The sequence below is a fragment of the Pseudomonas sp. R2-60-08W genome (assembly GCF_003852335.1).
Classification (GTDB): Bacteria; Pseudomonadota; Gammaproteobacteria; order Pseudomonadales; family Pseudomonadaceae; genus Aquipseudomonas.
The window spans coordinates 5,151,856-5,207,822 of record NZ_CP027731.1; the positions used below are offsets into that span (position 1 = coordinate 5,151,856).

Annotated in this window: 62 protein-coding genes (2 of these 62 only partly in view); 17 read left to right on the plus strand and 45 right to left on the minus strand. The window is 53.2% G+C overall.

Features of this window, described 5'->3' with window-relative positions; genetic code table 11:
* Nucleotides 1-57, minus strand: partial view of a mechanosensitive ion channel family protein gene (locus C4J90_RS23530; protein WP_124415704.1) — the 5' portion only. It extends 2,034 nt beyond the left edge of the window; the window shows 57 of its 2,091 coding nt (coding positions 1-57); the start codon lies at nucleotides 55-57; its stop codon lies beyond the left edge, outside the window.
* A gap of 187 nt (nucleotides 58-244) precedes the next feature.
* On the opposite strand from C4J90_RS23530, the gene C4J90_RS23535 reads away from it, so the two are divergent.
* Genes C4J90_RS23535 through C4J90_RS23550 form a run of 4 tightly spaced genes read left to right on the plus strand, consistent with a single transcriptional unit; the run spans nucleotide 245 to nucleotide 4,146 of the window.
* Nucleotides 245-1,171 (plus strand): DUF72 domain-containing protein, encoded by a 927-nt coding sequence (locus tag C4J90_RS23535; protein WP_124368522.1) that lies wholly within the window; start codon nucleotides 245-247, stop codon nucleotides 1,169-1,171.
* Entirely contained in the window at nucleotides 1,168-1,944 is a 777-nt protein-coding gene (locus C4J90_RS23540; RefSeq protein WP_124420938.1) for an endonuclease/exonuclease/phosphatase family protein, read from the plus strand. The genes C4J90_RS23535 and C4J90_RS23540 overlap by 4 nt, the downstream gene beginning before the upstream one ends.
* On the plus strand, nucleotides 1,941-3,203 hold the full coding sequence (clsB, locus tag C4J90_RS23545) for a cardiolipin synthase ClsB (RefSeq protein ID WP_124420939.1): 1,263 nt from the start codon (nucleotides 1,941-1,943) through the stop codon (nucleotides 3,201-3,203). The genes C4J90_RS23540 and clsB overlap by 4 nt, the downstream gene beginning before the upstream one ends.
* Nucleotides 3,193-4,146 (plus strand): lysylphosphatidylglycerol synthase domain-containing protein, encoded by a 954-nt coding sequence (locus tag C4J90_RS23550; protein WP_124364606.1) that lies wholly within the window; start codon nucleotides 3,193-3,195, stop codon nucleotides 4,144-4,146. Before clsB ends, C4J90_RS23550 begins: the two co-directional genes overlap by 11 nt.
* A gap of 156 nt (nucleotides 4,147-4,302) precedes the next feature.
* Here the strand turns inward: C4J90_RS23550 and C4J90_RS23555 are convergent, their stop codons facing one another.
* Complete coding sequence (locus C4J90_RS23555) at nucleotides 4,303-5,058, minus strand: S9 family peptidase (RefSeq protein WP_124364607.1); 756 nt, start codon at nucleotides 5,056-5,058, stop codon at nucleotides 4,303-4,305.
* Nucleotides 5,048-6,157 (minus strand): DUF3182 family protein, encoded by a 1,110-nt coding sequence (locus C4J90_RS23560; protein WP_124364608.1) that lies wholly within the window; start codon nucleotides 6,155-6,157, stop codon nucleotides 5,048-5,050. Before C4J90_RS23560 ends, C4J90_RS23555 begins: the two co-directional genes overlap by 11 nt.
* A 249-nt stretch (nucleotides 6,158-6,406) precedes the next feature.
* Here C4J90_RS23560 and C4J90_RS23565 point away from each other — a divergent pair, with 249 nt between their 5' ends.
* The gene (locus tag C4J90_RS23565) at nucleotides 6,407-6,970 is read left to right on the plus strand and encodes a cysteine hydrolase family protein (protein WP_124420940.1); all 564 of its coding nucleotides are present in this window, start codon (nucleotides 6,407-6,409) and stop codon (nucleotides 6,968-6,970) included.
* Between the two features lie 16 nt (nucleotides 6,971-6,986).
* On the opposite strand, the gene tam is transcribed toward C4J90_RS23565, so the two are convergent.
* Complete coding sequence (gene tam, locus C4J90_RS23570) at nucleotides 6,987-7,748, minus strand: trans-aconitate 2-methyltransferase (RefSeq protein ID WP_124420941.1); 762 nt, start codon at nucleotides 7,746-7,748, stop codon at nucleotides 6,987-6,989.
* A 640-nt stretch (nucleotides 7,749-8,388) separates the two neighbouring features.
* On the opposite strand from tam, the gene C4J90_RS23575 reads away from it, so the two are divergent.
* The 10 genes from C4J90_RS23575 to C4J90_RS23625 all read left to right on the plus strand — a co-directional run bounded on the left by C4J90_RS23575 (nucleotide 8,389) and on the right by C4J90_RS23625 (nucleotide 23,385).
* Nucleotides 8,389-9,189 carry a hypothetical protein gene (locus C4J90_RS23575; protein ID WP_124420942.1) on the plus strand — a complete coding sequence of 267 codons (801 nt, stop codon included), beginning with the start codon at nucleotides 8,389-8,391 and terminating at the stop codon, nucleotides 9,187-9,189.
* A gap of 408 nt (nucleotides 9,190-9,597) precedes the next feature.
* Nucleotides 9,598-10,695, plus strand: coding sequence for an ABC-three component system protein (locus C4J90_RS23580; RefSeq protein WP_124420943.1), 1,098 nt, complete (start codon nucleotides 9,598-9,600; stop codon nucleotides 10,693-10,695).
* Nucleotides 10,688-11,173 (plus strand): ABC-three component system middle component 2, encoded by a 486-nt coding sequence (locus C4J90_RS27525; RefSeq protein WP_124420944.1) that lies wholly within the window; start codon nucleotides 10,688-10,690, stop codon nucleotides 11,171-11,173. Before C4J90_RS23580 ends, C4J90_RS27525 begins: the two co-directional genes overlap by 8 nt.
* Nucleotides 11,173-12,987: a hypothetical protein gene (locus C4J90_RS23590; RefSeq protein ID WP_218567458.1), complete on the plus strand. Its 1,815-nt coding sequence runs from the start codon at nucleotides 11,173-11,175 to the stop codon at nucleotides 12,985-12,987. Before C4J90_RS27525 ends, C4J90_RS23590 begins: the two co-directional genes overlap by 1 nt.
* Nucleotides 12,988-13,125: 138 nt before the next feature.
* Nucleotides 13,126-13,962 carry a hypothetical protein gene (locus C4J90_RS23595; protein WP_124420946.1) on the plus strand — a complete coding sequence of 279 codons (837 nt, stop codon included), beginning with the start codon at nucleotides 13,126-13,128 and terminating at the stop codon, nucleotides 13,960-13,962.
* Nucleotides 13,963-14,387: 425 nt separating this feature from the next.
* Nucleotides 14,388-16,055 carry a hypothetical protein gene (locus C4J90_RS23600; RefSeq protein WP_124420947.1) on the plus strand — a complete coding sequence of 556 codons (1,668 nt, stop codon included), beginning with the start codon at nucleotides 14,388-14,390 and terminating at the stop codon, nucleotides 16,053-16,055.
* Between the two features lie 187 nt (nucleotides 16,056-16,242).
* Entirely contained in the window at nucleotides 16,243-18,300 is a 2,058-nt protein-coding gene (locus tag C4J90_RS23610) for a CHAT domain-containing protein (protein ID WP_256658891.1), read from the plus strand.
* Between the two features lie 630 nt (nucleotides 18,301-18,930).
* Nucleotides 18,931-20,634, plus strand: a complete 1,704-nt coding sequence (locus C4J90_RS23615) for an ATP-dependent endonuclease (RefSeq protein ID WP_124420948.1) — start codon at nucleotides 18,931-18,933, stop codon at nucleotides 20,632-20,634.
* Nucleotides 20,627-22,057, plus strand: coding sequence for a UvrD-helicase domain-containing protein (locus C4J90_RS23620; RefSeq protein WP_124420949.1), 1,431 nt, complete (start codon nucleotides 20,627-20,629; stop codon nucleotides 22,055-22,057). The genes C4J90_RS23615 and C4J90_RS23620 overlap by 8 nt, the downstream gene beginning before the upstream one ends.
* Before the next feature lie 524 nt (nucleotides 22,058-22,581).
* Nucleotides 22,582-23,385, plus strand: a complete 804-nt coding sequence (locus C4J90_RS23625; RefSeq protein WP_124420950.1) for a hypothetical protein — start codon at nucleotides 22,582-22,584, stop codon at nucleotides 23,383-23,385.
* A gap of 323 nt (nucleotides 23,386-23,708) precedes the next feature.
* Here C4J90_RS23625 and C4J90_RS23630 read toward each other — a convergent pair whose 3' ends face one another.
* Entirely contained in the window at nucleotides 23,709-23,996 is a 288-nt protein-coding gene (locus tag C4J90_RS23630) for a helix-turn-helix domain-containing protein (protein ID WP_124420951.1), read from the minus strand.
* A 356-nt stretch (nucleotides 23,997-24,352) separates the two neighbouring features.
* On the opposite strand from C4J90_RS23630, the gene C4J90_RS26960 reads away from it, so the two are divergent.
* Entirely contained in the window at nucleotides 24,353-24,526 is a 174-nt protein-coding gene (locus tag C4J90_RS26960) for a hypothetical protein (RefSeq protein WP_164488028.1), read from the plus strand.
* Nucleotides 24,527-25,001: 475 nt separating this feature from the next.
* Here C4J90_RS26960 and C4J90_RS23635 read toward each other — a convergent pair whose 3' ends face one another.
* The 6 genes from C4J90_RS23635 to C4J90_RS23660 form a co-directional block, all read right to left on the minus strand.
* On the minus strand, nucleotides 25,002-25,496 hold the full coding sequence (locus C4J90_RS23635) for a protein kinase (protein WP_124420952.1): 495 nt from the start codon (nucleotides 25,494-25,496) through the stop codon (nucleotides 25,002-25,004).
* Nucleotides 25,493-27,481, minus strand: coding sequence for an integrase (locus C4J90_RS23640; RefSeq protein WP_124420953.1), 1,989 nt, complete (start codon nucleotides 27,479-27,481; stop codon nucleotides 25,493-25,495). The genes C4J90_RS23635 and C4J90_RS23640 overlap by 4 nt, the downstream gene beginning before the upstream one ends.
* Entirely contained in the window at nucleotides 27,481-28,881 is a 1,401-nt protein-coding gene (locus tag C4J90_RS23645; RefSeq protein ID WP_164485274.1) for a tyrosine-type recombinase/integrase, read from the minus strand. The genes C4J90_RS23640 and C4J90_RS23645 overlap by 1 nt, the downstream gene beginning before the upstream one ends.
* A 172-nt stretch (nucleotides 28,882-29,053) precedes the next feature.
* The gene (locus C4J90_RS23650) at nucleotides 29,054-30,292 is read right to left on the minus strand and encodes a site-specific integrase (protein ID WP_124420955.1); all 1,239 of its coding nucleotides are present in this window, start codon (nucleotides 30,290-30,292) and stop codon (nucleotides 29,054-29,056) included.
* A gap of 212 nt (nucleotides 30,293-30,504) precedes the next feature.
* Nucleotides 30,505-31,020, minus strand: a complete 516-nt coding sequence (locus tag C4J90_RS23655; protein WP_003232445.1) for a single-stranded DNA-binding protein — start codon at nucleotides 31,018-31,020, stop codon at nucleotides 30,505-30,507.
* Between the two features lie 9 nt (nucleotides 31,021-31,029).
* The gene (locus C4J90_RS23660; RefSeq protein ID WP_124364611.1) at nucleotides 31,030-32,424 is read right to left on the minus strand and encodes an MFS transporter; all 1,395 of its coding nucleotides are present in this window, start codon (nucleotides 32,422-32,424) and stop codon (nucleotides 31,030-31,032) included.
* A 178-nt stretch (nucleotides 32,425-32,602) separates the two neighbouring features.
* On the opposite strand from C4J90_RS23660, the gene uvrA reads away from it, so the two are divergent.
* Entirely contained in the window at nucleotides 32,603-35,437 is a 2,835-nt protein-coding gene (gene uvrA / locus C4J90_RS23665; protein ID WP_124405420.1) for an excinuclease ABC subunit UvrA, read from the plus strand.
* A gap of 65 nt (nucleotides 35,438-35,502) precedes the next feature.
* Here the strand turns inward: uvrA and bfr are convergent, their stop codons facing one another.
* From bfr to rpsL, 34 genes are all read right to left on the minus strand, one after another.
* The gene (bfr, locus tag C4J90_RS23670; protein ID WP_003176400.1) at nucleotides 35,503-35,967 is read right to left on the minus strand and encodes a bacterioferritin; all 465 of its coding nucleotides are present in this window, start codon (nucleotides 35,965-35,967) and stop codon (nucleotides 35,503-35,505) included.
* A gap of 155 nt (nucleotides 35,968-36,122) precedes the next feature.
* The gene (locus C4J90_RS23675; RefSeq protein ID WP_124405421.1) at nucleotides 36,123-37,571 is read right to left on the minus strand and encodes a catalase; all 1,449 of its coding nucleotides are present in this window, start codon (nucleotides 37,569-37,571) and stop codon (nucleotides 36,123-36,125) included.
* Between the two features lie 238 nt (nucleotides 37,572-37,809).
* Entirely contained in the window at nucleotides 37,810-38,196 is a 387-nt protein-coding gene (gene rplQ / locus C4J90_RS23680) for a 50S ribosomal protein L17 (protein WP_007918448.1), read from the minus strand.
* 41 nt (nucleotides 38,197-38,237) lie between these two features.
* Nucleotides 38,238-39,239, minus strand: a complete 1,002-nt coding sequence (gene rpoA, locus C4J90_RS23685; RefSeq protein ID WP_003176403.1) for a DNA-directed RNA polymerase subunit alpha — start codon at nucleotides 39,237-39,239, stop codon at nucleotides 38,238-38,240.
* 22 nt (nucleotides 39,240-39,261) lie between these two features.
* Nucleotides 39,262-39,882 (minus strand): 30S ribosomal protein S4, encoded by a 621-nt coding sequence (gene rpsD, locus C4J90_RS23690; RefSeq protein WP_003176404.1) that lies wholly within the window; start codon nucleotides 39,880-39,882, stop codon nucleotides 39,262-39,264.
* Between the two features lie 18 nt (nucleotides 39,883-39,900).
* Complete coding sequence (rpsK, locus tag C4J90_RS23695; protein ID WP_002555466.1) at nucleotides 39,901-40,290, minus strand: 30S ribosomal protein S11; 390 nt, start codon at nucleotides 40,288-40,290, stop codon at nucleotides 39,901-39,903.
* A gap of 30 nt (nucleotides 40,291-40,320) precedes the next feature.
* Entirely contained in the window at nucleotides 40,321-40,677 is a 357-nt protein-coding gene (rpsM, locus tag C4J90_RS23700) for a 30S ribosomal protein S13 (RefSeq protein WP_003210063.1), read from the minus strand.
* A 129-nt stretch (nucleotides 40,678-40,806) separates the two neighbouring features.
* A complete protein-coding gene (gene rpmJ, locus C4J90_RS23705) occupies nucleotides 40,807-40,923 on the minus strand; it encodes a 50S ribosomal protein L36 (protein WP_002555468.1) in 117 nt (38 codons plus the stop codon).
* A 28-nt stretch (nucleotides 40,924-40,951) separates the two neighbouring features.
* Nucleotides 40,952-42,280 (minus strand): preprotein translocase subunit SecY, encoded by a 1,329-nt coding sequence (gene secY, locus C4J90_RS23710; protein WP_003194637.1) that lies wholly within the window; start codon nucleotides 42,278-42,280, stop codon nucleotides 40,952-40,954.
* On the minus strand, nucleotides 42,281-42,718 hold the full coding sequence (rplO, locus tag C4J90_RS23715) for a 50S ribosomal protein L15 (protein WP_003176407.1): 438 nt from the start codon (nucleotides 42,716-42,718) through the stop codon (nucleotides 42,281-42,283).
* Nucleotides 42,719-42,721: 3 nt separating this feature from the next.
* Nucleotides 42,722-42,898, minus strand: coding sequence for a 50S ribosomal protein L30 (gene rpmD, locus C4J90_RS23720; RefSeq protein ID WP_003176408.1), 177 nt, complete (start codon nucleotides 42,896-42,898; stop codon nucleotides 42,722-42,724).
* A gap of 2 nt (nucleotides 42,899-42,900) precedes the next feature.
* Nucleotides 42,901-43,401 (minus strand): 30S ribosomal protein S5, encoded by a 501-nt coding sequence (rpsE, locus tag C4J90_RS23725; protein WP_003176409.1) that lies wholly within the window; start codon nucleotides 43,399-43,401, stop codon nucleotides 42,901-42,903.
* A 3-nt stretch (nucleotides 43,402-43,404) separates the two neighbouring features.
* Complete coding sequence (rplR, locus tag C4J90_RS23730) at nucleotides 43,405-43,755, minus strand: 50S ribosomal protein L18 (protein WP_017135964.1); 351 nt, start codon at nucleotides 43,753-43,755, stop codon at nucleotides 43,405-43,407.
* A 10-nt stretch (nucleotides 43,756-43,765) separates the two neighbouring features.
* Entirely contained in the window at nucleotides 43,766-44,299 is a 534-nt protein-coding gene (gene rplF / locus C4J90_RS23735; protein WP_003176412.1) for a 50S ribosomal protein L6, read from the minus strand.
* A 12-nt stretch (nucleotides 44,300-44,311) separates the two neighbouring features.
* Nucleotides 44,312-44,704, minus strand: a complete 393-nt coding sequence (rpsH, locus tag C4J90_RS23740) for a 30S ribosomal protein S8 (RefSeq protein WP_003176413.1) — start codon at nucleotides 44,702-44,704, stop codon at nucleotides 44,312-44,314.
* A gap of 209 nt (nucleotides 44,705-44,913) precedes the next feature.
* A complete protein-coding gene (gene rpsN / locus C4J90_RS23745) occupies nucleotides 44,914-45,219 on the minus strand; it encodes a 30S ribosomal protein S14 (RefSeq protein ID WP_003176414.1) in 306 nt (101 codons plus the stop codon).
* Between the two features lie 13 nt (nucleotides 45,220-45,232).
* Complete coding sequence (gene rplE, locus C4J90_RS23750) at nucleotides 45,233-45,772, minus strand: 50S ribosomal protein L5 (protein ID WP_003176415.1); 540 nt, start codon at nucleotides 45,770-45,772, stop codon at nucleotides 45,233-45,235.
* Between the two features lie 20 nt (nucleotides 45,773-45,792).
* Complete coding sequence (rplX, locus tag C4J90_RS23755; protein ID WP_003176416.1) at nucleotides 45,793-46,107, minus strand: 50S ribosomal protein L24; 315 nt, start codon at nucleotides 46,105-46,107, stop codon at nucleotides 45,793-45,795.
* A gap of 11 nt (nucleotides 46,108-46,118) precedes the next feature.
* Complete coding sequence (rplN, locus tag C4J90_RS23760) at nucleotides 46,119-46,487, minus strand: 50S ribosomal protein L14 (RefSeq protein ID WP_002555479.1); 369 nt, start codon at nucleotides 46,485-46,487, stop codon at nucleotides 46,119-46,121.
* A 23-nt stretch (nucleotides 46,488-46,510) separates the two neighbouring features.
* Nucleotides 46,511-46,777: a 30S ribosomal protein S17 gene (gene rpsQ / locus C4J90_RS23765; protein WP_003176419.1), complete on the minus strand. Its 267-nt coding sequence runs from the start codon at nucleotides 46,775-46,777 to the stop codon at nucleotides 46,511-46,513.
* 2 nt (nucleotides 46,778-46,779) lie between these two features.
* Complete coding sequence (gene rpmC / locus C4J90_RS23770) at nucleotides 46,780-46,971, minus strand: 50S ribosomal protein L29 (RefSeq protein WP_002555481.1); 192 nt, start codon at nucleotides 46,969-46,971, stop codon at nucleotides 46,780-46,782.
* A complete protein-coding gene (rplP, locus tag C4J90_RS23775) occupies nucleotides 46,971-47,384 on the minus strand; it encodes a 50S ribosomal protein L16 (protein WP_003232424.1) in 414 nt (137 codons plus the stop codon). The genes rpmC and rplP overlap by 1 nt, the downstream gene beginning before the upstream one ends.
* Nucleotides 47,385-47,396: 12 nt before the next feature.
* Nucleotides 47,397-48,083 (minus strand): 30S ribosomal protein S3, encoded by a 687-nt coding sequence (gene rpsC, locus C4J90_RS23780; RefSeq protein ID WP_003176422.1) that lies wholly within the window; start codon nucleotides 48,081-48,083, stop codon nucleotides 47,397-47,399.
* Nucleotides 48,084-48,096: 13 nt separating this feature from the next.
* The gene (gene rplV / locus C4J90_RS23785; protein WP_003103908.1) at nucleotides 48,097-48,429 is read right to left on the minus strand and encodes a 50S ribosomal protein L22; all 333 of its coding nucleotides are present in this window, start codon (nucleotides 48,427-48,429) and stop codon (nucleotides 48,097-48,099) included.
* 11 nt (nucleotides 48,430-48,440) lie between these two features.
* Nucleotides 48,441-48,716: a 30S ribosomal protein S19 gene (rpsS, locus tag C4J90_RS23790; RefSeq protein ID WP_002555486.1), complete on the minus strand. Its 276-nt coding sequence runs from the start codon at nucleotides 48,714-48,716 to the stop codon at nucleotides 48,441-48,443.
* Between the two features lie 16 nt (nucleotides 48,717-48,732).
* Complete coding sequence (gene rplB, locus C4J90_RS23795; RefSeq protein ID WP_003176423.1) at nucleotides 48,733-49,557, minus strand: 50S ribosomal protein L2; 825 nt, start codon at nucleotides 49,555-49,557, stop codon at nucleotides 48,733-48,735.
* A 14-nt stretch (nucleotides 49,558-49,571) separates the two neighbouring features.
* Nucleotides 49,572-49,871, minus strand: coding sequence for a 50S ribosomal protein L23 (gene rplW / locus C4J90_RS23800; RefSeq protein WP_002555488.1), 300 nt, complete (start codon nucleotides 49,869-49,871; stop codon nucleotides 49,572-49,574).
* The gene (gene rplD, locus C4J90_RS23805; protein WP_057014518.1) at nucleotides 49,868-50,470 is read right to left on the minus strand and encodes a 50S ribosomal protein L4; all 603 of its coding nucleotides are present in this window, start codon (nucleotides 50,468-50,470) and stop codon (nucleotides 49,868-49,870) included. Before rplD ends, rplW begins: the two co-directional genes overlap by 4 nt.
* A 12-nt stretch (nucleotides 50,471-50,482) precedes the next feature.
* Complete coding sequence (gene rplC / locus C4J90_RS23810) at nucleotides 50,483-51,118, minus strand: 50S ribosomal protein L3 (protein WP_003176425.1); 636 nt, start codon at nucleotides 51,116-51,118, stop codon at nucleotides 50,483-50,485.
* 81 nt (nucleotides 51,119-51,199) lie between these two features.
* Nucleotides 51,200-51,511: a 30S ribosomal protein S10 gene (gene rpsJ / locus C4J90_RS23815; RefSeq protein ID WP_003186070.1), complete on the minus strand. Its 312-nt coding sequence runs from the start codon at nucleotides 51,509-51,511 to the stop codon at nucleotides 51,200-51,202.
* 159 nt (nucleotides 51,512-51,670) lie between these two features.
* Nucleotides 51,671-52,864, minus strand: coding sequence for an elongation factor Tu (tuf, locus tag C4J90_RS23820; RefSeq protein WP_003176426.1), 1,194 nt, complete (start codon nucleotides 52,862-52,864; stop codon nucleotides 51,671-51,673).
* A 30-nt stretch (nucleotides 52,865-52,894) separates the two neighbouring features.
* Nucleotides 52,895-55,000 carry an elongation factor G gene (gene fusA / locus C4J90_RS23825; protein WP_124364614.1) on the minus strand — a complete coding sequence of 702 codons (2,106 nt, stop codon included), beginning with the start codon at nucleotides 54,998-55,000 and terminating at the stop codon, nucleotides 52,895-52,897.
* Nucleotides 55,001-55,030: 30 nt separating this feature from the next.
* Entirely contained in the window at nucleotides 55,031-55,501 is a 471-nt protein-coding gene (rpsG, locus tag C4J90_RS23830) for a 30S ribosomal protein S7 (RefSeq protein ID WP_002555493.1), read from the minus strand.
* Between the two features lie 118 nt (nucleotides 55,502-55,619).
* Nucleotides 55,620-55,967: the 3' portion of a 30S ribosomal protein S12 gene (gene rpsL, locus C4J90_RS23835; protein ID WP_002555494.1), read on the minus strand. The gene runs 24 nt beyond the window's last position; the window shows 348 of its 372 coding nt (coding positions 25-372); the start codon falls outside the window, past its right edge — the gene reads right to left on this strand; it ends in the stop codon at nucleotides 55,620-55,622.

A 55,967-nucleotide genomic window follows, 5' to 3' on the forward strand; every position in this document is an offset into this window, starting at 1 on the left:
GCCATTGCCGCAGAACAGCAGCGCGCCGAGCAGTAATGCAGTCTTGAAATTCAGCAAAACACCGGGCTCCTTCAGAGGGTCTGTTAGGAACTGACGGGTTTGAGCCGTGATCGTTCCCCTGATTCAACCACCTGCTTCCTACCTTCGGACGCTCGACCGTTTGTAGGAATGTGGAAACTTTCGGTCAAAATTCACAGTCATCCCAAAACGCAGGGCAATCGACCCTACCTCAATGGGAGTAAGCATGGCGGCGATTCATATCGGCATTTCCGGCTGGCGCTACACGCCCTGGCGGGGCGATTTCTACCCCGAAGGCTTGACCCAGAAACGCGAGTTGCAGTTTGCGTCACGCGCCGTCAACGGCATCGAAATCAACGGTTCGTTCTATGCGCTGCAAACGCCCAAGCGCTACGCCGAATGGTATGCCGACACGCCTGAAGGCTTCCTGTTCAGCGTCAAGGCCCCACGCTATATCACGCACATCCTGCGCCTGCGGGATGTGCACAAGCCCATGGCGAATTTCTTCGCCTCTGGGATACTGGAGTTGAAAGAAAAGCTTGGGCCGATCCTTTGGCAGTTCCCGCCCAGCTTCAAGTTCGACCCGCCCCTGTTCGAAGCATTCCTCGCCGAACTGCCCACCGACACCCAGCAGGCGGCCGCCCTCGCCCATCAGCATGAGCCGCGCCTGAATGGCAAGGCGAGCATGAAAGCCTACGGCAAGCGGCCCATGCGCCATGCCGTGGAAATTCGTCACGCAAGTTTTGCGGTGCCTGAGTTCGTGCAGCTGTTGGATAAGTACGGCGTGGCCCTGGTGGTGGCGGACACCGCCGGCAAGTGGCCGTATGCCGAAGACGTTACTGCCAACTTCATGTACCTGCGTTTGCACGGCGACAAACAGTTGTACGCCAGCGGCTATACCGACGAAGCCCTCAAGCGCTGGGGCGACCGCATCGAGCGCTGGCGTCACGGCAAACAGCCCACGGATGCGCACCTGATCGACCCGAAACACAAGCCACGCGCCCGCAAACAGCGCGACGTATTCTGCTTTTTCGACAACGACATCAAGGTGCGCGCACCGTACGATGCCCGCCAATTGCTGCAGCGCTTCGGGCTGGATAAACAGCTGCTGACCGAGCCCGGACGACTGCCCGAGCCGGGGGTTCTGGCATGACCCAGCCTGAGTTGATCCCCACCACGCCCACCACTGCCATCACGCGCTTTACCGTGCTGACGGTCAATATTCACAAGGGCTTCACCGCCTTGAATCGACGCTTCATCCTGCCCGAACTGCGCGAAGCGGTGCGCAGCGTCGGCGCCGACATGGTGTTCCTCCAGGAAATCCACGGCACCCACGAGCGCCATCCCCAGCGCTACAGCGACTGGCCGAAGATGCCGCAGTACGAGTTCCTCGCCGACAGCATCTGGCCGCAGTTCGCCTACGGGCGCAACGCGGTCTACCCCCACGGCGACCACGGCAACGCGTTGCTGTCGAAATTCCAGATCGTCCGTCACGACAACCTCGACATCTCCCAAAGCGGCCATGAAAACCGTGGCCTGCTGCATTGCGTCCTGCGCCTGCCGGGCACCGGGCAGCAGGTGCATGCGATCTGCATCCACCTGGGCTTGCGTGAGGTGCATCGCCAGCAGCAATTGCGCTTGCTGGAGCAGCGCATCAGCGAGATTCCGGCTGACGCGCCGCTGGTGGTCGCCGGCGATTTCAACGACTGGCGCCAGCGCGCCGACCTCAGCCAAAGCGGCCTCAAGGAGGTCTTCGCCGAAACCCTGGGCAAACCGGCGCGCACGTTTCCGGCGCGCCTGCCGCTGTTGCCGCTGGACCGCATTTACGTGCGCAATCTGACTGTGCATAACCCCCGCGTGCTGACCACGCGTCCCTGGTCGCACCTCTCGGACCATGTGCCGCTGTCGGTGGAGATTGAGCTATGAGCGTTGCTGTAGAACATATCGCCACCGATCAACCGCCGGATGACGCCAAGGCGCGTGACCTCGATTACGGCTGGCAGAGTGGCAATCAAATCGAACTGCTGGAGAATGGCGAGGCCTACTTCCCCAAGGTGTTCGAGGCCATGCGCGCGGCACAGCGCGAGATTCTGCTGGAGACGTTTATCCTCTTCGAAGACAAGGTCGGCTTTGAGCTCAAAGACATCTTGATCGAGGCGGCGCAGCGCGGGGTAAAGGTGGTTGCCAGCCTTGATGGCTTTGGTTGCGGCGAATTGAGTGTTTCGTTTTTGCGCGAGCTGGCCGAGGCCGGGGTGGCGGTGCAGATGTTCGATCCGGCCTCGAAAACGCTGGGCATTCGCACCAACTGGTTTCGCCGCCTGCACCGCAAAATCGTGGTGGTGGATGCCGCTGTGGCCTTCATCGGCGGCATCAACTTTTCCGCCGACCACCTGGGCGACTTCGGCCCTGAAGCCAAGCAGGATTATGCGGTGCAAATCGTCGGCCCGGCGGTAGCCGACCTGCACCACTTCGCCCTGGCGCAAAGTGGTCGTCAGGTGCGCACCCGACGTGGCTGGCGCCGGCGCCCGCAACGCCCTGCGCCGTGGGCCACGTCTGAGGAAGACGGCCTGGTCCGCTTGATTTATCGCGACAACGTGCAGCATCGCGATGACATCGAAGAAGCCTATATCCACGCCTTGAGCAAAGCCCGTACACGCGCCGTGATCGCCAATGCGTATTTCTTCCCCGGCTACCGCCTGCTGCGCGAAATTCGCAACGCCGCGCGCCGTGGCGTACACGTCCAACTGATCATGCAGGGCCAGCCGGATGTGCTGCTCGCCAAGCTGGCGGCGCGCATGCTCTATGACTACCTGCTCAAGGATGGCGTGGTGATTCATGAATACTGCCAGCGCCCGCTGCACGGCAAGGTCGCCCTGGTGGACGATGACTGGAGCACCGTGGGCTCAAGCAACCTGGACCCGTTGAGCCTGGCACTGAACCTGGAAGCCAATGTGCTGATTCGGGATCGGGCCTTCAATCAGCAGTTGTACGAGAGCCTGGAAGCACTCGCCAGAAACCACTGCCAGACCATGCCGGAGAAACGTAAACCCCGCCTGTGGTTGTGGCGCCTGACCGTGGGTTTCCTGGTGTTTCATGTGATGCGCCACTTCCCGGTCCTGACCGGCTGGCTGCCGGCGCACAAGCCGCGTTTAAAACCCATCGAGAGTCCGGCCCATGACGTCTGAAAAAAAAGGCTCACGGTTCCAGCGCTGGAAGAAACCCCTGACCATTGCGTTCTTCCTGCTGCTGATCGTGCTGTTCACCCTGCTTGCCCGGCGCATCGACTGGAGCGAAGTGCTGCAGACCCTGAGCGAATTCAAAGTGCGCACCTTGCTGATCGCCAGCGCGCTGACAGTGTGCAGCTTTATCGTCTACGCCTGCTTCGACCTGATCGGCCGCACCTACATTCGCCAGCCGTTGCGCTGGAAGCAGATCCTGCCGGTGGGGATCATCAGCTACGCGTTCAACCTCAACCTGAGTGCATGGGTGGGCGGCATCGCGATGCGTTATCGCCTGTACTCGCGCCTGGGGGTAAGCACCAGCAATATCGCCAAGATCCTGGGACTGAGCCTGGCGACCAACTGGTTCGGCTATATGGCGATCTCGGGGGTGATTTTCAGCAGCGGCCTGGTCACCATGCCGCCGGGCTGGAAGGTCAGCACCACGGCATTGCAAGGCATCGGCGCACTGCTGGTGCTGGCCAGCCTGGGCTACCTGGCCGCCTGCCGGTTTTCGAAAAAACGCGCGTGGACGATTCGCGGCATGGAAATCAACCTGCCGTCGCTGCGCATGGCGTGTTTGCAATTGATGTTGGGCGCGCTGAACTGGGCGCTGATGGCGGCGGTGATTTTCACACTGCTGCCGTCGAAACTGGATTATCCGCTGGTGCTTGGAGTGCTGCTGATCAGCGCGATTGCCGGGGTGCTTACGCATATTCCGGCGGGGCTTGGCGTGCTCGAAGCGGTATTCATTGGGCTGTTGCAGCATGAGGCGTCACGCGGGAGTTTGCTGGCCGGGTTGATTGCTTATCGGGCGATCTATTTTATTTGCCCGCTGCTGATCGCACTGGTGATGTATTTGGGTGTGGAAGCGAAGGCCAAGGCGTTGCGGGTCAAGAAGACGGCCTGATACGACGTTGAAACAGACAGACTGATCGTCCCCACGCTCCGCGTGGGCATGCAGCCCGGGACGCTCTGCGTCACCCGTGCGCATTAGCTTGGCTGGACGCGGAGCGTCCCGGGCGGCATTCCCACGCAGAGCATGGGAACGATCTACGTCACTGGCTTATTGCGACTGAATGATGCTCAACCGTTCGCCCACTACCATCTCGGTGATCCAGTCCACCAGGATCGAGGTGTAGGCCTGTTGTGACACCGGGTCGCTCAATGAATGGTCGGCGCCGTCGATGATGCGGTGGGTCAGGGAATGGGTTTGCTGGCACGCAGCGCGGTAACTCATGATGGTGGCGTGGGGCACGTGGTCGTCGGTTTCCGATTCGACGATCAGTACATCGCCGGTAAATTGCGCGCAGGCGTGCAAGGCGCGATTGGTTTCGGCACGCACCAGGGTGCTGCGGTAGTCCATCAGGTCAGCTTTATCCAGGTCACGCTTGGGCTTGAGCCATTCCTGGTCGCGGTACAGCGCCGGCACACGCAACGCCAGCCAGCGCACCGGGCGCAATGAGGTGAGGATGGCGGCCAGGTAGCCGCCGTAGCTGGTGCCCACCACCGCCACCGCCGAAGTATCGATCGCCGGGTGGGACAGCAGGCGGTCATAGGCGGCCAGCAGGTCGCGCAGGTTATCTTCACGGGTCACGCGGGACAGCGGGATCCCGGTGCCGGCGTGGCCGCGAAGGTCGAAGGTCAGACACACGCAACCGAGCCCCGCGATGCCTTTGGCCCGTTCCAGGTCGCGCTCCTGGCTCCCGCCCCAGCCATGCACGAACAAAACGCCCGGCACTTTGGATTTGGGGCTCAGGAAGGTCCCACTCATCTGTTCGTCGTCTATATCGATCGCAATGCTCTCGCTTCTAGCCGTCATAAGCCTCAACCGTCACGTATTTGAGTAAAAAATCGCTGTTTTCAGCCGGGCCTCGGTACACCTCGATGGCATCCGCCGGCAGCGCCTGGTCCACGTAGGTTTCCACCGAGGCCACACGGATCGCCGTAAGGCTCGGGTTGTTGATAAAGCTCTGCAGCGCCGCGACTTCCGCGCTGCTAGCCCCGCCCATGCGCCAGGATTGCTCGAGCACGCCACTGCGGCGCTGGCCGTCGCTGTCCAGGCCCTGGGCGATGTCGTAGTTGCGCCGCGAGGCATAGAAGCCTGGGTAGGCTTCGTCGGCAGCTCTGTCGAAGACCTGCGCTTGCCTGACGGCTTCACGCACATCGTCGGGCAGGTCCAGCGTGAGTAAATCATCATAGCCACCGGGCACCACCAGCAGTTGGGAGCCGCCATAAACGTCCTCGCCCTGCCCGTCCCGGGTCAGGTATTGCTCGCCGCAGTAGCTCAGCACCTGATCGCCAATAAAGCTCTGGCCTACACTGTGAGTGACCACGTCGTGCAGGTCTTGTTCCAGCACCACGCCGTCATCGAATATCCCGGCAGCCTCAGGACGCGCCAACAGGGCGTCGAATTCGTCGAGGCTGCGGATGACTTGCTGGCCGCGCCCAGCGCAGGCGTTCACCGGTTTCAAGCGAATCGGCCCGCTGTAGAGCAAGCGCGTGGCGGCGGGCCGTGCATCCTCCATAGCGAAGACACTCAAGCCATCGAGCACCACGTCGCGCACCCGCTCACTGAACAACGGTGACCAGCCCTCCGGCGCCTTGGCTTCAGGGCTCAACAGTCCATGACTGATGGCTTTGGTGCAGATGAACCCGTGATCGACATAACCGCCCCACAGGTCTTGCGGGCCTTTGATATTGAGTGCGCGGGCCTGGGCCGCCCCCACCAGAGTTTGTGTGGGAAGCAGGTACAGGTCGCGGCCGGCATGCTTCTGTGGATCGTAGCTGCCGCCGAACTTGAGCCCCAGTATCTGCGCCAACCAGCGCGCCAGGGCGCGATTGGTGTCGACTTCATGCTGGGGTGCGCCAGCGCGTGTCGAGTGAGCGACTACCCATTTTTCCGGTGAAATTGGGGTCATGCATCCCCCTTGGCATTCGGCCATGTGTGTAGGGGAAGCGTAGCAGGGATCAGGCCAATATCTGGCTGAGGAGGATCGTTTTAAAATCAATCACTTGGGGCAAACGCAATAGCAGTTAGCCTGCGTCATTCTGCACGACGCTGCTGCGGGTACGCGGCGTTCTGCACGATTCACATGAATCGCACCCGATATCCGGCGACGGCGCCAGCTAAGATACTGGGCCTATCAACCCATCACGAGGCAATCCACATGGCCAAGCAAGCACTCATCCTGATCGATATCCAGAACGACTACTTCCCCCAAGGCAAGTGGCCGCTTGATGGTGTGGAGGCCGCCGCAGACAACGCTGCGCGAGTGCTGCAGGCCTTTCGTCAGGCCGGGGATACCGTGATTCACGTTCGTCACGAGTTCGAAGGCGATGACGCGCCGTTCTTCACGCCGGGCTCAGAAGGTGCTCATCTGCATGCCAAAGTGCTGAACCAGGGCAATGAGCCGGTGGTGCTCAAGCATTTTGTGAATGCTTTTCGCCAGACCAACCTGCGCGAGTTGCTGGAACAGCGCAGCATCACCGACGTAGTTATGGTCGGCAGCATGAGCCATATGTGCATCGATGCGGTGGTGCGGGCAGCAGCGGACTTGGGCTACAAGGTCACGGTGATCCACGATGCGTGCGCGACCCGCGACCAGGAATTCAATGGGCAGGTGATTCCCGCCGCCCAGGTGCATGGCGCATACATGGCGTCGCTGGCCTTCGGGTATGCGGGCGTGGTGTCGACAAATGACTATCTGAAGGCCCAAGCGGCGGTGGCTTGACCGCCGCTGAGTAACCTTAGCGCGTGGCGATGATGAACAGGCGCGGGAATGGCAGCAACACGGTGCCGTCGCTCAGGGCTGGGTAAGCCTGGCTAATCTGCGCCTGGTACTCCTGCAGGAACGCGGCTTGTTCGCCATCGTTCAGGGGGGCCAGGAAGGGTCGCAGCGCTGAAGCCTTGAACCACTCCACCACGGCCGCGTGGTCTGCCAGCGGGTGTTGGTAGGTGGTGCGCCATACATCGACGGTAGTGCAGTACCGACTCAGCAGCTCGTAGTAATAGCTCGCCGAATGCCGCTGGTTATGCTTGACCGCGCCGATCTTTGCAGCCCATGGCCCCTGCGTCGCGACTTCGCGGGCGAGCCGGTGGGCAGGCTCGTCGAGGTTGTCCGGCGTCTGTACCGCCAGCGTGCCGCCGGGGGTCAGTTGATGCACCAAGTGCGGGTAGAGCGTAGCGTGGTCAGGCAGCCACTGCAGGGACGCGTTGGCGAGAATCACGTCGAACTGCTGCGCCGGACTCCAGGCGCCGATATCCGCCAATTCGAAGCTGAGCGTCGGCAAGCGTTTGCGCGCGTCGATCAACATGTCGTCGGAGCTGTCCATGCCGGTGATGTGCGCATGGGGAAAGCGCTCGGCCAGCACCTGGGTAGAATTGCCAGGGCCACAGCCCAAATCGACGGCTGTGCCCACGTCGGTATTGGGAATCGCCGCCACCAGGTCGCGGACGGGGCGCGTGCGTTGCTGCTCGAACATCGTGTATTGCTTGGCGGACCAGGTCATCACAGTTCTCCTTCGTTGGCGGTTAAGCATGCCCCATAAAAAACCCCCGATGCCAGGGGCTATCGGGGGTTTTGGGGGTTCTGGGTCTCAGACCTTAAAATGGTAGTTCACATAAGAACCGCTTAAAAAAATAAGATTTCTCTATAGCCCTTACACCACGAGGGGCACAGCGAAATTGGTAAGCGCAGAATTCTGCAAAACGTAAAGAACGACACGACATCCTCGGTCGAACGGTGCCACTTACGCTTATCTGACAAATCGCTGTAAAGATCACGCTTTACGTTTTTTCCCGCAGATGGCTGGTCAATTCAGAAATCAACCATGATTTCGACTTTGTGTAATGGTGAGTTTTCGCGTAACGGACGGTACGTCACGCAAAAAAATCAGTGTTATCTCAGCAGTGTTCATCACCCTTTCCGCCACTACCAAAGTCGACCTAACATAACTGTCCGCTAGGAGTCAGAAACGGCCCCGCTCGCAAATTAGCCAGCTTCCTGATCCTTTTCGATAGGCAAATCTCTCCGTCCTACTGCGGTAGATCGGGTATTGCACATCTATGCCATGGTGACTTTTAATTGGGACTCAGAGGCGTAATGCCTGATAAGAGCTAGCCTGTGTATCACGATCTCGGAGTTAGTATATGTCTAGCACGCAGGAAGACCTGGAATATAACGAGCAAACACGCCCAATCACCTTTTTTGAAATCTGGGGCCCCTGGCGAGAGTCAGTTATCGAACAACATCGTTTTTATGTCGACCAAGGCAAAAATAAGTTGCTTGCTCAATTCAATAACATGGAGCAGGAGGCGGAAGAGGCAGCAGAGCACTGGATGGAGAAACAATCTCAGCATTTTGATCCCGACCGAGACGATCCCGGAAGCGTCGCAGAAGATGCATACCATGAAGGGGTCGAGTATTACCGGTTGCTGAGTGAACTGAGAGACCAAACCAGACTAAGCATTGTCGCTGGAATGTATCACGCCTGGGATAAAGAATTGCGTCGGTGGCTTTTGAAGGAAATTGAGCACTGGCATAGAGGTCCTAACGTCACAGATATGTTGTGGAAGGCTACATTCGAGGAAATTGTCGAGCTATTAGACATCTCGAAACTTGCCAAGCGTAGCGCAGGCTACCTTCAAAAGCTAAGCGCGTGTCGATACGTAGTGAATGTGTATAAACATGGTGAAGGCCTTTCTTTGAAAAAACTAAAAGCCAGCCACCCAGAATATTTGCGAATACAGTCTACATTTGGAAACACTCCCGATATGAGGTGGATAGACCACACCCACCTATTGGTTACTGATAAGCAGCTTGAAGAATTCTCCTGCGCTATTGTGGAGTTTTGGCGAATGATCCCAGCGAGGGTTCGCAGCGAAACTCTTAACGTGCCAGCATGGTTTGAAAAAGCTATGGAAAAAGACCGAAAAATGAGTTCGCCCTAAATTCGTGGGTAGATTCAAGCCGCAGCGTCTGACTGAAAGTGCCGGTCGTGGATAGCGACAATCAGCAAAACACGGCCCTCCGACAGTCGTCATATCAATCCGACAACAATCAAAGGAAGACTCTGATAATGGGAGCCTGGCTTAGGGTTTAGATTGGGTCCCACGTGAACGATCATGGCTTGCTGTGAATCCCTAAACACTCAGTGAAATTCGTCGTAAATATGGCATATCGAGTTCTCGGGCTTGCTCTACTAGGGTGCCTAAGCTGCGTGTAGTCGTGGACGGAACAGTGGCATTCTGCTAGCGTCGGACAACCCCGCACGGACGATTGTTAAACCGGGGGAGTAAAAAGACAATCGGCACCTTGGATACCTAGGTGCCACTGCTCCAACATGGCAGGCGAGCATAGTGATCTCTGACATCGATCTACAAGAAATTGCCCCGAGGGGACGCACGTCGTCTGCATCCGCGACGCATGTTGTAAGTGGTATCCCACTACCTAAGCCCCTTCGAGTTAGAAGCTTCAGCCCAGATGAATGGGAGGAGTTCGTAGAGGAGTGGGCGAGTAGCCTGGAAAGTGAATACGCGAAAGTCCGCCGTTTTGGTGGCTCGGGAGACTTGGGCGTGGACATCGCAGGGATCTGCTCTCAGGATGGGTTCAAAGGGCCTTGGGATAACTACCAATGCAAACGCTACGATCACCCACTTCGGCCTAGCGATATCTGGGTAGAGATTGGCAAAATCATCTATTACTCGTTTAAAGGGAAATATATCCCGCCTCGCAAACACTATTTTGTGGGATCTCAAGATATTGGCACTACCCTTGAGCAACTCTTGAACGACCCTGCTGAACTGCAATTCAAGACGGAAGACAACTGGGAAAAATATTGTAAGACAGGGATAACATCCACGATGGAAACTCGTCTATCGGGAGAACTGTTTGATTACTTCCATAAATTCGATTTCACCATATTTTCGTCAAAATCCATTGTAGAGCTTATCAACGATCATAGTTATACCCATTACCATGCCGTAAGATTTGGCGGAGGGCTACCTTTTAGGCCCGACTCGCTGAAACCACCAGCAATACCCTCTGGCACTGAGAGCCGTTACATCAGGCAAATACTAGACGCATATGCACATCATCTAAGCACCAAAATATGTAACGAGGCCGACCTTGAGCCCTTTAGTGCGTTGAAAAGAGATTATCTTCGGCAAAGAGAACGATTTTATCACGCGGAGTCTCTGAGAAATTTCTCAAGAGACACAGTTCCCGAAGGTACATTTTCGGCATTGCAAGATGAGATATTCTATGGGGTTGTTGATGTCTGTGAGGATAATCATGCGGATGGCTTTGCACGAATGAAGGCAACTATCACTCACTCATCAAGTATTGCTGCTTCAGCAAATCCCTTAGCATCAGCATTCAAAACCCAAGATCGTCAGGGGATTTGTCACCAACTGGCAAATGATGATCGACTTACGTGGGTGCCCGAAAATGAGTGAAGTAAAGGTGAGAAGCCCCTTCAATGGTCCTCTGGAGACCGGCGTAAGATCTCTTGCGATTTTAACCACAGCCTTTCCAATGGCGATGGACTTACAGCGCCTAGTAGAAATGGACTACTTAGTAGTGCATTCCGAAGATGCTAGCGGCCCCAGTAGCCTTCATACACCGCTGCCTTTAAGAGGGGGGGAACTCCTCGTCCGGAGAGGTTTGATAGAGTCAGGGCTGAAGCTTATGGTCAGGCGTGGTTTATTAAGCCGGATAGCGTCATATGACGGCTTTAGTTACATAGCAACGGACGCCGCAGGACCATTCATATCGTCTCTGATAACAAGCTACTCAATTAAGCTCATTGATAGAGCTAAATGGGCATATGAGGTATATGGAAATACTCCTACAGATGAAGTCCGATTGGTAACTCACCGTATCTTTAAATGGACCAGTGAGTTCCAGACTTTTGATCAGAGGGGCTCTGAGTGATGAGTGAGTTCACCTTTCAATTAAGATGTGTCCAGTTTTCCGGACCTAATGCCCAAAGCCAAGTGGATTTTTTCGAAGGCGTTAACGTCGTCTGCGGCTCGTCAGATACTGGAAAATCCTATTTGGCCGAAGCGATTGATTACATGCTGGGAGGGGCCGAACTTAGAACCTTTGATGAGGTGAAAGAATATGATCGGATCAGCCTATCTATAGAATCGGGGTCTGGCGACCGATGGAGTCTGCAACGGGCGCTAAGTGGAGGAGGTTTCAAACTTGTCGAGAATGATCAAGACCAATCGATTGTATTAAAATCTAATCATTCTCATGGAACCACAGACAACCTCTCTGGATTTCTGCTAGAAAAGCTTGGGCTACTCAATAAAAAAATCTTGAAAAGTGGTGCAAAATCGACACTGCAAAGTTTGAGCTTTCGAAACATTGCTCGACTAGTAATAGTTCAGGAAGAGGAAATTGTCTCCAAGGGCTCCCCATTCTGGGGCGGCCAATTCACCACGAAAACATCAGAATTAGCGACGGTCAAACTACTTTTAACTGGAGTAGATGACTCAGCTATCAATACTCCAACAGTAAAATCAATCGACAACTCAGGTAAAATCGCCTTACTAAATGATTTGATAGTCGAAATTACTGCGGATCTCGGCACTGTTGACCGTGTAGACCTTGTGAGTCAAATGGAGAAAATAGGTGCCTCCATAGAAGTGCAGAGGCAATCCATTGTTCTTAATGAAAAGCTTCTCGCTGAGCTTCTGAAAAACCGCCAACACAACATACTCCAGCGACGGGAAAGATCTGAGCGAACAGACGAAATTGTTGATCTTCTTACAAGATTTGACCTTCTACGCGACCATTACGATGTGGACCTTGAACGACTGGAAGCTATAGTAGAAAGCGGATCACTGCTGGTTTACGTAGATAAGATTGATTGCTCCATGTGCGGTGCCGCACCATGTAATCAACACTTCGAGGATGAAGAAGAGTCTGACGTAGCTTCGGTTGTACAAGCAGCCTCCGCCGAAATGATTAAAATTGGAAAGCTAAAATCAGATCTCGTTCGAACTATTGAAGAACTTCAGTTAGAGCATGAGAAACTTATAAGAAATCAACTGAATAGCCAGAAAGAATATGAAGAGATTGAAAGATCATTGAGGGATGCGCTTTCGCCAGCAACAGGCGAAACAAAGGCTAGCTTTGAAAGCTTGGTCGAACTTCGTCAAGATGTATCAAAAAAAATTAGCAGCTTTGAGCGGATCGATCAGCTTAGCCAGCGAAAATCATTACTTGAAAAAGAAGGAACCTCAACTAGTGGCAACACAGCTTCAATAGTCCGTATTCCAGAGATCATCGGTAACTCTTTATCGATGAAAATCTCATCAATTCTCACTGAGTGGAATTTCCCAGGAGAATGTATAGTCAGCTTTGATAAAGGCTCAAGCGACTTCATCATCGACGGGAAACCTCGGGGTAGCCGCGGTAAGGGCTTACGGTCCATTACCCATGCCGCGGTCAGTCTTGGGCTACTGGAATATGCGCAGGAAAACTCTTTGCCCCACCCTGGTTTTCTAGTGCTTGACTCTCCACTTTTAGCATACTTCAAGCCAGAAGGTGATGATGACTTGCTTCTAAAGGGAAGTGATCTTAAAGAAAAATTCTACGAATATCTGATTACACACCATAGCCGCGACAGCCAAATCATAATTATTGAGAACCAGCACCCCCCTATGGATGCTCTCCAAGGAGTGCACCTAACTGTGTTTACTAATAATCCAAGCGAGGGACGAGCGGGATTGCTTTGATATTTTTACGAATTACGCGAGAATCATTCAAGGCATGTTAGTTACTACGATTTTGCGATATTAGGATCACTAGCAAAATTAATCGTATCGCTCTGAAATGTGATAAACATGATAAATAATATTAGAAGGGCTTAAACCATGCCATGGAAGCTATCCAACAATACTCTTGAGCAGCAGCTAGAGAAGCTTTTTCATAAAGATGAAATAGATTTCGGGAAGCCTGGATTTTACGACGAGCCCAACTTTTTAAAAAATGAGGAACAAGATCCAAGATACTTGGAAAACTATGCACGTTATGTCGAAGCTCGCGCCTACGATACAAATTATTTGGCAGAAGCGAAGCGAAAAATTGAAATTGCCGTCCAAGTACTATTTGCAGCGGTAAAAAAAGATGGGCGTCTAGGCGCATGTGTTGATGTTTCTGGAATGCTCGGACGGATGCTTGATCGCCTCGGTATCTGGAACTATGTTGCGACGACAACGTTGACCATTGACTTCCCGGCCAGCGCTGAACGCTCCACTCAACATTTCTGGACCTTTGATGTAGGTTCTTTCACTGCGGCTCATGCGATCGTTGTGGCTCCACCGTTCTACGTGGTAGATGTTACCGCTGCGCTCCAGGCGTATGAGCGACCAGTCCTCAATTTTCTTCCGAATTTCATTGTTTCCGAAACTTTCACTTCGACTAGTTGGAAACCTGAAGACCTTATGAATCATCAAATGTTGCGTTCTATACCAACACAGTTTGGGAACTTTAATAACTTTCTCAAACGGACCAACCCTCAGATGTTGTCGGTAATGAATGCACTACCGGCTAGGCAGGTTTCACACGGCGAGACAACCCTCAGGTACGTCATTGTCGCCGTAGGCGGAACCATCGAACCTCTAGAAGGAGTCGTGGGCTACAAACCCTGCGGACGTACAGCCCTCACTATTTTCGACCACGATATATTGCCGCTGGTTGAATGCTCCTAATTTAACAAATAGTGATTTCTCGACAATTAACCAGAGAGCCCATAACTCTGCTTGAAGCAGAAGCCGTCACTGCTTTTGTGAGCATGAATTTATACCTATTCCACGCGTTCCTGGCCGCCTTCATCCTCCAATATCGGGCCTTCATCAAGGTCTGTTTCGGCTGATAGCGGTCTGCGGCTCACTTCAGCTTAGGCCCTTTTCCTGAAATGCAAAGGTGAGCACCTGATGAGCCAGCCTGCGAGAAGCAAATATTCAGCTACTGAAACCTCACGGTAAACGCCTATTGTGACATTTTGACGGAAAATTCATTATGGCCGCCCTGGGCGCCTTATTTTACGGGGCCTGCGTACGGAATCGGGAAAACTCGACCTACACTTGTTTACAAGTAGTATAAATAGCGCTGTGTGACATTTAAGGTGCCCATCATGACCGACAGCCATATCGCGGATCTCCTCAAACACGAAGGACCGATGCTGAGCAGTGACCTATCGAAACTGCTAGAGCAGCGGTATGGCTTGAATCCGACGGCAGCCAGAAAACGCGTTGAACGCGGCGGTGATGGGATTAACAAACTGAGTCAAATCGTTTTTCCTCACCGGGCTCGCTTTGTGTATCTAGAACAAAGTTATGGCTCCCCGTACTTTTTCCACAACCTGATGGAAGCTCTGAAGAAAACGCGGAGCGCGTATTACTTGGCTTTGAGGGCGCTAGAACTGCGCGACAACGTGATGCCTCGGGCGCATTTCCTCATTGCGTGCGGCGCTCCCATCGCGCAGAAAAGACACATCTCTGCCGAAAGCCTGCTGGAACGATTGATTAAAGCTGGGCTGGTGAAGGAAGTTGATCTTCCAGTTGGACAGATTTCCATTATGCGATGCGATAGGGAGCAGCTGTCGGACATTCCATCCATGTGGGGGAAAATGAAAGGCCGCCTAATCGCAGAGAAGGTCACGCTCCTGGCTGTCAAGGACTGGGCGAGAAACCTTGGGATGGTGAGCTATGATTCTGTCGAGACTAGGGAGGATGAGGATCGCGAATCGTTACCTAAGGTCGGCACTTTCAATTGGGACCTGGCAGGTCCCTCCTACCTACATCCAATGCGGACTTACACCAGCACAGCCTTGAAACCTGGCTTTTTCGTTTGCGATATAGCGCTAAACGGATGGATCTCACCTGACGATATCGGCGCGTTCCTGCACAAATGCGTCACCCTCCGCAGCTTACCGAAAGTCGGCAGATGCCTTCAGGTGTTCGTGGCTGAGGCCTATCAAACCGAGGCATTTGCGCAGCTAAAAAGTGAAGGCGTAATCCCGGCGACCACTGAAAGCCTATTTGGCCACGACGTAGCTCTTGCGTTGAAAAACTTATGCAATGTGCTGAACGACACAGCCAAGCTCATAGAAAGCCCAGCTGCACTAGATAAAGTCTTCAACGACCTATCCCGCATAGAGGGGGCGTCCTACTCCTTACGTGGGAGCCTTTTCGAATTTGCAGTGGCACAGATCGCTAGGTCTACGTTCGCCGGCTACGATCAAGAGATGAATCGCATCGTGAAGGACGTTATGGGGAAACAGGCCGAAATCGACGTTCTTGCGGTACGCAAAAATCATGAGGTCATCTTCATTGAGTGCAAGGGTATCCATCCGGCGAGCACCCTTGACGACAGAGAGGTGATCAAATGGCTGGATAAGCGAATCCCTGTCCTAAGGGGAGCTGCGAAAATTCATTCGGACTGGGCAACTCTGACCCAGCGCTATGAGCTGTGGACTAGTGGCAGGTTTTCAGAGGAAGCAGTAGCCCTCGTGAGCGCTAGACAGGAAGAGAGCAGCAAGCTGGTGATTCAGATCCGCGACGCTGAATACGTTCTCGCCGAAGCAAAGGCTAGTAAGGAGGCCGGTCTGCTGAAGACATATGAACAACATTTCGTTAGACATCCTATGCAGGAATTCGAGGCCGAGAAGAGACGACAACAGCGCAGGGAGGATCGAGCAGCTAAGCACCGCTTGGCAACCCCTGCCACTCCGCCGCCACTTCCTGCATTGCCTACATCGGCCGAGGCCGCAATGTGCGTTTCTGTGAATCCCGAACGCTAAGGAAGACTCAGCACTTTGCCGTCCGACTTCCGGCCGATATGAAATAGCAAATGTTAGCTTCCGAAGGAGGCTTGGCACCAAATGGCCTTTCAGTAACACGGGTACTCATGGGGTATGCGCTCTAAAAGCAGGTGTTCATAACCGCAGGCCCAGATCTTTATTACCAGTTTTAAAGGAAGGTGACATTATGGAAGTTGAACAAGCCTTAAAAAACTCGCATCAGTTTCTGGACAGCGCTTTTCGTGATGCGCGTCTGGCCGTGTCGATCTCCCATAACGAGGCCCAGCGAATTATTTTTCTTTTGATAGAACGTCAACAGAACATGCCAGCTGATCTCCGCTTAATGCCATGCTTTGCCCAATTCATTTTCGCAACCGAGGCGCTTTACAACGCTTACGAAAGTTATGAATTGACTGAAATGGGAGACTGGATTGGTTGGGCATTTTCTGAAGACTTGGTGGAAAGTCATACCAAGGAACTACACATTGGCAGAATAGTCGATTTTTATTCATCCCCAACACTCATAAGCTGGCCTGGATTCATGCCCACAATGGTAAAATTTTTTGGGGCATTTTACTTTTACGCCCGAGAGCGGACAGCGATGAATGATATTGCGCGAGATCTTTGGATCAGCGCAACTTTAAGCTTTAAGAAAACAATGAATACGCCCGCTCAGCATATTCATCTTTCTGAGGTTTTTCTTGGATTAAATCTAGCGTGTTGGGCCGCAAAAGAGGCCCCCGAATTGGCTAAGGTATTCGTACCTCAACTTGAGTCTATCTCTGAAAATGAATCACTTCCTAACCAATTTCGCGCTCTGCTTTACTCTGGTTTGTCTACATCAGCTGGCTTTTATTCAAGCAAAGCTTCATCTAAATGGGCGCAAAAAGCGCTTGCTGAATGTGCCGACTCCCTAGCTGACGCACATAAGGTACAACTGCTATCGACAGTCTACGCAGGCACTGAAGATGGAGATCCTACCACGCTGCTCAGTCAGATAGACTTGGTACAACGGCACTTGAAATCGCAGCTGGAAGAGATCGCATTTTTCCGAGATGCTGCCATACGAAGCGGTGCAATACAGCCTTTTATCGTCAAAACTATTGACGCCCCCGATACTGAACTAACACTTCAGGGCCTACGGCTCTGGTATCAATTACCGTCAGATGAATTCAGTCTCAATGCAAAACACCTGTATATTTCCATACCATTTGGAGAGCACGGCTACTCGTCAGTGGTGGGTTCTGAAAAAACATTCATATATCGGGATTCTCAGGCGCTTCTCGAAGGTCTAGTACATGCGAGCAACAAATTTCTTGGTGTGGCAAAGTCAATCGCTTACGCTGATAATTCAGGATTAAGAATTCCGGAGCGTATTGGGATACCCATGTATGGCGACTCCACAGATTACGAATCCGCAATGAAAAAAGGTTATTGCCCAAGTCGTTACTTGTTCAATTCGGAGCCGTTGTATCAGTTAATTTTAGACAATGAGTGCAATCCGGTGCAGGCGATCCAGCTTAAAGAATGGGGGAAAACATGGCCGATTGCCTCATCCTTTTCTATCCCAAAACCCGATAGAAAACCGAAGAACGTATTGATATGGTGCGGTGGCGGAAGCCTTACAGAAGAACTTGAAGCTGAGGCGATCAAAAAAATCTTTGAAAGAGCTGAAGCCATAGTTGAAGTAGTTTGCTTTGAAGAGTCAGCGCAACGAGATTTTACCACTGTCTATGGAGACGATCTTTATGACGTGATATGGGTCGCATCCCACGGTACCTACGATCACTGGTCTCCTAAAAAGGTAACTATGCACGTTGCAGAAGGCAGGTCCGTTTCTTTGGCGGATCTTTGGAATAAGGCACCCATTGGGGAAGAGCGCCGCCTGCTGTTTTTAAACATTTGCGACGGAGCGCGTTTTGAAGAAAGAGGATACCTCCCTAAAATCGGACTGGCACCAGGTTTAGCCTGCGCCGATCAAGCGACAATCTCTCATCTATGGCCTGTACAAGGTTACCCAGCTGCCGCATTCGGAGCATACCTCGCATACCACATAGCAGAGGGCACGTCATTTTTTGAGGCGTATAAGCTTGCAGTGCTCTCAGTCCGAAAAACAACATGCGCGATAGCTGAGGACTTAACATCCAAGATAGGTGACGGATTCGAACTCATCCAACAGCTTAGTCGTAAAGAGGACGATTACTCATCGATTGAGTTCTACGGATCGGCGGCCTTTTATCAATAAGTTCCAGAGGCTCATCTCTGGCATCTGCTAACAAACTGGGTGAGTAAAAGAATGTCATCAACTCCTTGTCTCAGGATGGCTTTCTCGAAACATTAGAATTTCATCGATGACAGACACAAACTGTACGTTAGTGCATGACGGTCCTGAGGTTCAGGGTAATTGCGCTCGCTTAAAATACGCGGACACAATCGTCCTTATGGGCCGGCTCGAAAAGAGTGTTCACCGGCCCTTACCCTCCTCATGGCCTAGAGGCCGCTTATTTAGCTTCATAGCCATCCAGGCAGCCTCCGCATCTGTCTTAACGTAATGCCCTTCGACGTCACTCCCCGTAACGGAACATCGTATGGATACGTTGTTCGCGGTGCCCAAGAGGGATCGCTTCGTCGCGAACCTTTGCTACGGTGACCATATCTGCTCTTAGGAAGGCTCCAGGCAACCGCCATCCAGCTTGGATCTCACTCTCACGCTGCATGACTCGATATCACAAGTCACGACGCGCAGTGTGAACGCAGGGGCCAGTGACCACGTCACCGTACAGCCGTTAGGGGCACCCGGCATCACTTTGATATTACGACGGCTCGTACCTCAGCTAAGCTGCTTTAAACAGAAATTAAAGCTAGCGGAGGCGAAGTGAAGATTAGGAAAATTGTCATTCGAAATTTTCGAGGCATCAAGCTCCTCGATTGGAATGTACCTGATGAACGAATAGTTTGTTTGATCGGGAAAGGAGACTCTGCAAAGACAACAATACTTGAAGGCATACGTTGCATTTTTCATCCTCAATGGAACCTATCCTTTAACGACTCAGACTTTCACCTGTGCAACGTTAACGATCCAATAGACATCACCGTGGTTTTCGGAGAGATACCGAATGAGTTTTTGTCCATACAAAAATATGGAGGACTTTTGCAAGGCTGGGACGCAGCGAAATCCAAGCTGAATGATGAGCCTGAAGACAACGACGAGATTGTACTGAGCGCTAATCTAACCGTAGGGCGGGATTTGGAGCCAAAGTGGAAAATAAAAGCTGACCGTAACATTGACGGAGTCGATTTCCGGGCGACAGACCGGGCGAAGCTCAACGTAGGGATCATAGGCTCATATAGCGAGAAACACCTCACCTGGGGGGCAGGTAGCGCTCTGGCCAGAATTACTGAGTCAGACAACCTTGCGGAATCCCTAGTCGACGCCAGCCGTGCTGCACGCGGATCATTAGATGGTGAACGAGCAAACGCCTTGGTCAAGTTTGACGCCGCCGCCACCAAATCTGAAGCCGTGGCTAGAGGGCTGGGCGTACCTATCCATCAAAACTATCAAGCGCATCTGGATACGGCTTCTATCAACATCCGAGTAGGTGGCCTAAGCCTACATGACGGTGAGATGCCATTGAGGCAATTAGGGTTAGGCTCTAGACGAATGCTAATGTGCGGCATTCAGAAAGAAAACCTTCAGAAGAATCACGTTACCCTTTTTGACGAGCTTGAAATAGGTCTTGAGCCACACCGGATCGCTCGGTTAGTTAAATACATCAAAGATGACAAAACCGGACAGTACTTTATAACCACGCACTCACCATCAGTATTAAGAGAACTTAGCACTTCAGATCTCCACATCGTTCATCGTCTGGTAGATATGGTGACAGTCGTGAACACAAACTCCCTAGAACTATCCGAGCTAAATGTCCAGGGACATATCAGATCGAGTGCTGAAGCATTTCTGTCTAAGAAGATTGTAGTTTGCGAGGGGGCCACTGAGGTCGGGTTCCTACGAGGGCTGGACGACTATTGGCTCGGCCAAGACTTGGACGCTTTCTCATACTTGGGCACGGCGGTTCTTGACGCCAAGGGAGCTAGCAAGGTCAAAGGCCTAGCAATGGCGTTTAAAAAATTGGGATATCAGGTCTGCGTTATCGCTGATGGCGATGCGCCAAAGGACTTTTCGGACAAAGACAGCCATGACTTAGAAGTAAATGGCGTATCAGTAATGGTGTGGTCAGAGCAGCTAGCCTTGGAGCAAAGAGCAATGTTCGACTTGCCATGGAAATACGTTAAGGCAAGCTTAAAACTTGCCGAAGAATCAGGCAATCCTGTTCGTGATAACGTGCGATCTAAACTTGCTATTGCCCAGCCCCAGGATCTGATGGAATGGCAAGACTCACCGGAGTTGCGTCAAGCTATAGGTGACGCGGCCAAAAGCTCCGCATGGTTCAAGTCCATCACTGGTGGCGAGGCCTGGGTAGAAGTGATTGCTGACGCTTTTTCCGATGCTAAATTCGTGCTAAGCGATCTTGGCAAAAAACTGTTACAGGTTCGCGCGTGGGCTGATCATGACTGAAAATCTGCACACGATACTGGCCGAGACTCAAAAGAAAGGGTATGTCATAGCACCTGCGGGTTATGGTAAGACCCACCTAATAGCCATGGCAGTGGGTGCCGCTACCCATCGGCAGTTGGTCCTAACACATACCTATGCTGGAGTAAGCTCCCTCAAAAAGAAGATGCAGCAGTTGGCGGTTCCGTCATCGCTCTACCAAGTAGATACCATCGCAAGCTGGGCTCTGCGCATGTGCCTTAGTTTCCCCGCTACGTCCAAGTGGTCCGTTGAGTACCCCGACGACGAAGATTGGGACAAACTTTACTTAGCATGTGCACCTTTATTGGACAGGCCGTTCATTAAAAAATTATTGGGAAGCTCTTACTCAGGCTTATATGTCGATGAGTACCAAGACTGTTCGGTACAGCAGCATATGCTCGTCGAAGGGATCGCTAGAGTTTTACCTTGCAGGATATTGGGCGACCCACTACAAGCGATTTTTGATTTTGCCAATCAGCCTGTTGAATGGGAAAAACATATATATCCCCAATATCAAAAGCTGGGGGAGCTGAGTATACCTTGGCGCTGGCAACTGGCGAAAGCACCGGAACTAGGTCAATGGCTAGACAACATCGGGACTAGGCTTCGCACGAACGAACAGTTTTCAATTCAGGCGCCGTTACCAAGGGGTATCACCCGCATTTCAGTGGACCTAAATGACTTCGCAGATCGTAAGAGGCTTAATTTCCTGTATAAGTTTTTGAACGATGAAGACTCTGTGATTGCAATATACTCCGGAGATCAAAAGTCCAAGAATAAAGCACACAAGCTTGCGCAGGCTTTAGCCGGAAAATTCTCTAGCATCGAGGAGGTGGAAGGAAAAGACTTATTTAGATTCATCAAAAAGATCGAAGCGGCAAAAACACTAAGCAAAAAAATGATCCTGGCAATTGAATTCACTAAAAAGTGTATGACAGGGGTAGAAGGAGTATTGACTACTGGGACTAAACGAGGTGAAGTTGCAAAGGCTACTCAAGCCACCAAGCACCCCCAAATTCTCAGAGTTGCGAATAAATTTCTCTCCTCAGCGACAAGTGCTCATCTTCTAGCCTTCCTGCAAGCTATCCAAAAAGTAAAAGAAACGTCGACGTACCGCCGAGACCTTCTTAACAGATTGATTAAAGTCCTACAGAGCAACGTCGACAATCCAGAAAAAACACTTATGGAAAGTGCCAATAATTTCCAGCGTGATTTTCGCCATACTGGCAGACCTGTCCGATATAAGAAGCTCATAGGCACAACTCTACTTGTGAAAGGCTTGGAGTACCAACATGCAATCATTTTAGAGGCGGACACCATGACCCCAAAAGATCTTTATGTTGCACTCACACGCGGGGCAAAGACGCTCACAATCGTCAGTTTGAGAACAGTGCTCCCGAGCTGAATTTGCTCAGGCTAAATGGCGAACGCCTTAAGACTTGTTTGATACCGTCCAGATAGAGTGAATCGCCCCGAATCCCGGTATCACCTGGCCAGATCACTCCGTTGTTAAAGATGGTCGTGTTTTCCGCAAACACGAGTCCTATGCTACGCAGTGCGCGAACCCGTAGTACACGCTATGGGAATCAGTGACGCAGCTCGCTAACACACCATTCGCGTCGATGGTCGACGGAGTCCAAGGAAACTATGATAACGGCTTCGCCGAAACTATCCACGAGGAGCGGTCCTAGCGCTTTGTCGGATGGAGGCTCGGGCGCGTCTGGAGGCAGACTTCGCCAGTGCGGGAATTCGACGACTATGGATCTATACGCCTCGAAGCGCTCCACGCTCGCACCTGCAACACGCCCCCCTCTCGTTGAACGGCCACTGCCCTTCACTGTATATTAATACAGCTAATTATCCTCACCCTGCCCTGAAGCGACGATGAGCAAGCCAGCAAGCTGAATCTGCCTTTCAAAATGGAAAATCATGTCGATTTATTTGCCTTTCACAGAAAATAATTTCTTGGAACACGTCGATAACGTGATCAAAAAGTGGGGACGGTGCACGGCGCCGCTGTTCATCGAACAGGTCAGCAAAAGCGGCAAAATCACTGGAGCTGCTGATCTGATCGGATCCAGTTTTTTCGCAGTCCGAAGAGGCCATTATTTTCTAGTGTCCGCAGCCCATGTCTTCGAGGGGCAAGATCCTAAACGTCAGTTTGGCCTTAATATTAATGGCCAGGGAGCATTGCTAAACGGCATGCCAATCGTCAGGTGCATTGTAGATGACATCGCTGTAGCCCTTCTGCCTGAGACTTGGTTTATGAAGGCCAAGATCGAACGAATGAAATTCGTACCTCTTGACGATCTTGTAACCCACTACGTTCCAATCGGGCTTTGGGTTGCCGTAGGGTATCCAGCCTCAAAAAATGGGCTTAACCCGCGTCTTAACCAGACCCAAATCGTTACCCATGGAACGAGCTTCACTGAACGAATTGAGTCTCCTGCTGCAAAGTCGCACATCTCCAATGCTGTTGGCTTCCGCTTCGATAAGAAGCGCGCAATTGATACCAATAAGAAGCGCGCGAACCCTCCATGCTTCAGTGGGACAAGCGGAGGACCAATATTTGAAGTGCTAGCGGACGTGGAGTCTGACGGGGCATTCAGGTGGAAATGCCGCCTGGAAGGTATTTTTCTAGGCTGGCATAACCGAGAGAAAGAAGCACACGCGGCTCGTGTGCAGCCGGTAAAGGATCTGATGGACGCTATTATTGACCACATGAGTACGTAGGAGCAGTTCGATGCATAGTCTGCCAACGAACAGTTCAATACTCATGCCCAAAATGGAAAAGCATAAATGACTGGTTCAGACACCGAATTGGGGTGGGGTAAAGCTTACACGGAAGAAATCACTCGAATTTGAGTCAGGGGTAGCTCACGGGTGAACGCTATCGCTCAAATTTGAGCTAGGGATGGCTCAACCGTGAACGTTATTGCTCAAATGTGAGCTATGGGTGGCTCACCCTCCCAAATTTGAGCAAGGAGGGCTCAATTTCAGTCATCATCGTTTATGAAGCTTGCGCAGGCTCAACAAAGCGTGGACTCGCCCAAATTTTAGCCAGTTTCCGAAAGAATCCATTCACACTCACCTTTCACCTGATCCATAAGGGTTTCCAAAGCTGCAGAGTCTTTGATTGTGTATGCAATCGCCAAAACGGTCAGAGGGTGAACATTCAAAAATGCAGCAAGATCTTCGACTTTCTCAATGGTCGGACACTTCAGCCCCCTTTCGAGGGAGCTGAGATAGGTCCTGCTGCTGATTACACTAAAGTCTTCCTGGCTCATCCCCCTTCTATTGCGTATGAGTTTGAGAGCCGTTCCGAACGCAGGCTTCAGTTCCATGATCCATCCTAAAATGAAACATGAAGCCTCCGAGAACCCTATAGGGCTACAATCTATAGGACTCATTTTGCCAAGGAGCGTTTCTCATGTTCATCACCCCACGGTGGGCGCTTCTTAGCGAGCACGGTTCAGAAAGCGACGCGCTCCATTGGACTGCAGTCGAGCACACTCTCAATCTCCCATGGTTTTACCTAAGCCTGCTACGCGTCATACCGACCGGTACTAGAAAATCGATGATCCAGATAATGGATCCGACCCTCCTATGCAGACTAATACAGACAAGACCACCACACACAGTGATTGAAACAATAAAACTTGTTAGCCCAGATTATTTAAATGGGTCAGGAGACTGGAAGATGGAAACATTAGTAGAGCTAACTATTTATCACAGCAGCGCCTACGGCACCATTGAGGCATACTCAGTTGAAGGTGATAAAACTTACTATCTACCAGACAATCATATATCGGCTACAGACTTAATATCCAAGGCGACAGAAAAGCAGATCATATACAAAAAAAACACTATTTGAATCACATTTAGATGCGCAATGGTGCCATATCTATTATTTATATTTGGACCGACTTCCAAGTCTCAATACTGACTGCATCCAGGCGCCTGCCAACCGCATTTCCTTACGCAATGATTCCAACTCAACGGGGGTGAGTGTCTGTGATTGCTGTGAAATACAAATAGCTTCAACCTTTTCACTAGAAGAGCATAGACGTCTAACTGTTTCCGTTGTGCAAAAAACGTTTCCTTCGCGCCAACTGGAAATATATTTAAAAAACATCATATTTCATCCCTACCCAATGCATGCTTGCCAAGCTTACACCCTCCGTCTACCACTGCAAATTCAACCGAGAGATTTCAGCCTCGTAGAATCCCCATTGAAATCTGATCTTGATCAATCCATGGCAGCGCAAATAGACCTTAATTGGACTACCCATCCACACTAAGTCGCTCCATATAATTTAGAGAAAAGTCATTTTCACGCGGCTAAAACACTAATCGGTATTAGCATCCGAGCTCCCCACTGGAGGAATGGGGCTATCAAGGTGCTTAAGGATGCTCTCCGTGGTACGCAGGTTTGGAAGCCCCTCTCGCGAACCGCCAGACATATCAATGCCGCTCATCTGAGCGCCAAACCTTACCCTGATGGTGTAGGCTATTTGCTGCCATCTCAGCAGCCATTTGGCTTCACGATCCTTGTAGGTCTGTAGCTCCCTCTCAAGCTGCGCAACCCGAAGCACCAGCTCGTCAGCGCTCCGCGCCGCATTTTTCTGTTTAGCAGCCAGGCCACCTGCAAGAGACGCCTTGGCAGCGTCGAACGCAACCTTGATTTCAAGACGAGCATTCAAAGCCTGGCGCGTGAACCCAAACTGGTCTTCAAGCGTCTTCCACCGCAGGCCCGAACCCAGCTCACCTAAACCCCAGCGATCCAATTCCCTTACGATAGCTTTGACATCCCCCGAGTCCATCCTCTTACCAAATTTGCTCATGGCTGTGCTCCAAGTGCTTTCGCTTTGATGGCTTCAGCGTCCATCTGCAAATCAACCAGCATGGCGGTGAGGGTTTCGATTTTCTTCTGTGAATGGGCCATCCATTGGTGGCTCTCGCCCTGCCTATTCGATTGAGACTTGGTTATCGCATTCTCGTATTGAACGACCTCGATCTCGAAAGCGCGCACTACGCCTGCTTTCTTACCGTCGTTATCCTTCTCCCAGGAAAAATCCGAACATTTGGCATGGCATTCGAGATGATTCGGGCAAGGCGATTGCGACAGGTTACGCGTACACATACCGGTCCCAAGCTCATGGACTCCGGTAATCTTAGCCTTGAGATAAGCATCTTTGTACTCAACAGGAAGTTGGATGTAGTTGTCGGCCACCACTCCGCCAATCTTGCCTTCTCGAATTTTTTCTTGATAAATTAATGCTCTCTTTTCACGGGATGTGTGCTGATAAGCCTTTGTGTCATTTGCATACTTCCGCCCAAACCACTTAGTTTGTACGTAATCGCTCATTCCACCGTCATTCAAGAGAGTATTAATGGTGTGTCTAAAATCGTGGCTTGAGAAGTCGGGTTTGACGTTGCTTCCACCGTACTCGGACGCAAGCGGCTCAAGATGATCTCGTATAAATGTCGTGAACATTGAGTGGGTGACTGGTGCGACCACACACACAGAGACGCCCCCGGAAGACATACCCGCGTATCGCACGAAGAAAAGATCTTCTTGGTAATACACCTTACCGCTGGTAGCGATCCGGACAGGATCATTCAATCGTGGGTCAAACATGCTCTTGCAATAGGAAACTAAGGCCTGCTTCGTGGTGAAGCGAGATGGCTTAGCTGGACGAATGCCCTGAACTGTCAGCTTATCCGGATCTGGAAACGTGAGGCCATTTTTCGTAAGCCAACCCGCTGGGCGCAAGACATTGAAGCTAAAACCCAAGGCTTCAAGGTCGGCAATGTAGAATCGATGATCTTCAGCAAAAGGTACGATCCAACGTAGATCAGGGCCACCAGTGATCCGCATCTCCTGCGCTGTCGACCTGGCAGCTCCGGTAATATCTGTTAGCTCAGCGATTACGTCCTCAACAATCGAAACGGCATCAGTAGGAAGCCATGTTCTGTCAATGGGATGAGAGTTATCTCCTTTGCTTGTTTTCATCAAAAAAAAGCGTAAGTATTTTCTTCCTTCCGAGTCAAAGCCGACCCCCTGCAACGGCAGTGTAGCGATTTCGCTAAAACGCCTTCCAATGCACGCCAACAAAACGAGCATCAGGATGTACATCCGGTACTTATGGTTGCTCGGTACATGTTGGTACAGCAAACCAATAAGCTCAAACACCTCCAGGTTGATGAGTCGGTCCCCGGAGGTCTGTTCCAGGTTTTCAGGTGCGTCCAATCGTTTTTGAGCTGCACTACCGGCGTTTGCAGGGCGCTTCAGCCCAGAGTACTTATATTCAAACCTAACATTACAAAGCTGATTAGCGTCGCAATGCGCTGCGAATTCGTTTATAGCCTTATGTAGGTTATAAGCGGTTGACTCTTGGTAATCACTCGAAATGATCCTACATGCAGAATCTAAGTCTTCGGGCATCAGCTTTGATAACGGACGACTCGCTCCGCCTACGCAGTGACTTATATAACTTATGGCAGTTACAAATGTTTGCTGGTTGCTAATTTTTTGATTTGACCGGTGCGCCCGCAAACAAAAAAGAGATTTCGCCACAGCAGCCCAATCGCCTTCCATGGGCTGTTCGCCGATGTTAGGCGCGTGCCGAAAGTAGATGCTAGGAGAGCCAGAACGTTTAGCCGACAGTATTGTCATGGGGCCGGCTGTAAACTTCCACTTCGGCTCATCCCAGACAATACTTTCAAAACCGAGCATGCCGAGCATCTTCGCCTTTTCCACCAAAAGCGATAAGTTAGCGACACGATCTAGCTCAAGCTTGCTTAAGAACGCTGCTACCTTTGCCATTATGTTGCTCCCGCTTTAACTTCTTTGCATTTCTCAACAACTTGAGCTACAGCGAAGATGATTTCGTCGAGCTGGCTGGCTATTCGCTTGTCAGCGGACTGAAATTTCTCTTCGCGCTCACTTATCAAATGTTCCAACACGGCTTGATGATCAGCTTCAAGGTAAGCCTGAAACTTTGGACATTTGTAACAGGAATACGGAGGGTGCAAGGAGCAAAGTGAGTGTTTCCCACACACGCCCAAATCGATGTTCGGAGCAGTCTCAATATAAACAAACGGAATATGCTTACCTATGTCTCCTTCATTTACGGCTTTCTGCCCGGGCGCGATGAAATCACCCTTGAAGAAACGGAGAATCTGCGCGTAAGGACCAATTAGCGCCTTGTCTAATAACTCTACGATATTGCCAGCCAGGTCAAAATAAACCTGTACGTGCTGAAGATCAGTATGGTCAAGAATCTGGGCCAGCTGCCGCTGCGTTGCCCCATCTTTAACTAAGTTTGTTGCCAACGTGTAACGAAGACGCCTAGGACTAAGATGTATCAACATCTTGGTCAAAGGCGATACTATACGATGCCTTAGTACGAAATTTTGAAGCAGCGTTGCAAAGTAACCAGACTCGTAATTGAAATATGCATCGCGCTGGCCTGACGCGGCAGCTGCCGTATTGATGTTGTGATTGAAAAATAACGGCCTGTCAAAACCTACAGGATCAACTCCCATCCAATCGAACGGTTCAATATCACGATTGACGGCGATTAGGTCTTGAATATAAGGCGCAAATTCCGTAGGGAGTTGCACCTCAACGAAGTCATCCCGAGGGCTCAACAGTCGTTTTTTGATTCTTGGGTATCTTATTACCCAGCACGGCTCATCTAGTCCTGGAGCTACGTTGATCAGATCGCTTTCTCGCAGCCACGACAGGTTCGCCGGGTTTCTACCGTGAGCAATGAACAATGCCAGTGCAGCTCGCTGCTCGCACTCTGCGACATCGGCACAAGTCGTAGTTTGAAGAGCGTTGTAGAGTGGCTGCAATTCATAGATACGATGAAGTGGACCGGCATCTACGTCTTCGTTTTTAACCGCCTCCCCCTTGGGACCTCCGGGTATTTTGAGAGCTTCCAACACGCTGCCATATTCGGCATTGAAGCCTATTTCACTTAGGTACTGGCATCCCCAGAGATACCACGACTTAGCACGCGAGACTTGATATAGCTTATGGTCTCGTCTCGTAGTTGCTATCATTCGCTCGTAATAACTAACCAGCTCAACCTCAAAATCGGCAATTTCTTCCCGATTAAACTCAGGATAAGGCAAAAGAAGAAACCTATGACAATCTACCCAAGTGGTGTAAGCATAGCCCGCCGACGAGGTTCTCATCACATACACACAGTAACGCATCAGTGCATACCGAAACCTCAAATTACGTATACGTTGAAACTTAAGTGTAGCGTATCTGCCACTGGTCGTTGGCATGTGCCATTGTAAACCACTCGTGTCAACTACATGTCCTTCTCTGCTTATAACAGATTTAGGAATGGACTCCCACAGCTCAGCTTCATCAGGCTGAGGTCTAAACGCTTGACTCATCACTGGAGTACTCCAAGAAAGTTTCCATTAATGTATCATGATATTTAGATTGAACAGCGGTGGCCTGGCGAATGATCTCACCAATGATATACACCTCTTGAGAACGCACGCTACTATCACCCCTTAAGTACGCCAAAACCTGTTTACGCTCATCTTCAGGAACGCCACGCTCAGCCATTTCACGTTCAGTTCTACTAGAGTATGTATGCCGTAGGGCCTTAGGAGTTAGATTTGGAGGTAACGCTTGCTTGAACTTCTCGCGGATAATCTGAAAATAATTAGACACGCTATTTCCATGCAACGGGTCACCCTCATCTGAAACAATCAAATAGTTGTGATCTTTTCCAAAGCGCTCCATAACGCTTTCGCGATGAACTTCAATGTACTCTTCAATCAGGCGTATGAGCGTAGGCGTTTGCATTATCATGTCTCGACCATTCCGCTTGACTCTAGGCCGGGGGCTCCTTACATCATTCGGATCCGAGACACGCCTTAAGACACGCAGAGCAGTGACGCCACCAAACTCGACATCTCCTACTCTAAGAGTCAAAAGCTCTGCTGGTCTTAAACCAAAGGTCAGCATAATCATCACAATGATGAAGTTCCTAAATCTTACATGTTCGTTTAAGCCATACGCTTCTGGATTTCTAAAATCTACACACCAAATGAGAGCTGTTACTTGATGATCCCGCAGGCCTTTAGTAATAGATTTATTCTGGGGAGGATTATTGATTTCTTGATCGCTGAGAACTTTATCGACATGCTCTTTGTGTGCTTGAATTCTGAGAAGCGCGGGATCTCCAGACTCCATCGCCCCCATCTTGAATCGAAAACACCACCCCATGAATTGCCGCACAGTGATCAGGCGCAATTTATATGTCAGAGGTGACACGGCTACCTTCTTGCCCTGATTTATAGAAATCCCCCCCGCTTGCAAGGCGGGGACCTTCACCGCTATGCGTAGGTGCTCACAGAGACTTCCCGCTAACTCAGCCTCGGTAAACATGCGGTCACCAGCCATGCATGCACCAAGATCAATGCGAAGAGAATCAAGCCAAGCAAATAGAATCGCCAACTCCCTGAGGTTTCTCGTGAGAGTGTTAGGGCTTAGGCCTCGCCTTTGCAAGATCCACTCATTTGCAAGCGGAACCGGCAGGCCATCATCGTCAAGGAGGATTGGCAGGTTCAACCCAGAAGGATGTCGTACCATTTTCACATCCACAGCACACTCCTCCTTTACGTTTAGTAATGTAGACTTTTATCTCTACACTCCTCTCTTGTGTAGTTAAATTATTTGTAGCTTTACACCGGGCAAAAAAAAGCCCTCTTAGCTTTACAGCAAAGAAGGCTTTGGCTTACTCACGTAAGGTAATGATTTAGGTACTTAAACCCGCCGAGCCAATCAATCACCTTTACGCTTTGCTTTTATGTAGGTTAGAACGGGATATCGTCATCAAAGCTGTCGAAATCCGGAGCTGGCTGCGGCGCGGCCTGTTGTGGCGCTGGACGCGACTCACGCTGCGGCTGCTGGCTTGGCTGCGGACGCGATTGCTGTGGACGCGGTGCCGAGTTGGACATGCCGCCCTGGCCCTGTTGGTCGCCCTGTGGACGGCCGCCCAGCAGTTGCATGGTGCCTTGCATGTCGACCACGATTTCGGTGGTGTAACGCTTGATGCCGTCTTTTTCCCACTCGCGAGTCTGCAGTTTGCCTTCGATGTACACCTGCGAACCTTTGCGCAGGTACTCACCGGCGATCTCGGCAACCTTGCCGAACATCGACACGCGGTGCCATTCGGTTTTCTCGACCTTCTGGCCAGTCTGCTTGTCGGTCCACTGTTCGCTGGTCGCCAGACTCAGGTTGGTCACGGCGTTACCGTTCGGCAGGTAGCGAACTTCGGGATCCTGGCCGCATGTACCGACCAATATGACTTTGTTAACCCCACGGGCCATAACGTTCTCCTAGGCTGGGCGCGCTGTCGGCACTGGGTTGACCAGTTGCTCGAGCGTCGCGCGATCCAATAATTCGGTGTCCAATTTGATGTAAATCGCAGCTTCTTCCGCGATCACTACTGCATCCGTTACTCCAACGACGGCCTTGAGGCGCTCGGCCAGGCCAGCTTCGCGCATCGCTTCAGGCGATAACGGCAGGCGCAGGCTCGTCACATACGGAGGTTCGCGCATGGTAACAGCAAAGGCCAGCCAAAGTGCAGCCAGCCCGGCGCATCCGAGGAACACAACCGACAAACCGCCATGCTGGAACATCCACCCGCCCATGATCCCACCCAGCGCCGAACCGAGGAACTGGCTGGTGGAATACACGCCCATCGCCGTGCCCTTACCGCCGGCCGGTGAAACCTTGCTGATCAGCGAAGGCAATGACGCCTCCAGCAGGTTGAACGCGGTGAAGAACACCACCGTACCGATCACCAGCGCCCGCAGGCTGTCGCCGAACTGCCAGAAGAATAGTTCAGTGAGCATCAATGTCGCGACGGCGCCGAGTAAAACTCGTTTCATTTTGCGTTTCTTCTCGCCGTAGATGATGAACGGGATCATGGCGAAGAACGAAACCAACAGCGCGGTCAGGTAGACCCACCAGTGCTGCTCCTTGGGCAACCCGGCTTTTTGCACCAGGGCCAGGGGCAAGGCGACGAAGCTGCACATCAGCATTGCGTGCAACACGAAGATACCTAAATCCAGGCGCAGCAGGTCCGGATGCTTGAGGGTCGGCAACAGCGCCTGGCGCGCGACCCCGGATTCACGGTGCTGCAGCGTGCCGGTAGAGCGCGGCACCATAAAGGCCACGATCACGATACCGAACAACGCCATGCCGCCGGTGGCAAGAAACAACCCATGCAGGCCGAACGCGCGCGTCAGCAGCGGGCCGACCACCATTGCCACGGCAAACGACAAACCGATGGTCATGCCGATCATGGCCATGGCCTTGGTACGATGCTGTTCGCGGGTCAGGTCCGACAGCAGCGCCATTACCGCGGCGGAAATCGCCCCGGCGCCCTGCAGGATACGTCCGGCGATCACGCCCCAGATCGAATCGGACTGCGCCGCGAGCACACTGCCGAGGGCGAACACGATCAGCCCCAGGTAAATCACCGGGCGCCGGCCGATACGGTCGGAAATGATGCCGAACGGAATCTGGAAGATCGCCTGGGTCAGGCCATAGGCGCCGATCGCCAGGCCGATCAATGCGGGGGTCGCGCCGGCGAGATCCATTCCATAGGTCGCCAGCACCGGCAACACCATGAACATGCCCAGCATACGGAAGGCGAACACCAGGGCCAGACCGCTTGCCGCTCGGGTCTCGCCGCTACTCATGCGTTCGCTATGGGGATCGTGCATGGAAAAACCTCGTGTGAACCGGCGGCGATTCTACCAGTCCCATCGATTGAGGGGGTATATGCGGCGCTTTGCCGCGCAGCTTTCATGTAAGGCTGCAAGCGGCCTTTTGACAGTGTATATTCATCCAGTCTTTAGCCGTATACTCCGGCATTATTTACGCCCGCCGTGCGAGGCCATCTTGGACAAGATCCTGATTCGTGGGGCTAGAACCCACAACCTGAAGAACATCGACCTGACCCTGCCCCGGGACAAATTGATCGTTATCACCGGCCTGTCCGGCTCGGGCAAATCGTCCCTGGCGTTCGACACGCTGTACGCCGAAGGCCAGCGGCGCTATGTGGAATCGCTGTCGGCCTATGCCCGGCAGTTCCTGTCAATGATGGAAAAGCCCGACGTCGACACCATCGAAGGTTTGTCGCCGGCCATTTCCATCGAACAGAAGTCGACGTCCCATAACCCGCGCTCCACCGTGGGCACCATTACCGAAATCTACGATTACCTGCGCCTGCTGTATGCACGGGTGGGTATTCCCCGCTGCCCGGACCACGATATTCCGCTGGAAGCCCAGACCGTCAGCCAGATGGTCGACCTGGTCCTGACCCAGCCGGAAGGTGCCAAGCTGATGCTGCTGGCGCCCGTCATCCGCGAGCGCAAGGGTGAGCACCTGTCGGTCTTTGAAGAGCTGCGGGCGCAAGGTTTCGTGCGCGCCCGCATCAACGGCAAGCTCTATGAGCTGGATGAAGCGCCGAAGCTCGACAAGCAGAAGAAGCACTCCATTGACGTGGTAGTCGACCGCTTCAAGGTACGTGCCGATCTGCAGCAGCGCCTGGCGGAGTCGTTCGAGACCGCATTGAAGCTGGCAGACGGTATTGCCCTGGTGGCACCGATGGACGACGAGCCGGGCGAAGAGGTCATCTTCTCTGCGCGCTTTGCCTGCCCGATCTGCGGCCACGCCATCAGCGAGCTGGAACCCAAGCTGTTTTCCTTCAACAACCCGGCCGGCGCCTGTCCGACCTGCGATGGCCTGGGCGTTAAGCAGTTCTTCGACATCAAGCGCCTGGTCAATGGCGAACTGACCTTGGCCGAGGGGGCGATACGCGGCTGGGACAGGCGCAACGTCTATTACTTCCAGATGCTGGGGTCGTTGGCGTCCCACTATAAGTTCAGCCTGGAGGTGCCGTTCAACCAATTGCCGGCTGACCAGCAGAAGGTCATCCTCAATGGCAGTGGTTCGCAGAATGTCGACTTCAAATACCTGAACGACCGGGGCGATATCGTCAAACGTTCGCACCCGTTCGAAGGCATCGTGCCGAACCTGGAACGTCGCTATCGCGAGACCGAGTCGGCTAGCGTACGTGAAGAACTGGCGAAATTCCTCAGCACCCAACCTTGCCCTGATTGCCGCGGCACTCGCCTGCGCCGTGAAGCGCGGCATGTGTGGGTTGGCGAGAAGACATTGCCGGCGGTGACCAACCTGCCAATCGGCGATGCCTGTGAATACTTTGGCGTGCTCAAGCTGACCGGCCGCCGTGGGGAGATCGCCGACAAGATCCTCAAGGAAATTCGCGAGCGTCTGCAGTTCCTGGTCAACGTCGGCCTGGACTATCTGTCGCTGGATCGCAGTGCCGATACCTTATCGGGGGGCGAGGCGCAGCGGATTCGCCTGGCCAGCCAGATCGGCGCGGGGCTGGTGGGCGTGTTGTACATTCTCGACGAGCCGTCGATTGGCTTGCACCAACGTGACAATGATCGCCTGCTGGGTACGCTGAAACACCTGCGGGATATCGGCAACACGGTGATTGTGGTCGAGCACGATGAGGACGCTATTCGCCTGGCGGATTACGTCGTTGATATCGGCCCGGGGGCTGGCATACATGGCGGGCATATTGTCGCCGAAGGCACACCCGCCGAAGTGATGGCTCACCCGGACTCCCTGACCGGTAAATACCTGTCTGGCCGGGTCAAAATTCAAGTGCCGGCCAAACGTACCCCACGCAACAAGAAGATGGCCTTGCACCTCAAGGGTGCCCGTGGCAACAACTTGCGCAATGTGGACCTGGAAATTCCACTGGGCCTGCTGACCTGTGTGACCGGTGTTTCGGGTTCGGGCAAGTCGACGCTGATCAACAACACGCTGTTCCCGTTGAGTGCTACTGCCCTGAACGGCGCCACTACCCTGGAAGCGGCGGCCCACGACAGCATCAAGGGCCTGGAACACCTAGACAAGGTGGTCGATATCGACCAGAGCCCGATTGGCCGTACGCCGCGCTCCAACCCAGCGACGTATACCGGGCTGTTCACGCCGATTCGCGAGCTGTTTGCCGGCGTTCCGGAATCCCGCTCGCGGGGTTATGGGCCGGGCCGCTTCTCGTTCAACGTCAAGGGCGGTCGCTGTGAAGCCTGCCAAGGCGACGGCTTGATCAAGGTAGAGATGCACTTTCTGCCGGATATCTACGTGCCGTGCGACGTGTGCAAGAGCAAACGCTATAACCGCGAAACCCTGGAAATCAAATACAAGGGCAAGAACATCCACGAAACCCTGGAGATGACCATCGAGGAAGCTCGGGTGTTCTTCGATGCGGTTCCGGCGCTGGCGCGCAAGCTGCAGACGTTGATGGATGTTGGCCTGTCTTATATCAAGCTGGGGCAGTCTGCGACCACGCTATCGGGTGGTGAAGCGCAGCGGGTGAAGTTGTCGCGTGAGTTGTCCAAACGAGATACGGGCAAAACCCTGTATATCCTTGATGAACCCACCACGGGCCTGCACTTTGCCGATATTCAGCAACTGCTGGACGTGCTGCACCGCTTGCGTGATCACGGCAATACCGTGGTAGTGATCGAGCACAACCTGGACGTGATCAAGACGGCCGACTGGCTGGTAGACCTTGGACCGGAAGGCGGTTCCAAGGGCGGTCAGATCATTGCGGTCGGTACACCGGAACAAGTCGCCGAAATGTCACAGTCCCATACTGGCTACTACCTGAAGCCGTTGTTGGAGCGTGACCGGGCCTGATTTATCGGGCCCAATAAAAAGCCCCTGTCACCTCATCGGTGGCAGGGGCTTTTTTGCAGCCGGAATCAGAACTGCGATTGCAGGTAATTTTCCAGGCCGATCAGCTTGATCAAACCCAACTGCTTTTCCAGCCAGTAGGTGTGATCTTCTTCGGTGTCATTCAACTGCACTCGTAGGATTTCACGAGTGACATAGTCGTTGTGCTGCTCGCAGAGCTCGATGCCCTTGCAGAGCGCGGCCCTGACCTTGTATTCCAGGCGAAGGTCAGCAGCGAGCATATCCGGCACCGTGGTGCCCACGTCCAAGTCGTCGGGGCGCATACGCGGCGTACCTTCGAGCATGAGGATACGGCGCATCAGTGCGTCAGCGTGCTGCGCCTCTTCTTCCATCTCGTGATTGATACGTTCGTAGAGCTCGGTAAAGCCCCAGTCTTCGTACATGCGCGAATGGATGAAATATTGGTCACGAGCTGCCAGTTCGCCCGTCAGCAACGTGTTGAGGTAATCGATTACGTCGGGGTGACCTTGCATCGCCCTACATCTCCCTGCTTGAAAGCCTGTAGTTTGAACCATGCTGACTTGAAGGTCACGGGATCAACGGCAGAAAAGCGAAGATTTCCGGAGAAAAGTAGCTGAAATAACGCAAAAACCGCCCAAATGAGGGCGGTTCTGCTTATCGTTTAGAGTCAGTTAAGCGATACACCCAGTGCCTTTGCGATTGCTTCTCCATAAGCGGGGTCCGCCTTATAGAAATGCTGCAGCTGGCGCTGGACCACATCGCTGGAAACGCCGCCCATCGCACCGGCGATGTTGCTGGTAAGCAGCGCTTTCTGCTCGTCGCTCATCAAGCGGAACAGCGCACCGGCGTGGCTGTAGTAATCAGTATCTTCGCGATGATCGTAACGATCTGCTGCGCCGCTCAAGGCCAGTGCAGGCTCCGCGTAGTGTGGCGCCTGCTTTGGCGCATCGGCGTAGCTGTTTGGCTCGTAGTTGGGCGCTGCGCCACCGTTGCTGCCAAAGGCCATCGAACCGTCACGCTGATAGCTATTGACGGGGTTACGTGGGGCGTTCACCGGCAGCTGCTGGTGATTGGTGCCAACGCGGTACCGATGAGCATCTGCGTAGGCAAAGACGCGACCTTGCAGCATACGGTCTGGCGACAGGCCAACGCCCGGAACCATGTTGCTTGGGCCGAACGCGGCTTGTTCCACTTCAGCGAAATAGTTCTGCGGGTTGCGGTTGAGTTCCAGCTCACCCACCTCGATCAGGGGGAACTCCTTCTGCGACCAGGTCTTGGTTACATCGAACGGGTTCTCGTAATGAGCATTGGCCTGGGCTTCGGTCATGACCTGGATGCAGACGCGCCATTTCGGGAAGTCACCGCGCTCGATTGCGCCGAACAGATCGCGCTGGGCGTAGTCTGGATCGGTACCCGCCAGGCGCGCAGCTTCAGCCGGTGCCAGGTTCTTGATGCCTTGCTTGGTCTTGTAGTGCCACTTCACCCAGTGGCGCTCGCCCTTGGCGTTAATAAGGCTGTAGGTGTGACTGCCGAAGCCGTGCATGTGGCGGTAGCCGTCCGGGATGCCACGATCCGAGAACAGGATGGTGACCTGGTGCAATGCCTCTGGGGAGTGCGACCAGAAATCCCACATCATCTGCGCGCTTTTCAGGTTGCTTTGCGGCAAGCGCTTTTGGGTATGGATGAAATCGGGGAATTTCAGCGGGTCGCGGATGAAGAACACCGGCGTGTTGTTGCCAACGATGTCCCAGTTGCCTTCCTCGGTGTAGAACTTCAAGGCGAAACCGCGTGGGTCGCGTTCAGTGTCAGCCGAACCGCGCTCGCCACCCACAGTGGAGAACCGCAGGAAGGTCGGCGTTTGCTTACCTACTGACTCGAACAGCTTGGCGCTGGTGTATTGAGTAATGTCTTGGGTAACGGTGAACGTACCGTAGGCGCCCGAACCTTTGGCGTGTACACGGCGCTCCGGAATATTTTCACGGTTGAAGTGAGCGAGCTTCTCGATCAGGTGAAAGTCGTCGAGCAGCAGTGGGCCACGGGGGCCAGCGGAACGGGAATTCTGATTATCCGCAACGGGAGCACCGCTGGCGGTGGTAAGGATTTTATTCTGGCTCATGCGCAATCTTCCTCAGGTCGGACTTGAAACTGCCGGCTAATCGGCTTGGAGGGAGTATTGATCAACAGCATGACACCCACAAATTTATTAAATTGCGGACTTCAATAGAAAATTACTACCAACCAAGGCAGCACACATAGTGCCCGCTGCTTCACTGAGAAACTTGTACCTAGCGCGCTTTTGTTACGCGCACAAAAAACCGGGCGCTAGGCCCGGTTCTTCGTTACAGACTGACGTCTTACTCGGCGCTTACAGCTTCGCCGGCAGTAGCACGATCAACCAACTCGACGTACGCCATAGGCGCGTTGTCGCCAGTGCGGAAACCGCACTTGAGGATGCGCAGGTAGCCACCCTCACGGGTAGCGTAACGCTTGCCCAGGTCGTTGAAGAGCTTACCAACGATAGCTTTCGAACGAGTACGGTCGAAAGCCAGACGGCGGTTAGCCAGGCTGTCTGTCTTGGCCAAAGTGATCAGCGGCTCAGCAACGCGACGCAGTTCTTTAGCTTTCGGCAGTGTAGTTTTGATCAGCTCGTGCTCGAACAGCGACACCGCCATGTTTTGGAACATGGCCTTGCGGTGCGAGCTGGTACGGCTCAGGTGACGACCACTTTTACGATGACGCATGGTTCATTCCTTACCAAACTCACGTTCGGTGATTACGACGATCAGGCAGTCGCCTTGTCGTCCTTCTTAAGACTTGCAGGCGGCCAGTTGTCGAGGCGCATGCCGAGGGACAGACCGCGGGAGGCCAGAACGTCCTTGATTTCAGTCAAGGATTTCTTGCCCAGGTTCGGAGTCTTCAACAGTTCTACTTCGGTACGCTGAATCAGATCACCGATGTAGTAAATGTTTTCCGCCTTAAGGCAGTTAGCCGAACGTACAGTCAGTTCCAGATCGTCAACCGGGCGAAGCAGGATCGGATCGATCTCGTCTTCCTGCTCGATTACCACTGGTTCGCTGTCACCTTTGAGGTCGACGAACGCAGCCAACTGCTGTTGCAGAATGGTTGCAGCGCGGCGGATAGCCTCTTCAGGATCCAGGGTACCGTTGGTTTCCAGATCAATAACCAGCTTGTCCAGGTTAGTACGCTGCTCGACACGGGCGTTTTCCACCACGTATGCGATACGGCGAACCGGGCTGAACGAAGAGTCAAGCTGCAAGCGACCAATGCTGCGGCTTTCGTCTTCATCGCTCTGACGCGAGTCGGCCGGTTCATAACCACGACCACGAGCTACGGTGAGCTTCATGTTCAGGGCGCCGTTAGACGCCAGGTTAGCGATTACGTGATCGGGGTTAACGATCTCGACATCATGATCCAGCTGAATATCGGCAGCGGTAACCACCCCCGAACCCTTCTTCGACAAGGTCAGCGTAACTTCGTCACGGCCGTGCAGCTTGATAGCCAGACCTTTAAGGTTCAACAGGATTTCAATTACGTCTTCCTGTACACCTTCGATGGCGCTGTACTCGTGGAGCACACCGTCAATCTCGGCCTCGACTACTGCACAGCCGGGCATTGAGGACAACAGGATGCGGCGCAGCGCGTTGCCCAGGGTGTGGCCAAAACCACGCTCGAGAGGCTCGAGAGTAATTTTAGCGCGGGTTGGACTGACAACCTGCACATCAATGTGGCGGGGTGTCAGGAACTCATTTACCGAAATCTGCATGGATGCACCTATTTTCTAGCCCTTACTTGGAGTAGAGCTCGACAATCAGGCTTTCGTTGATGTCGGCGGACAGATCACTGCGAGCAGGAACGTTCTTGAAAACGCCCGACTTCTTCTCAGTGTCTACTTCTACCCATTCTACGCGGCCACGTTGGGCACACAGATCGAGAGCTTGGACAATGCGAAGTTGGTTTTTTGCTTTCTCGCGAACTGCGACCACGTCACCAGCACGAACCTGGTAGGACGGAACGTTTACGGTCTGACCGTTAACGCTGATCGACTTGTGCGATACCAGCTGACGGGATTCGGCACGAGTCGAACCAAAGCCCATACGGTATACAACGTTGTCCAGACGGCATTCGAGCAGTTGCAGCAGGTTTTCACCGGTTGCACCTTTTTTGCCAGCAGCTTCTTTGTAGTAGCCGCTGAACTGACGCTCGAGAACGCCGTAAATACGACGGACCTTCTGCTTTTCACGCAGTTGGGTGCCGTAATCGGACTGGCGACCGCGGCGTTGGCCGTGGATACCAGGTGCTGCTTCAATGTTGCACTTCGATTCGATCGCGCGCACGCCGCTCTTCAAGAAGAGATCGGTGCCTTCGCGACGAGCGAGTTTGCATTTTGGACCAATGTAACGAGCCATTCTTTACAATCTCCTGGATTACACGCGGCGCTTCTTCGGCGGACGGCACCCGTTGTGCGGGATTGGCGTCACGTCGGTGATGCTGGCGATCTTATAGCCACAGCCGTTCAAAGCACGGACAGCAGACTCACGACCTGGACCTGGACCTTTGACGTTAACGTCGAGGTTTTTCAGGCCGTATTCCAGCGCAGCTTGGCCAGCACGTTCAGCAGCTACTTGAGCAGCGAACGGGGTGGACTTGCGGGAACCGCGGAAACCCGAACCACCGGAGGTAGCCCAAGAAAGCGCGTTACCTTGACGGTCGGTGATGGTCACGATTGTGTTGTTAAAAGATGCATGGATGTGGGCGATGCCATCAACCACTGTCTTTTTAACTTTTTTACGAGGACGAGCAGCAGGTTTTGCCATGATAATTTTCCTGTCGATTCGCGTGGGCGATTACTTGCGGATCGGCTTACGCGGACCTTTACGGGTACGCGCGTTAGTCTTGGTACGCTGACCGCGTACTGGAAGACCACGACGATGACGCAGACCACGGTAGCAACCGAGGTCCATCAAACGCTTGATTTTCATGTTGATTTCGCGACGCAGGTCACCTTCAGTGGTGAACTTCGCCACTTCGCCACGCAACAGCTCAATCTGCTCGTCGCTCAGATCTTTGATCTTTGCGGCTGGGTTTACCCCAGTATCTGCGCAAATTTTCTGCGCAGTAGTGCGACCAACACCATAGATGTAGGTCAGCGAGATAACAGTGTGCTTGTTATCTGGAATGTTAACGCCTGCAATACGGGCCATTCAGTGGGACTCCAATTGACAGCTACCTACGCCCCGGAAGCCAAGAAATAGGGCGCGAGATAATATCGCTGTAATAACAAATAATCAACCCGGCAGCGCACTAGCTGCCGGGCTTCAAGCGGATCACACTCAGCCTTGGCGCTGTTTGTGACGCGGTTCCGCGCTGCAAATTACTCGAACAACACCTTCGCGGCGAATAATCTTGCAGTTACGGCACAGCTTTTTCACCGATGCACGAACTTTCATCACCAACTCCTCGAACCTTATGGGGTACTCAGCGCAACATGCCGCTGCCGTAGCCCTTCAGGTTGGCTTTCTTCATCAGGGATTCGTACTGGTGCGAAACGAGGTGCGATTGTACTTGGGACATGAAGTCCATCACAACCACGACCACGATCAGCAACGAGGTCCCGCCAAGGTAGAACGGAACGTTTGCTGCAACCACCAGGAACTGGGGAAGCAGGCACACGGCCGTCATATATAGAGCACCGAACAGGGTCAAACGAGTCAGAACGCCATCAATGTAGCGCGCAGACTGCTCACCTGGACGAATACCCGGAATAAAGGCACCGGACTTCTTCAGGTTTTCCGCTACGTCTTTCGGATTGAACATCAACGCCGTATAGAAGAAGCAGAAGAAAATAATCCCTGCACTAAACAGCAGAATATTCAACGGCTGACCAGGAGCGATCGACTGAGAGAGGTCCTGCAGCCAGCCCATATTTTCGGACTGACCAAACCAGGTACCCAACGAAGCCGGAAACAGCAAGATGCTGCTCGCGAAAATTGCCGGAATAACGCCGGCCATATTCACCTTCAGCGGCAAGTGGCTAGTCTGCGCAGCAAAGACCTTACGGCCCTGCTGACGCTTGGCGTAGTGAACAGCAATACGACGCTGGCCACGCTCAATGAACACCACAAAACCGATAATCGCTACTGCCAGCAAACCGATGGCAACCAAGGCGAAGATATTGATATCACCCTGACGCGCAGACTCGAAAGACTGCCCGATTGCTCTCGGAAGACCGGCGACGATACCTGCGAAAATCAACATCGAGATACCGTTGCCAACACCACGCTCAGTAATCTGCTCACCCAGCCACATCATGAACATCGCACCAGCCACAAAAGTGGATACCGCGACGAAATGGAAGCCAAAGTCACCAGTGAACGCAACGCCCTGCCCAGCCAGGCCAACGGACATGCCGATAGCTTGAACCAGAGCGAGGACGACAGTGCCGTAGCGGGTGTACTGGCTAATCTTGCGACGGCCAGCTTCACCTTCCTTCTTCAACTGCTCCAACTGCGGGCTGACGGCGGTCATCAGTTGCATGATGATCGATGCCGAAATGTACGGCATGATCCCCAGTGCAAAGATGCTCATCCGTTCCAGCGCGCCGCCGGAAAACATGTTGAACAAGCTAAGAATGGTCCCCTCATTCTGTCGAAACAGGTCTGCGAGTCGGTCCGGGTTGATACCTGGAACCGGGATGTGTGCGCCTATTCGGTAGACGATAATCGCCAGGAACAGAAAACGCAGACGAGCCCAAAGTTCAGACATACCGCCTTTGCCGAGCGCTGAGAGAGCACCTTGCTTAGCCATTTATTCCTCGAACTTGCCGCCAGCTGCTTCGATAGCCGAACGCGCACCTTTGGTGGCGCCGATTCCCTTGCCGATAGTGACAGCGCGAGTCACTTCACCGGACAGCATGATTTTCACACGCTGTACGTTGACGTTGATCACGTTGGCATCTTTCAGGGTCTGCACAGTAACGATGTCGCCTTCCACTTTAGCCAGCTCGGACAGACGCACTTCTGCGCGGTCCATGGCTTTCAGGGATACGAAACCGAACTTAGGCAGGCGACGATGCAGCGGCTGTTGACCACCTTCAAAGCCTGGAGCAATGGTGCCACCGGAGCGGGAGGTTTGACCTTTGTGGCCACGGCCACCAGTCTTACCCAAACCGCTACCGATACCACGGCCCGGACGATGCTTTTCGCGACGGGAACCCGGCGCTGGACTCAGATCATTGAGTTTCATCGATTAACCCTCTACACGCAGCATGTAGTAAGCCTTGTTGATCATCCCGCGATTCTCGGGAGTATCCTGGACTTCTACAGTGTGACCGATGCGACGCAGACCCAGACCTTTAACGCACAATTTGTGGTTAGGGATGCGGCCGGTCATGCTTTTGATCAGCGTTACTTTAACGGTAGCCATGATCAGAAGATCTCCTTGACAGTCAAGCCGCGCTTGGCAGCAATGGACTCAGGAGATTGCATAGCTTTCAGACCCTTGAAAGTGGCGTGAACCACGTTTACCGGGTTAGTCGAGCCGTAGCACTTGGCCAGAACGTTCTGAACGCCAGCAACTTCGAGGACAGCACGCATAGCGCCGCCAGCGATGATACCGGTACCTTCAGAAGCAGGCTGCATGTACACCTTCGAAGCGCCATGGGCAGACTTCATTGCGTACTGCAGAGTGGTGCCGTTCAGATCAACTTGGATCATGTTGCGACGAGCAGCTTCCATTGCCTTCTGGATCGCGGCAGGCACTTCACGTGACTTGCCACGGCCGAAGCCAACACGCCCTTTACCATCACCAACCACGGTCAACGCGGTGAAAGTGAAGATACGGCCGCCTTTAACGGTTTTAGCTACGCGGTTAACTTGAACCAGCTTCTCAATGTAGCCTTCGTCGCGCTTTTGGTCGTTATTTGACATAACTTAGAACTCCAGCCCAGCTTCACGAGCAGCATCAGCCAGCGCTTTAACGCGGCCGTGGTACTTGAAGCCAGAGCGGTCGAAAGCCACTTGCGAGACGCCCACGGCCTTAGCACGTGTAGCGACCAGCTGGCCAACCTTTGTGGCCGCGTCGATGTTGCCGGTGGCACCATCACGCAGTTCTTTATCCAAAGTCGAGGCGCTTGCCAGGACTTTGTTGCCGTCGGCCGAGATGACCTGGGCGTAGATATGCTGCGACGAGCGGTACACGCAGAGACGCACGACTTCGAGTTCGTGCATTTTCAGGCGTGCTTTGCGAGCGCGACGCAGTCGAGTAACTTTTTTGTCGGTCATTTGCTATGCCCTACTTCTTCTTGGCTTCTTTACGACGGACGACTTCGTCCGCGTAGCGCACACCTTTGCCTTTGTACGGCTCTGGTGGACGGAAGTCGCGGATCTCAGCGGCCACCTGACCTACCAGCTGCTTATCGATGCCCTTGATCAGGATATCGGTTTGGCTAGGGGTCTCAGCGGTGATGCCTTCCGGCAGTTCGTAATCCACTGGGTGCGAGAAGCCAAGGGCAAGGTTCAAAACCGTGCCTTTTGCTTGCGCTTTGTAACCAACACCGACCAGCTGGAGCTTACGCTCGAAGCCTTGGCTTACGCCTTGGACCATATTGTTTACCAACGCACGCGTGGTACCGGCCATTGCGCGAGTTTGTTGATCGCCATTGCGAGCAGCGAAACGCAGCTCACCAGCTTCTTCAACGATCTCAACGGACGAATGGATGTTCAGTTCAAGAGTGCCCTTGGCACCCTTCACCGAAAGCTGTTGGCCTGCGAATTTGACTTCGACACCGGCTGGCAGCTTAACGGGGTTCTTAGCGACGCGAGACATGCTTATCCCCCCTTAGAACACAGTGCAAAGAACTTCGCCGCCGACACCGGCAGCGCGCGCAGCACGATCCGTCATCACACCTTTGTTGGTGGAGACGATAGACACGCCCAGACCGCCACGAACTTTCGGCAGATCTTCAGCGGACTTGTACTGACGCAGGCCTGGACGGCTAACGCGCTTCACTTCCTCGATGACCGAACGGCCTTCGAAGTACTTCAGCTCGATGGACAGCAACGGCTTGATTTCGCTGCTGATCTGATAACCCGCAATGTAGCCTTCGTCTTTCAGGACTTTGGCAACAGCTACCTTCAACTTGGAAGATGGCATGCTTACGACGGACTTTTCAGCCATCTGGGCATTACGGATACGAGTTAGCATGTCCGCTAACGGGTCCTGCATACTCATGGGCTAGACGCTCCTAATACACAAAAAATTAGCCTTGCGGCTACATATGTCGCCGAGAATCTCCGAGCGTAAAAAACACGGGCTCAGGCGAGCCGCGTATTTTAGACACAGTCCGGAAATGAAACAAGCCCCAAAAGGGGCTTGTTCCAGATTCAAGGTCACCGGCGGTCAGTATCTTGCGATACCAACCACCTTGACGCTGAAAGTACTTACCAGCTAGCTTTAACCAGACCTGGTACGTCACCACGCATTGCCGCTTCACGCAGTTTGTTACGGCCGAGGCCGAACTTGCGGTAAACGCCGTGTGGACGACCGGTCAGGCGGCAGCGGTTACGCATGCGCGAGGCGCTTGCGTCACGTGGCTGCTTCTGCAGAGCAACTGTAGCTTCCCAACGCGCTTCTGGACTTGCGTTCAGATCAACGATGATTGCTTTCAGTGCTGCACGCTTCTTGGCGTACTTGGCAACCGTGAGCTGACGTTTCAGCTCGCGGTTTTTCATGCTCATCTTGGCCATGGTCCTACTCCAATCAGTTGCGGAACGGGAATTTGAAAGCACGCAACAGGGCGCGACCTTCATCATCGTTCTTGGCAGTGGTGGTCAGGGTGATGTCCAGACCGCGGAGAGCATCGATCTTGTCGTAGTCGATTTCCGGGAAGATGATCTGCTCTTTCACGCCCATGCTGTAGTTACCACGACCATCGAAGGACTTGGCATTCAGGCCGCGGAAGTCGCGAACCCGAGGCAGGGAGATCGACAGCAGACGATCCAGGAATTCGTACATACGCTCACGGCGCAGAGTCACTTTGACGCCGATCGGCCAGCCTTCGCGGACTTTAAAGCCAGCGATGGATTTCCGAGCGTAAGTCACAACGACTTTTTGACCGGTGATCTTTTCCAGGTCAGCAACAGCGTGCTCGATGACTTTTTTGTCACCGACCGCTTCGCCCAAACCCATGTTCAGGGTGATTTTGGTAACGCGTGGAACTTCCATCACGTTCGAAAGCTTAAGTTCTTCCTTAAGTTTCGGTGCGATTTCTTTCCAGTAAATCTCTTTTAGTCGTGCCATGGTCTTCTACCTAGCAGTGTTCAAGCATCAACCGCTTTTTGGGTCGACTTGAAGACACGAATTTTCTTGCCATCTTCTACTTTGAAACCAACGCGGTCAGCCTTGTTGGTTTCGCCGTTGAAAATGGCGACGTTAGAAGCGTCCAGCGGAGCTTCTTTTTCGACGATACCGCCCTGCACGCCCGACATCGGGTTAGGCTTGGTATGACGCTTGACCAGGTTCAGACCGCCGATAACCAGACGGTTATTAGCGAGAACCTTAAGCACCTTACCGCGCTTACCTTTGTCTTTGCCGGCGATCACGATGATCTCGTCGTCACGACGAATCTTTTGCATGTCGGATCTCCTTACAGCACTTCTGGGGCGAGCGAGACGATCTTCATGAACTTCTCAGTACGAAGTTCACGGGTCACTGGCCCAAAGATACGGGTGCCGATAGGCTCTTGCTTGTTGTTCAGAAGAACAGCAGCGTTGCCATCAAAGCGGATAATGGAGCCATCAGCACGACGTACGCCGTGACGAGTGCGGACTACAACAGCAGTCATCACTTGGCCTTTTTTCACTTTACCGCGAGGAATTGCTTCCTTGACGGTAACCTTGATGATGTCACCGATACCAGCGTAACGACGATGGGAGCCACCCAGCACCTTGATGCACATAACGCGGCGAGCGCCGCTGTTATCGGCCACATCGAGCATGGATTGAGTCTGAATCATATAATTTCTCCGACCCCTAGTCCTTAGACTTCCACAGCGCGTTCGAGAACATCAACCAATGCCCAAGACTTGGTCTTGGCCAGCGGACGAGTTTCACGAATAGTGACTTTGTCGCCGATGTGGCACTGATTGGTTTCGTCGTGCGCGTGCAGCTTAGTCGAACGCTTAACATATTTACCGTAGATCGGGTGCTTAACGCGACGCTCGATCAAAACGGTGATGGTTTTGTCCATCTTGTCGCTGACAACACGGCCAGTCAGCGTACGGACAGTCTTTTCGGCTTCAGCCATGATCACTTACCTGCCTGCTGGTTGAGCACAGTCTTCACGCGAGCGATGTCGCGCTTAACTTGCGAGAGCAGATGAGACTGCCCCAACTGGCCAGTTGCTTTCTGCATACGCAGATTGAACTGGTCGCGCAGCAGGCCGAGCAGTTGCTCGTTCAGCTGCTGTGCGGATTTTTCACGAAGTTCATTCGCTTTCATCACATCACCGTCCGTTTAACAAAGGCGGTGGCGAGCGGCAGCTTTGCAGCAGCCAGGGCAAAAGCCTCACGCGCCAGCTCTTCAGTTACACCCTCGATTTCATACAGGACTTTGCCTGGCTGAATCTGGGCTACCCAGTATTCCACGTTACCCTTACCTTTACCCATCCGAACCTCGAGAGGTTTTTTGGAGATCGGCTTGTCCGGGAATACACGGATCCAGATCTTGCCGCCACGTTTTACGTGACGGGTCAGAGCACGACGCGCTGACTCGATCTGACGAGCGGTGAGACGACCACGAGCTACAGACTTCAGCGCGAACTCGCCGAAGCTGACTTTGCTACCGCGCTGAGCCAGACCACGGTTGTGGCCTGTCATCTGCTTGCGGAACTTCGTACGCTTTGGTTGCAACATTTGGCGTACCCCTTACTTAGCAGCTTTTTTACGAGGCGCTGGTGCTTGTGGTTTCAGTTCTTCTTGGCGACCACCAATTACTTCGCCTTTGAAGATCCAAACCTTTACACCGATCACACCGTAAGTGGTGTGAGCTTCGTAGTTGGCATAGTCGATGTCGGCACGCAGGGTGTGCAATGGCACACGACCTTCGCGATACCATTCAGTACGTGCGATTTCAGCACCGCCGAGACGACCGCTCACTTGGATTTTGATGCCTTTGGCACCAATGCGCATGGCGTTCTGTACAGCGCGCTTCATAGCGCGACGGAACATGACACGACGCTCCAGCTGCTGAGCTACGCTCTGCGCAACCAGCATACCGTCGAGCTCCGGCTTGCGGATCTCTTCGATATTGATGTGCACAGGCACACCCATTTGCTTGGTCAGGTCCTGACGCAGCTTCTCAACATCTTCACCTTTCTTCCCGATAACGATACCTGGACGAGCGGTGTGGATGGTGATACGTGCGGTTTGCGCCGGGCGATGGATATCGATACGGCTTACGGACGCGCTTTTTAGTTTGTCTTGGAGATACTCACGCACCTTCAGATCAGCGAACAAATAGTCCGCATAAGTCCGGCCGTCTGCATACCAGACGGAGGTGTGTTCCTTGACGATTCCCAGGCGAATGCCAATGGGATGTACTTTCTGACCCATCTCTTCGACTCCGTTACTTGTCAGCAACCTTGACAGTGATATGGCAAGACCGCTTGACGATGCGATCAGCACGGCCCTTGGCACGTGGCATGATGCGCTTCAGCGAACGCCCTTCGTTGACGAAAACGGTGCTGACCTTCAGGTCATCAACGTCTGCGCCTTCGTTATGCTCGGCGTTGGCTACGGCCGACTCCAGCACTTTCTTCATGATCTCGGCGGCTTTCTTACTGCTGAAAGCCAACAGGTTGAGCGCTTCGCCCACCTTCTTCCCGCGGATCTGGTCGGCGACCAAGCGGGCTTTCTGGGCGGAGATTCGAGCGCCCGACAACTTAGCGGCTACTTCCATTTCCTAACCCCTTAACGCTTGGCTTTCTTGTCTGCCACGTGCCCACGATAAGTGCGGGTACCGGCAAACTCGCCCAGTTTGTGGCCGACCATGTCTTCGTTAACGAGAACTGGGACGTGTTGACGACCGTTGTGTACTGCGATGGTCAAACCGACCATTTGTGGCAGGATCATCGAACGACGCGACCAGGTTTTAACTGGTTTGCGATCGTTCTTTTCCGCCGCCACTTCGATCTTCTTCAGTAGGTGAAGATCAATAAAAGGACCTTTTTTCAGAGAACGTGGCACTGTCGTATCCCTCTATTTACTTGCGACGACGGACGATCATTTTGTCGGTACGCTTATTACCACGAGTCTTCGCGCCCTTAGTCGGGAAGCCCCATGGCGATACCGGATGACGACCACCAGAGGTACGACCTTCACCACCACCGTGTGGGTGGTCAACCGGGTTCATGGCAACACCACGAACGGTTGGGCGAACGCCACGCCAGCGTTTGGCACCAGCTTTACCCAGCGAACGCAGGCTGTGCTCGGAGTTCGAGACTTCGCCCAGGGTCGCACGGCATTCAGCCAGTACTTTACGCATCTCACCAGAACGCAGACGCAGGGTCACGTAGACACCTTCACGAGCGATCAGCTGAGCCGAAGCACCAGCGGAACGAGCGATTTGCGCGCCTTTACCTGGCTTCAATTCGATGCCGTGTACGGTGCTACCAACTGGAATGTTGCGCAGTTGCAGAGCGTTGCCCGGCTTGATCGGTGCCAAGGCACCTGCGATCAGCTGGTCACCAGCACTCACGCCTTTAGGGGCGATGATGTAGCGACGCTCGCCATCTGCGTACAGCAGCAGAGCGATGTGAGCAGTACGGTTTGGATCGTATTCAATACGCTCGACAGTGGCGGAGATGCCATCTTTGTCGTTGCGACGGAAATCGACCAGACGATAATGCTGCTTATGGCCACCACCGATGTGACGAGTGGTAATACGACCATTGTTGTTACGACCACCAGTCTTCGATTTCTTCTCGAGCAGCGGTGCGTGAGGAGCGCCTTTATGCAGCTCCTGGTTGACCACCTTGACCACAAAACGGCGGCCAGGGGAAGTCGGTTTGCATTTAACGATTGCCATGATGCACCCCTTCCTTACTCAGCACTGCTGCTGAAATCGAGATCTTGGCCTGGCTGAAGGGAGATAACCGCCTTCTTCCAGTCATTACGCTTGCCCAGACCGCGAGCAGTGCGCTTGCTCTTACCCAGAACATTCAGGGTAGTAACACGCTCTACTTTCACGCTGAACAGGCTTTCGACGGCCTTCTTGATTTCCAGCTTGGTTGCGTCAGTTGCAACCTTGAAAACGAACTGGCCTTTCTTGTCAGCCAGAACCGTAGCCTTTTCGGAAACGTGCGGGCCAAGCAGAACTTTAAATACGCGTTCCTGGTTCATCCCAGCAGCTCCTCGAATTTCTTCACGGCCGACACGGTGATCAACACCTTGTCGTATGCGATCAGACTAACTGGATCGGAACCTTGCACGTCACGTACATCAACGTGAGGCAGGTTGCGAGCAGCCAGGTACAGGTTCTGATCAACAGCTTCAGACACGATCAAAACATCGGTCAGGCTCATGTTGGTCAGTTTGCCCAGCAGTTCTTTGGTTTTTGGACTTTCAACAGCGAAGTCCTGAACCACGACCAGACGATCAGTACGCACGAGTTCAGCAAGGATGGAGCGCAGTGCTGCGCGGTACATCTTCTTGTTGAGCTTCTGAGAGTGATCCTGTGGACGAGCTGCGAAAGTGGTACCACCGCCACGCCAGATTGGGCTACGGATAGTACCGGCACGAGCACGGCCAGTGCCTTTCTGACGCCAAGGGCGCTTACCGCCACCACGTACGTCGGAACGGGTCTTTTGCTGCTTGCTACCTTGACGGCCGCCGGCCATGTAGGCCACGACTGCTTGGTGAACCAGCGTCTCGTTGAATTCGCCGCCAAATGTCAGTTCGGAAACTTCGATCGCTTGAGCGTCATTTACATTTAATTGCATGTCAGCTTCCCCTTAACCGCGAGCCTTGGCCGCTGGACGTACAACCAGGTTGCCGCCAGTAGCGCCAGGAACAGCACCCTTGACCAACAACAGATTGCGTTCAGCGTCGACGCGCACTACTTCGAGGGACTGCACGGTCACGCGCTCAGCGCCCATATGACCGGACATTTTTTTGCCCTTGAATACACGACCAGGAGTCTGGCACTGGCCAATAGAGCCCGGGACGCGGTGGGAAACGGAGTTACCGTGAGTGTTGTCTTGACCACGGAAATTCCAACGCTTGATCGTACCCTGGAAGCCTTTACCTTTGGACTGACCGGTTACATCAACCAGTTGACCAGCGGCGAAGATTTCAGCGTTGATCAGATCGCCAGCCTTGTAGTCGCCGTCTTCAAGACGGAACTCCATGACGGTGCGACCAGCTGCAACGTTTGCTTTAGCGAAGTGACCTGCTTGAGCAGCAGTCACGCGCGAAGCACGACGCTCGCCGACAGTGACTTGCACTGCACGATAGCCATCGGTTTCTTCAGTTTTGAACTGGGTGACGCGATTCGGCTCGATCTCAATGACCGTGACCGGAATGGAGACACCTTCTTCGGTGAAAATACGGGTCATACCGCATTTACGACCGACTACACCAATAGTCATGTTGTAAACCTCATGAGTGTACGGGGCTTTCACCCGCTATGGCCGCCCATTTCAGAGCGTTACACGACTAAGACCCAAGTCTTAGCCGAGGCTGATCTGTACTTCCACACCGGCCGCCAGATCAAGCTTCATAAGTGCGTCAACGGTTTTATCCGTTGGCTGGACGATGTCCAGTACACGCTTATGAGTGCGGATCTCGTACTGGTCACGCGCGTCTTTGTTGACGTGCGGGGAGACCAGAACGGTGAACCGCTCTTTACGGGTAGGCAGTGGAATTGGACCACGCACTTGTGCACCAGTACGTTTCGCGGTTTCCACGATTTCCTGGGTGGATTGGTCGATCAGGCGATGGTCAAAAGCCTTCAACCTGATACGGATTTGCTGATTTTGCATTGGATTTCAGACTCCGGCTGCTATTCCCAGCGAGCGCAATACGCCCGTTAAAAGGAGGCGCAATTCTATAGACGGCCCTGATAGGTGTCAACCCAATAAAAAAGGCCCCCGCTGAGCGGGGGCCTTTTCAAAACATCAGAACTATCTCAGAAGAGATAATTACTCGATGATTTTAGCTACAACGCCAGCACCAACGGTACGGCCGCCTTCACGGATTGCGAAACGCAGACCGTCTTCCATAGCGATGGTTTTGATCAGGGTGACAACCATTTTGATGTTGTCGCCTGGCATTACCATTTCTACGCCTTCCGGCAGTTCGCAGTTACCAGTCACGTCAGTAGTACGGAAATAGAACTGTGGACGGTAGCCTTTGAAGAACGGAGTGTGACGGCCGCCTTCTTCTTTGCTCAGCACGTACACTTCAGCTTCGAACTTGGTGTGCGGCTTAACCGAACCTGGCTTGACCAGAACCTGGCCACGCTCAACGTCGTCACGCTTCGTACCACGCAGCAGAACGCCGCAGTTCTCGCCAGCACGACCTTCGTCGAGCAGTTTACGGAACATTTCAACACCGGTGCAGGTGGTGACGGTAGTGTCACGCAGACCAACGATTTCCAGTGGATCTTGAACCTTGACGATACCGCGCTCGATACGACCAGTTACAACAGTACCGCGACCGGAGATCGAGAATACGTCTTCGATTGGCATCAGGAACGGCTTGTCGATAACACGGACTGGATCTGGGATGTAGCTGTCCAGAGTCTCAACCAGCTTACGAACGGACGTGGTGCCCATTTCGTTGTCGTCTTTGCCTTCCAGAGCCATACGAGCAGAACCGATGATGATCGGAGTGTCGTCACCTGGGAAGTCGTAAGTGCTCAGCAGGTCGCGCACTTCCATCTCAACCAGTTCCAGCAGCTCAGCGTCGTCTACCAGGTCAGCCTTGTTCAGGTAAACCACGATGTACGGAACGCCAACCTGACGGGACAGCAGGATGTGCTCACGGGTTTGTGGCATCGGACCATCAGCGGCCGAGCAAACCAGGATTGCGCCGTCCATCTGGGCAGCACCGGTGATCATGTTCTTCACATAGTCAGCGTGACCTGGGCAGTCAACGTGAGCGTAGTGACGGATCAGCGAGTTGTATTCAACGTGCGCGGTGTTGATGGTGATACCACGAGCTTTTTCTTCTGGTGCGCTGTCGATTTTATCGAAATCAACGATTGCGGAACCGAATACTTCGGAGCAAACGCGAGTCAGAGCAGCAGTCAGAGTGGTTTTACCGTGGTCAACGTGACCGATAGTGCCAACGTTGACGTGCGGTAGGGAACGATCAAATTTTTCTTTAGCCACGACAATTAACTCCTTGCCTAAAGGACTGAATCAGCCTTGTTTTTTGGATACAGTTTCAGCGATGTGCGCCGGAGCTGTGTTGTATTTTTTGAATTCCATAGAGTAGCTTGCGCGACCCTGAGACATGGAGCGAACGTCGGTCGCATAACCGAACATCTCACCCAACGGAACCTCGGCGCGAATCACTTTGCCGGAAACCGTGTCTTCCATACCCAAGATCATGCCGCGACGACGGTTAAGGTCGCCCATGACATCACCCATATAGTCTTCAGGTGTAACAACTTCTACCGCCATGATTGGCTCAAGCAACTCACCACCGCCCTTCTGGGCCAGTTGCTTGGTTGCCATGGAGGCAGCCACCTTAAACGCCATCTCGTTGGAGTCGACGTCGTGGTAAGAACCGTCAAAAACGGTTGCTTTCAGGCCGATCAGCGGATAGCCGGCAACAACACCGTTCTTCATCTGCTCTTCGATACCCTTCTGGATAGCAGGGATGTATTCCTTAGGAACAACACCACCTACTACTTCGTTCACGAATTGCAGACCTTCCTGACCTTCGTCAGCAGGAGCAAAACGGATCCAGCAGTGACCGAACTGACCACGACCGCCGGACTGACGAACGAACTTGCCTTCGATTTCACAGCTCTTCGTGATGCGCTCACGATAGGAAACCTGAGGCTTACCGATGTTGGCTTCGACGTTGAACTCACGGCGCATCCGGTCAACCAGGATGTCCAGGTGAAGCTCGCCCATGCCCGAGATGATCGTTTGACCAGTCTCTTCATCAGTCTTGACGCGGAAAGATGGATCTTCCTGAGCAAGCTTGCCCAGAGCGATACCCATTTTTTCCTGGTCATCCTTGGTCTTAGGCTCAACAGCAACCGAAATAACCGGCTCCGGGAAGTCCATGCGAACCAGGATGATTGGCTTGTCAGCGTTGCACAAGGTTTCACCGGTGGTGACGTCCTTCATGCCGATCAAGGCCGCGATGTCACCAGCGCGTACTTCCTTGATCTCTTCGCGGGCGTTTGCGTGCATTTGCACCATACGACCCACGCGCTCTTTCTTGCCTTTAACCGAGTTGATTACGCCGTCGCCGGAGTTCAACACGCCCGAGTAAACGCGGACGAAGGTCAAGGTACCCACGAATGGGTCAGTGGCAATTTTAAATGCCAGAGCGGAAAACGGTTCTGCGTCGTCTGCATGACGCTCCAGCTCGATAGTCTCGTCATCCGGGTCGGTACCCTTGATGGCAGGAATATCAACCGGTGCCGGCAGGTAGTCGATCACAGCATCGAGAACCAGGGGAACGCCCTTGTTCTTGAACGAGGAGCCACAAACAGCCAAGACGATCTCACCAGCGATAGTACGCTGACGCAGAGCAGCCTTGATTTCCACGTTGGTGAGCTCTTCACCTTCGAGGTACTTGTTCATCAGCTCTTCGTTGGCTTCGGCCGCAGCTTCAACCATGTTGTTGCGCCATTCGTCAGCCAGTTCCTGCAGTTCAGCAGGGATAGGCTTGCGAACAGGAACCATACCTTTGTCGGCATCGTTCCAGTAGACAGCTTCCATGGTCAGCAGATCGATCTGGCCCTGGAAATTATCTTCGGAACCGATAGCCAACTGGATCGGCACCGGAGTGTGACCCAGACGCTGCTTGATCTGACCGATCACGCGCAGGAAGTTGGCACCAGCACGGTCCATCTTGTTTACGTAAACAAGACGTGGAACGCCGTATTTGTTGGCTTGACGCCATACGGTTTCCGACTGTGGCTCAACACCCGAGGTACCACAGAACACAACGACAGCGCCGTCGAGTACGCGCAGGGAACGTTCAACTTCAATGGTGAAGTCTACGTGACCCGGGGTATCGATTACGTTGAAGCGGTGCTCGTCTTTGTACTGCTTCTCGGAACCTTTCCAGAAGGCGGTAATAGCAGCAGAAGTAATGGTAATACCACGCTCCTGCTCCTGAACCATCCAGTCTGTGGTCGCGGCGCCGTCATGCACCTCGCCCATCTTGTGACTTTTGCCGGTGTAAAACAGTACGCGCTCGGTGGTGGTGGTTTTACCAGCATCCACGTGAGCGACGATACCGATATTACGGTAGCGGCTAATCGGAGTAGTACGAGCCATAAAGCCCTCGCAAAATTAGTGAAGCTAAAATTAGAAGCGGTAGTGCGAGAAAGCTTTGTTAGCTTCAGCCATACGGTGCACGTCTTCACGCTTCTTAACAGCAGCACCTTTACCTTCAGCAGCGTCCAACAGTTCGCCGGCCAAACGCAGGGCCATAGACTTCTCGCCGCGCTTACGGGCGAAGTCTACCAACCAGCGCATTGCCAGAGCGTTACGACGGGACGGACGAACTTCAACCGGAACCTGGTAAGTAGCACCGCCTACACGGCGCGACTTCACTTCGACCAGCGGAGCGATGGCGTCGAGAGCTTTCTCGAAGATTTCCAGGGGGTCGCTGTTCTTGCGTTCTTTAACCTTTTCCAGCGCGCCATAAACGATACGCTCGGCAACGGCTTTCTTGCCGCTTTCCATTACGTGGTTCATGAACTTGGCCAGAATTTGGCTTCCGTATTTTGGATCGTCAAGCACTTCGCGCTTGGCTGCTACGCGTCTTCTTGGCATGGATAAGCCCTCAAACGGTCTTCAGGTTCGCTCGGAATCGGTGCCCTTTCGGGACGCCTCCGACCTTACTCTTATCGACTCAGAAAATAAGATGATTCAGGTTTACAAAAAGCCGTTACTACTTAGGCTTCTTGGTACCGTACTTCGAACGACCCTGGTTACGACCTTTAACGCCGGAAGTATCCAAGGAGCCGCGTACGGTGTGATAACGAACACCTGGCAAGTCTTTTACACGACCGCCGCGGATCAGTACCACGCTGTGCTCTTGCAGGTTGTGGCCTTCACCGCCGATGTACGAGGAAACCTCGAAACCGTTGGTCAGGCGCACACGGCATACTTTACGCAGTGCCGAGTTAGGTTTTTTCGGCGTGGTGGTATACACACGGGTGCATACGCCACGACGTTGCGGGCAGTTCTGCAGCGCAGGCACGTCGGATTTCTCGACGATACGCTTACGCGGCTGACG

What these genes read in the sequence shown, in the direction of transcription:
- rplR (WP_017135964.1), bottom strand. Translation starts at nt 43,755, where the DNA reads ATGACCGACAAAAAAGTTACTCGACTGCGTCGCGCTCGCAAAGCACGC.
- C4J90_RS23625 (WP_124420950.1), top strand. Translation starts at nt 22,582, where the DNA reads ATGTCGATTTATTTGCCTTTCACAGAAAATAATTTCTTGGAACACGTC.
- rplQ (WP_007918448.1), bottom strand. Translation starts at nt 38,196, where the DNA reads ATGCGTCATCGTAAAAGTGGTCGTCACCTGAGCCGTACCAGCTCGCAC.
- rpmD (WP_003176408.1), bottom strand. Translation starts at nt 42,898, where the DNA reads ATGGCTACCGTTAAAGTAACGCTGATCAAAAGCATGACCGGCCGCATC.
- rplW (WP_002555488.1), bottom strand. Translation starts at nt 49,871, where the DNA reads ATGAACCAGGAACGCGTATTTAAAGTTCTGCTTGGCCCGCACGTTTCC.
- rplF (WP_003176412.1), bottom strand. Translation starts at nt 44,299, where the DNA reads ATGTCTCGCGTCGCTAAGAACCCCGTTAAGCTGCCAGCCGGTGTCGAA.
- C4J90_RS23645 (WP_164485274.1), bottom strand. Translation starts at nt 28,881, where the DNA reads ATGCGTTACTGTGTGTATGTGATGAGAACCTCGTCGGCGGGCTATGCT.
- C4J90_RS23620 (WP_124420949.1), top strand. Translation starts at nt 20,627, where the DNA reads ATGACTGAAAATCTGCACACGATACTGGCCGAGACTCAAAAGAAAGGG.
- C4J90_RS23535 (WP_124368522.1), top strand. Translation starts at nt 245, where the DNA reads ATGGCGGCGATTCATATCGGCATTTCCGGCTGGCGCTACACGCCCTGG.
- rpmJ (WP_002555468.1), bottom strand. Translation starts at nt 40,923, where the DNA reads ATGAAAGTTCGTGCATCGGTGAAAAAGCTGTGCCGTAACTGCAAGATT.
- rpsQ (WP_003176419.1), bottom strand. Translation starts at nt 46,777, where the DNA reads ATGGCTGAAGCCGAAAAGACTGTCCGTACGCTGACTGGCCGTGTTGTC.
- tam (WP_124420941.1), bottom strand. Translation starts at nt 7,748, where the DNA reads ATGACCTGGTCCGCCAAGCAATACACGATGTTCGAGCAGCAACGCACG.
- rpsE (WP_003176409.1), bottom strand. Translation starts at nt 43,401, where the DNA reads ATGTCAAATAACGACCAAAAGCGCGACGAAGGCTACATTGAGAAGCTG.
- rplE (WP_003176415.1), bottom strand. Translation starts at nt 45,772, where the DNA reads ATGGCACGACTAAAAGAGATTTACTGGAAAGAAATCGCACCGAAACTT.
- bfr (WP_003176400.1), bottom strand. Translation starts at nt 35,967, where the DNA reads ATGCAAGGTCACCCCGACGTAATCGATTACCTCAACACGTTGCTGACG.
- rpsH (WP_003176413.1), bottom strand. Translation starts at nt 44,704, where the DNA reads ATGAGTATGCAGGACCCGTTAGCGGACATGCTAACTCGTATCCGTAAT.
- rpsM (WP_003210063.1), bottom strand. Translation starts at nt 40,677, where the DNA reads ATGGCCCGTATTGCAGGCGTTAACATTCCAGATAACAAGCACACTGTT.
- C4J90_RS23610 (WP_256658891.1), top strand. Translation starts at nt 16,243, where the DNA reads ATGGAAGTTGAACAAGCCTTAAAAAACTCGCATCAGTTTCTGGACAGC.
- rplP (WP_003232424.1), bottom strand. Translation starts at nt 47,384, where the DNA reads ATGTTGCAACCAAAGCGTACGAAGTTCCGCAAGCAGATGACAGGCCAC.
- C4J90_RS23635 (WP_124420952.1), bottom strand. Translation starts at nt 25,496, where the DNA reads ATGAGCAAATTTGGTAAGAGGATGGACTCGGGGGATGTCAAAGCTATC.
- C4J90_RS23560 (WP_124364608.1), bottom strand. Translation starts at nt 6,157, where the DNA reads ATGACCCCAATTTCACCGGAAAAATGGGTAGTCGCTCACTCGACACGC.
- C4J90_RS23555 (WP_124364607.1), bottom strand. Translation starts at nt 5,058, where the DNA reads ATGACGGCTAGAAGCGAGAGCATTGCGATCGATATAGACGACGAACAG.
- rplO (WP_003176407.1), bottom strand. Translation starts at nt 42,718, where the DNA reads ATGAAACTCAATGATCTGAGTCCAGCGCCGGGTTCCCGTCGCGAAAAG.
- C4J90_RS23660 (WP_124364611.1), bottom strand. Translation starts at nt 32,424, where the DNA reads ATGCACGATCCCCATAGCGAACGCATGAGTAGCGGCGAGACCCGAGCG.
- rpsK (WP_002555466.1), bottom strand. Translation starts at nt 40,290, where the DNA reads ATGGCAAAACCTGCTGCTCGTCCTCGTAAAAAAGTTAAAAAGACAGTG.
- rplV (WP_003103908.1), bottom strand. Translation starts at nt 48,429, where the DNA reads ATGGAAGTAGCCGCTAAGTTGTCGGGCGCTCGAATCTCCGCCCAGAAA.
- clsB (WP_124420939.1), top strand. Translation starts at nt 1,941, where the DNA reads ATGAGCGTTGCTGTAGAACATATCGCCACCGATCAACCGCCGGATGAC.
- rpsJ (WP_003186070.1), bottom strand. Translation starts at nt 51,511, where the DNA reads ATGCAAAATCAGCAAATCCGTATCAGGTTGAAGGCTTTTGACCATCGC.
- rpmC (WP_002555481.1), bottom strand. Translation starts at nt 46,971, where the DNA reads ATGAAAGCGAATGAACTTCGTGAAAAATCCGCACAGCAGCTGAACGAG.
- rpsD (WP_003176404.1), bottom strand. Translation starts at nt 39,882, where the DNA reads ATGGCTCGTTACATTGGTCCAAAATGCAAACTCGCTCGTCGCGAAGGC.
- rplB (WP_003176423.1), bottom strand. Translation starts at nt 49,557, where the DNA reads ATGGCAATCGTTAAATGCAAACCGACTTCCCCTGGCCGCCGTTTTGTG.
- rpsG (WP_002555493.1), bottom strand. Translation starts at nt 55,501, where the DNA reads ATGCCAAGAAGACGCGTAGCAGCCAAGCGCGAAGTGCTTGACGATCCA.
- secY (WP_003194637.1), bottom strand. Translation starts at nt 42,280, where the DNA reads ATGGCTAAGCAAGGTGCTCTCTCAGCGCTCGGCAAAGGCGGTATGTCT.
- C4J90_RS23630 (WP_124420951.1), bottom strand. Translation starts at nt 23,996, where the DNA reads ATGGAACTGAAGCCTGCGTTCGGAACGGCTCTCAAACTCATACGCAAT.
- C4J90_RS23565 (WP_124420940.1), top strand. Translation starts at nt 6,407, where the DNA reads ATGGCCAAGCAAGCACTCATCCTGATCGATATCCAGAACGACTACTTC.
- C4J90_RS23640 (WP_124420953.1), bottom strand. Translation starts at nt 27,481, where the DNA reads ATGGCAAAGGTAGCAGCGTTCTTAAGCAAGCTTGAGCTAGATCGTGTC.
- C4J90_RS23600 (WP_124420947.1), top strand. Translation starts at nt 14,388, where the DNA reads ATGACCGACAGCCATATCGCGGATCTCCTCAAACACGAAGGACCGATG.
- C4J90_RS23550 (WP_124364606.1), top strand. Translation starts at nt 3,193, where the DNA reads ATGACGTCTGAAAAAAAAGGCTCACGGTTCCAGCGCTGGAAGAAACCC.
- C4J90_RS27525 (WP_124420944.1), top strand. Translation starts at nt 10,688, where the DNA reads ATGAGTGAAGTAAAGGTGAGAAGCCCCTTCAATGGTCCTCTGGAGACC.
- rpoA (WP_003176403.1), bottom strand. Translation starts at nt 39,239, where the DNA reads ATGCAGATTTCGGTAAATGAGTTCCTGACACCCCGCCACATTGATGTG.
- C4J90_RS23540 (WP_124420938.1), top strand. Translation starts at nt 1,168, where the DNA reads ATGACCCAGCCTGAGTTGATCCCCACCACGCCCACCACTGCCATCACG.
- C4J90_RS23655 (WP_003232445.1), bottom strand. Translation starts at nt 31,020, where the DNA reads ATGGCCCGTGGGGTTAACAAAGTCATATTGGTCGGTACATGCGGCCAG.
- C4J90_RS23675 (WP_124405421.1), bottom strand. Translation starts at nt 37,571, where the DNA reads ATGAGCCAGAATAAAATCCTTACCACCGCCAGCGGTGCTCCCGTTGCG.
- C4J90_RS23590 (WP_218567458.1), top strand. Translation starts at nt 11,173, where the DNA reads ATGAGTGAGTTCACCTTTCAATTAAGATGTGTCCAGTTTTCCGGACCT.
- rpsC (WP_003176422.1), bottom strand. Translation starts at nt 48,083, where the DNA reads ATGGGTCAGAAAGTACATCCCATTGGCATTCGCCTGGGAATCGTCAAG.
- rplX (WP_003176416.1), bottom strand. Translation starts at nt 46,107, where the DNA reads ATGCAAAAGATTCGTCGTGACGACGAGATCATCGTGATCGCCGGCAAA.
- rplD (WP_057014518.1), bottom strand. Translation starts at nt 50,470, where the DNA reads ATGCAATTAAATGTAAATGACGCTCAAGCGATCGAAGTTTCCGAACTG.
- rplN (WP_002555479.1), bottom strand. Translation starts at nt 46,487, where the DNA reads ATGATTCAGACTCAATCCATGCTCGATGTGGCCGATAACAGCGGCGCT.
- C4J90_RS23595 (WP_124420946.1), top strand. Translation starts at nt 13,126, where the DNA reads ATGCCATGGAAGCTATCCAACAATACTCTTGAGCAGCAGCTAGAGAAG.
- C4J90_RS23575 (WP_124420942.1), top strand. Translation starts at nt 8,389, where the DNA reads ATGTCTAGCACGCAGGAAGACCTGGAATATAACGAGCAAACACGCCCA.
- rplC (WP_003176425.1), bottom strand. Translation starts at nt 51,118, where the DNA reads ATGACTATTGGTGTAGTCGGTCGTAAATGCGGTATGACCCGTATTTTC.
- rpsN (WP_003176414.1), bottom strand. Translation starts at nt 45,219, where the DNA reads ATGGCCAAGATGAGCATGAAAAACCGCGAGCTGAAACGTCAGCTCACG.
- fusA (WP_124364614.1), bottom strand. Translation starts at nt 55,000, where the DNA reads ATGGCTCGTACTACTCCGATTAGCCGCTACCGTAATATCGGTATCGTC.
- C4J90_RS26960 (WP_164488028.1), top strand. Translation starts at nt 24,353, where the DNA reads ATGGAAACATTAGTAGAGCTAACTATTTATCACAGCAGCGCCTACGGC.